We start from the raw sequence: 57,487 nt of genomic DNA on the forward strand, positions 1-57,487 counted from the left end.
TTCACCATGTACGTCGAGATGTGAACTGTGGCAGGCGCTGGCGGTTTGAGCGGCTTTCTTTGCCTACTTTCTTTGCCGCCGCAAAGAAAGTAGGTGCCGCCCCGCACAGGGGCAACGCATGCAGACCGACGCGAACACAAGAAAACCCAAAACCCAAACCTCAAGCCTTCTCATCCCGCCTGAAATACTGCAAATAAAGCATCCTCTGCCCGATCCGCCGGAACGGCGCAAACGGATGCCCCGGCAACGGCGTAGTAAAAATCGGCAGCGTAAGCTGTCCACCCTTACCCGCGATACGCTCAGCAAGCCGCCTCCCCGCCTGCTGAGAATAAGACACGCCATTACCCCCATAGCCAAGTGCATAAAACACCGATTGCCGCGGATCGGGCTGACATACGCGAGGCATCATGTCATGGCTCACATCGACCCACCCCCACCACGAATAATCGATCTGCACGCCACGCAGCGCCGGAAACTTGCGCGCCATGCCTTCCTTGAGCAGCTCGAGATGCCGCGGATTAGGCGCATCCTCGCCGGTAATCGCGCTACGGCTGCCAATCTGCAATCGCAAATCGGGCAAGAACCGATAGTAAAAGCGCAACGTGCGCGTATCCGTAAGCACCTGAGTCGTCCGAAAGCCGCAAGCGGCAATCTCGGCTTCGGTAAGCGGACGCGTGACCATCGAGTTAGAGAGAATCGGCATGACCTTGCTGCGCAGCGTGGGATGCAGCGTCTGCGCCGTGTACGCACCGGTCGCAATGCCCACCGCCCGCGCCCGCACGATGCCGCCCGGCGTACGCAAGTGATGCACGCCGTTGATGGTCTCCCATCCCATCACCGGGCTGCTCGTGTGGACCTTCGCGCCAGCAGCGCGTGCGAGGCGCAGATAACCGAAGGCCAGCTTCAGCGCGTGAATGCCGATCCCTTCGGGCTCGTGCAGCGCGCCGGCCGCCTCGTGGTCGTCGACGAACTCGCGGCGAAACGTCTGCGCGCTCAATAGCTCAGACGGGTAGCCGAATACGTCCTTCCAGACCTTCGCCTCGGCGGCGAGCTTCGCCATGATGCGCGGCCGGTGGGCGATCAGGAAGTGACCGCCCGGCTGCGGATCGCAGTCGATCTGGGCAACGAGTTCCTTGAAACGATCGAAGCCCTGCTGGATCTCGTCGTGCATCTTCAGGGCGACATCCTTGCCCCAGCGCTCGATCCATTGCGAACGCGAAAGGCGGCCCGAGGCGTTCTGCCCCTGTCCGCCATTGCGGCTGCTGCAGCCCCAACTCGTGCGGTTCGCCTCCAGCACCACGGCCTTGATGCCATGCTCGCGTGCGAGGCAGAGCGCCGTGGCGAGCCCCGTGTAACCCGCGCCGATGATCGCGACATCCACGTCGAGATCTTTCGTGACGGGCCCGTCGTCGGGCGGCGGGCTGCCCGCCGTCGCGACCCAGTAGGTCGGCGCGTAATCCTTGCCGACGCCAGGGCCCGGCGAGACGAGCGGATCGTACCTGGGGTCGTACTTCGTGGAGCCGCAATCGCTCGCGGCAAAGCCGGCGGCGGTGGGATCGACTGTGCTGTATCCCATGATCAATGCTCCACAGGCTTCGTGAAGACGCTCGCACGCTCCGCTGCGAGAGCGGTTCCTGCCGACTGCCTGTTCGTCATGCCTGTCTCCTTGCAAAGCTGTCGTCGTTCTTTGGCGCTCTGTTGGGAAAATTCTAGGCAGACCAGAATTGCGCAGGTAGAGCCAGTGGACCGGTATCGCCTGGTACAGCGGCCTGATACGGCGCGGGAATCATTTGCATGACATATCGGGGTAATCCGCTACGTAACGCCGCGAACTTTGCGCTCATACTAAAAAAAGCCCGGAAACTCGAACAATTCGTTTCATTTCCACGCTCTTCAGGAGGAGACCGATGCGCGACACAGCGCGAGCGACGACGCAAACCCCACCGCAAATCAGGGCGCAAGACCACGCCCCCGCGCTGCGCGAAGAGACGTCGGCGGACGACGCCCGCGTGCTGCGCGCGCTCGTGGTGCTGGAGCAACTGGCGTCCGCGGGCCAGCCGTACACGCTTTCACAGTTGTCCGCGCGGCTGCACATTCCCAAGGCGACGCTGCTGCGGCTCATCGATTCGCTCGAAGCGCGCGGCTACGTGATCCATATGCCCGATTCGCGCGGGCACGACCGCAGCATCGCGCTGGGCCCGCGGGCGGCGCAGCTCGCGCTCGCCACGCTCGCCAACAACACCTTCACGCGTTCGTGCCGCGTGCTGCTGCGCACCCTCGTGGAATCGCTCGGCGAAACCTGCAATCTCACCGCGCTCGACGGCGACCGCGTGCTTTATATCGAGCGTGTCGAGACGACGGAGCCCTTGCGCATGGAGATGCGTCCGGGCATGCATGTTCCGCTGCACTGCACCGCGAGCGGCAAGCTCTTTCTCTCGCAGATGAGCGTGCTCGAGCGCAACGCGCTGCTCGAACGCCTCGTGCTGACGAAGATGACGCACCGCACCCTGACCGCCCCCAAGGCGCTCGCGGCCGAGCTTGAACAGCTCGCGGTGCGCGCCATCGGCATCGACAACGAAGAGTTCGTGCGCGGCATGGTGGCGATCGCGGTGCCCGTGCGCGACCCCGCCAGCAAACGCGTGCTCGCCGCGCTCGCCGTGCATGCCCCGACCGCGCGCGCGACCCTCGAGGAACTGCTGGAGTCGGTGGGCCGCATGAAGCAGACGGCGAGCCGGCTCGCGCCGCTGCTCCAGGGGCTCTCGCTCGCCTGAGCGGGCCCCGGCGCAGCGCCGCTTCGGCGGCAAAAGGTACGCGCTGCGCCGTGGCTTTCTGATTCCGTTTCGGCAGTTTCCGTTTCACTTTCGGCCCGTGCGCACGATCGCCGCTTGCGGTCGGCATCCCCTTCCCCGACATTGATCCGAAAACGCGGCGCGTCATGCCGCCCCTGGATTTCGAGGAGACGGGATTCATGGACCATGAGGTCGACTACCTGATCGTCGGCGCCGGATCGGCCGGTTGCGTGCTTGCCCACCGGCTCAGTGCCGACGCGCGCAACGCCGTGCTGCTGCTCGAAGCGGGGGGCGAGGACAACAATCCGTGGATCCACGTGCCGGTCGGGTACTTCAAGACCATGCACAACCCCACGCTCGACTGGTGCTATCGCACCGAGCCGGACGAAGGCGTGGCCGGCCGGCAGATCGACTGGCCGCGTGGCAAGGTGCTCGGCGGATCGAGTTCGCTAAACGGCCTGCTCTACGTGCGCGGGCAGCGTGAGGACTACGATCGTTGGGCGGCGCTCGGCAATCGCGGCTGGAGTTATGCGGACGTTCTCCCGTATTTCAGGAAGTCCGAAGACCAGGAGCGCGGCGCGAACGCGTGGCACGGCGTAGGTGGACCGCTGAAAGTCTCCGACCTGCGCTTGCGCCGCCCCATCGCCGATCATTTCATCGCCGCCGCACAGGAAATCGGCATCCCGCTCAATCAGGACTACAACGGCGAGTTCCAGGAAGGGGTCGGCTACTTTCAGCAGACGGCCTATAACGGCTTTCGCTGGAGCACCGCGAAGGGCTTTCTCAAACCGGCACGCAAACGCAGCAATCTGATCGTGGAAACGCGGGCGCAGACGACCCGGATCCTGTTCGAGGGGCGCCGCGCGGTCGGCGTGGAGTATCTGCAGGACGGCGTGAAAAAGCGCGCAAGGGCGCGCATCGAGGTCATTCTTGCTTCGGGTGCGATCGGTTCGCCGCAAATTCTTCAGCACTCCGGAGTGGGCCCTGCGCACGTGTTGCGCAATGCGGGCGTTGCCGTGCTGCACGATTTGCCGGGCGTCGGTCAGAACCTGCAGGACCATCTTCAGGTGCGGCTCGTGTTCCGCACGCGCGAACGCACGCTCAACGACGAGGTCAACCACCCGTTGCGCAAGGCATGGATCGGCTTGCAATACGCGCTCTGGCGCACCGGGCCGCTCACGCTGGCGGCCAGCCAGGTGGCGATCTTCACGCGATCGAGCCCTGCGGTCGAGCGCCCCGACATCCAGTTCCACATGCAGCCGCTGAGTGCCGACAAGCCCGGCCAGGGCGCGCATCCCTTTTCGGCGTTCACGGCGTCCGTCTGCCAGTTGCGGCCCCATAGCCGCGGCAGCGTCGAAATCCGCTCCACCGACCCGCTCCAGTACCCCGCCATCCGCGCCAACTATCTGTCCGATCCGCGCGACCATCCCGTCGTGATCGGCGGCATTCGGGTGGCGCGCCGCATCGCCGCCGCGCCGGCGCTTGCGCCGCACATCGTGTCCGAGTTCGTGCCCGGCGAGCGGTATCAAAGCGATGCCGAATTGCTCGATGCGGCGCGCCAGTTCAGCCAGTCCATCTATCACCCCGCGGGCACCTGCAAGATGGGCCGCGACGCGAGCGCGGTCGTCGACGAACGCCTGCGTGTGCATGGCGTCGCTGCGCTGCGCGTCGTCGATGCGTCGATCATGCCCGAGCTCGTCTCAGGCAACACCAACGCCCCCGTGATCATGATCGCGGAGAAAGCCGCCGATATGATTCTCGAGGACCACGCGAGCCTCACCGAGCCGCAACGGGAGCATGCCGAGGCCCACCCCTGAAGTCACCACACGCAGTGGCTCAGGCAAGTAGTCCATGCAGCACCGAAACGACACGCAGCAAACAAAGGATACCTGACGAAAAAACCTGCTTTTCAAGGAACCGCACCGCACCAGGTGCGCCCAAAAAGGAGACAGCCATGAACGCATTGCCCCGCACCGACGCCAGGCAGATGAGGCGCGTGGTCGTCGCGAGCCTGATCGGCGCGACCATCGAGTGGTACGACTTCTTCATCTACGGCGTCGTCGCCGGCATCGTATTCAACAAGCTCTATTTCCCAAGCGGCGATCCCCTCATCTCGACGATGCTCGCCTACGGCACCTTCGCGGTGGGCTTCCTGAGCCGTCCGCTCGGCGGCATCGTGTTCGGTCACTTCGGCGATCGGCTCGGCCGCAAAAGCATGCTGATCTTGACGCTGTCGATCATGGGCGTCGCCACCGTGTTGATCGGCACCGTGCCGACCTATGCGCAGATCGGCCTGTGGGCGCCCGCGCTGCTGCTCGTCCTGCGTGTGGCGCAGGGCCTGGGCCTTGGCGGCGAATGGGGCGGCGCCGTGCTGATGTCGTTCGAATACGCGCCCGAAGGCAAGCGCGGCCTCTATGCGAGCATTCCGCAGATCGGTCTCGCGATCGGGCTCTGCCTCGCGTCGGGCGTGGTCGCCCTGCTTTCGTCCGTGCTCAGCAATGCGCAGTTTCTCGCGTGGGGCTGGCGCGTGGCGTTCTTCCTTTCCTTCGCGCTCGTGGCGATCGGCATGTATATCCGCCTGCGTGTGCTGGAAACGCCGGAGTTCGAACGCGTGAAGCAACAGGGCGCCGAAGTCCGCGTGCCGATCGCCGAGGTGCTCAGCCGCTATCCCGGCAACGTGCTCGCCGGCATGGGCGCACGCTTCATCGACGGTGTGTTCTTCAACGTCTTCGCCGTTTTCACGATCGCTTATCTCACGCAGACGCTCAAACTCTCGCGCACCGACGCCCTGCTCGCCGTGATGGCGGCCGCTTTCACGATGATCTTCACGATTCCGTTTTTTGGCCGCCTTTCGGACCGCGTCGGCAGGACGCGCATCTACTTCTGGGGCTCGCTCTTCACGGGCTTGTCGTCGTTCTTCGGCTTCTGGCTCATGAAGCACAGCGGCGGCTCGCCGGTGTTCGTGTGGATCGCCGTGATCATTCCGCTGGGCGTCATTTACGCTTCGGTCTACGGGCCCGAGGCGGCGCTCTTCGCGGAGCTGTTCGATGCCAACGTGCGCTACTCCGGCATCTCGTTCGTCTATCAGTTCTCCGGCATCTTCGCGAGCGGCATCAGCCCGATCATCGCGACCTGGCTCTTGCAGCGCAACGGCGGCGATCCGTGGCTCATCTGCCTCTACACGATGTTCGCGGGTCTCGTGAGCGCACTCTCGGCCGCCTGGGTGGGCCGCCGCCATCACACGCGGCATCTCGCCATCAGCGGGGTGCGGTGAAGAGGGGCCCTATCCTTGAGTCCAGGTTGAGTCCAGGCCGGCGCCGCCTCGTGCCGACGCCGCCCAGGCGCCGCGCCGATAGCTGAGATAATGAGAGCGCCCCAGCCTCAAACCCCACCCCAAGGAGCCACTGTGAGCCAATCCGTATCCTCGTCCGCCCCCAATCCGGTACGCCGTGTCGCGTTCCTGGGCCTCGGCGTGATGGGCCATCCCATGGCCGGTCACCTCGCCAAGGCCGGGCTCGACGTCACGGTCTACAACCGCACCGCTGAAAAGGCCGCGCAATGGGTCGCCGAATACGGCGGCCGCGCGGCCGCCACGCCGCGCGAAGCGGCCCAGGGCGCAGATCTGGTGCTCGCCTGCGTCGGCAACGACGACGACCTGCGCAGCATCACGCTCGGCACGGACGGCGCCTTCGCCGGCATGGCGCGCGACGCCGTGTTTGCCGACCACACGACCGCCTCCGCCAACGTGGCGCGCGAGCTTTCGGCCCAAGCCGCCGAACATGGCCTGCATTTCATCGACGCGCCCGTGTCGGGCGGCCAGGCGGGCGCCCAGAACGGCAAGCTCACGATCATGTGCGGCGGAGAAGCTGCAGCCTTCGAGCGCGCGAAGCCCACGCTCGCCCACTACGGGGCGGCCGTGACGCTGGTGGGCGCGGCGGGCGCCGGCCAGCTCGCCAAGATGGTCAATCAGATCTGCATCGCGGGCCTCGTGCAGGGGCTTTCCGAGGCGATCAACTTCGGCGAGCGCGCCGGGCTCGACATGGCGCTCGTGCTCGACGTGATCGGCAAGGGCGCCGCCGCGAGCTGGCAGATGGACAACCGCGGCAAGACCATGATGGCCAACAAGTTCGACTTCGGCTTCGCCGTGGACTGGATGCGCAAGGACCTCGGCTTCTGCCTCGACGAAGCGAAGCGCAACGGCGCGGCGCTGCCGGTCACGGCGCTCGTCGACCAGTTCTACGGCGACGTGCAGCGCTTGGGCGGCAGCCGCTTCGACACGTCGAGCCTCATCTGGCGTCTGCGCAAGCTCGACGGCGGCGCATAAGACGTACCCGCGCGGCCCTCGCAAGGCACCGGAAGCCCCTGGGTGCATTCAGGGCCGCCGCATGCCCTGCCTCACGCCTCGCACCCCGCGAGGCTCAGCGCCACCAGCGCAGCGGGCGCCGCAGCGTGTGCCGTTCGAGCCGCACCGTCGGCATGCTGTCGAGGAACGCGAAGGCCCCTGCCTCTTCCGGGCCCATGCGCCGCTCGCGTTCCTCGTCGGCCTCGACCGTGCGTGAGGTATCGATGAAGAGCGCCGCGACGATGCCCAGCGCCAGCAATCCCGCCGAGATCATGAACGGCACGTTGTAGCTGCCGGTGTGCTGGATCAGGTAGCCGAACACGACCGGCGACACCATCCCCGCAATGCCGAAGCCCGTGTTCATCATGCCGCCCGCCGTACCCGCGTACTTGCCGGCGATATCGAGCGGCAGCGTCCACAGCACCGGATTCGTGATCTCCAGGAAGAAGAACGAAGCGGAGAGGTAGAGCACCGCGACTATCGGGTTCGCGACAGACACCATCGGCAGCAGGAAAATGAGCGAGCCGCCCATGCCCGTCACGAGCACCGAGCAGCGCGCGAAGCGCAGCCGGCCCGTCCACTTGTAGATCCGGTCGGAGACCACGCCGCCGAGCGTATCGCCCACCACGCCCGCGAGCAGCGGCAGCGCCGTGAAGAGCGCGAGCTGCTTGAGGTCGAAGCCGCGCGACTCCTTCAGATACGACGGCAGCCACGTGAGATAGACCCACAACAGCCAGCCATAGCAGAAGTCGACGAACGTGACGAGCCACATGCGCCGCACGAGCTTGCGCCACGGTGTCGCCGCGCGCTTCGCGCGGTCGCAGTCGCCCTTGCAATAGCCGATCTCGGCGGTCTCTTCGGGCGTGACGCGCCGGTTCTGTTCCGGCGAATTCGTGAACACGAACAGATAGAGCACCGTCCACATGAGGCTCGCGATGCCGAGCAGGATGAACGCGTCGCGCCAGCCCCCTGCCACGACCACCGCGAGCACGAGCGGCGGCGTGACCGCGCCGCCCAGGCGCGCGAAGCTGTGTGTGATGCCCTGCGCGAAGCCGCGTTCGCCCACCGGCATCCAGTATGTGAAAGCGCGGGTGGCCGTGGGAAACGCCCCGCCCTCGCCCACGCCGAGCGCGAAGCGCAGCCCCACCAGCATCGCGACACTGCCGGCAAAGCCCGTGGCGAGCGTCGCCGCGCCCCAGATCAACGAAAGCACAGTGAGCACGATCTTCGGACCGAACTTGTCCGAAAGCCAGCCGCCGATGATCTGCATGACGGCATAGGGGTAGGCGAATGCGGAAAATACCAGGCCGAGCTGTACCGCGCTCAGGCCCATTTCGTGGCGGATCAGCGGTCCCGCGACCGCGATGTTCACGCGGTCGATGTACGAAATAAAGTACATCAGGCACATGACCGCGAGAATGATATGGCGCGTCTTGACGCGCTGGGCGTGCTGCTTCATGTCGTCGTCTCCTGAGTCTCTCTTTTGTGTCGCCGGGTCGGATGCGTCTAGTCGTGTCTCAGCCCGAGGGCGTCACGAGCTTCAGCCGCTGGACCTTCCCCGAGGGGCCGCGCGGCAGTTCGCTTACGAAGCGGATCTCTTTTGGCGTTTTGTAGCGGCCCAGTTCGCGCAGGCAGTGCTCGCGCAGGGCGTCCGCGTCGGGCGCGCCCTGCCAGTGCGCCTCGCGCGCCACCACGAACGCAACGATCTCCTGTCCATAGGCGGGGTCGGGCACGCCGACGGCCGCCGCGTCGAGCACGCCCGGATGGCGCAGCAGCGCCTCGTCGATCTCGCGCGGCGCGATGTTCTCGCCGCCCTTGATGATCAGTTCCTTCGAGCGGCCATTGATATAGAAGTAGCCTTCGTCGTCGCGATAGCCCAGGTCGCCGGTGCGCAGCCAGCCGTCGGCGGTGAACGCCTTCGCCGTGTCCTCGCCGCGCTTGTAGTAGCCGCGCATGACCTGGGCGCCGCGCAGCACGATTTCGCCGCACTCCTTCGGTCCGCATTCACGGCCGTCACGGTCGATCACGCGTGCTTCGCCGCCCGATGGCAGGCCGATGCTGCCAATGCGGCGCCGCGATGCATCGTACGGATTGCTAAAGACAGGCGCGGCGGTCTCGGTCATCCCCATCGTTTCGATGACGCCGATACCGAAGCGCGCCTCGAACGCGCGATGATGGTCGGCGGGCAGCGCAGCCGACGCGCTGCGGCAGAACTTGAGCGCCGAGAGGTCGAGTCCGCTCGGTTCGTCGCCGTTGAGGAGATAGGCGACGATGGTCGGCACCACGTTGATCCACGTGCAGCCGTAGCTGGCGGCGTCGCGCCAGAACGTGCGCCCGGAGAAACGCGGCGTCAGCACGACCGAGCCCGCGTGCCAGAGCGGCGCAAGCAAGGTCACGACGAGCCCGTTGATGTGATAGAGCGGCAGCGATGCCAGCACGCGGTCGTCGTCGGCGAGCCGGTGCTCGAGGCTGATGTTGCGCGCGTTCGCATGGAGGCTTGCATGGCTGAGCAGCACGCCCTTCGGCGCGCCGGTCGTGCCCGAGGTGTACATCAGCAGGGCGATGTCGGCCGCATCGGGCCCGGACCGGGCTTCTTCCACGGGCGCGGATTCCAGGGCCGGGAGGCCCGCGAGGCTCGCCCCCGCCGGCACAGCGCTCGCCTCATGGGCGGCCACAGTTTCGAGTGCGGGTAGCACCGGCAACGCAACGGCATCCGGCTGCGTGCGCACGAGCGCGATGTGGCGCGACATGCCCTGCTCGCGCAGCGCGGCGAGCGCCGCTTCGAGCGCGCCGCTGGTCTGCGCGCTCGCGAAGATCATCCGCGTATCCGAATGCTCGACGATATAGGCAAGCTGGGACGCCTGGCAAAGCAGGTTGAGCGGATGTGCGATCAGTCCGCTGTACATCGCGCCGAGCAGCAACGTGGCAGTCTGGATGCCGTTGCCCATCAGGACCGAAACGACATCGCCCGGCTTGAGGCCGGCGTCGCGAAAGCGGCTCTCGAGCGTGCGGCAACGCTCGAGCAGCGCGCCAAAGGTCAACGTCGCGCCTGCCGTGACGCTGCCGGCGGCTGCGCCGGCATCTTCTCTGGCGCCCTCGTCGGGCGCCGCCAGCAGGAAGGGCTTGTCCGGATACTGTGCGGCGCGGGCTTCGATCAGCGCGCGGATCGTGGCGGGCGCGCTCATGGGCCGAACCTCCCGAAATAGTCGCCGAGCAAGGTGTCGAGCTCGGGAACGCGCTCCGTGATGGGGTACGCCACGCGCGTGACATTCAGGTACTGGCGAAAGCCGAGATTGTCCGAGAAGTTGTTGCGCCCCCAGGTCCCACAGCCCATCGAGAGCGAGAACGGCAGGCCGTTGTCGAAGTTGCCGCCCGTCGCGAAGCAATGCGCCTGGTTGACGATCACGCGCGCCACCGGCAGCGTCGAACCCAGCGTCACGGCTTGATCCGGATCGTCGGTGTGCAGGCCGACCGAGTGACCCGCTCCCATATAGGCGTAGAGGCTGCGCACGATATCCGCCGCAGCGTCGAAATCGCGCGCGCGATAGACCGTGAGCACCGGCGCGAGCTTTTCGCCCGAAAACGGGTGCGCCGCGCCGAAGCCGCTCTCCTCGACCATCAGGAACGCGCCTGTGTGCGCCGCGACCTCTGCCACCTCGTCGAGGCCGGCGGCGCGCGCGATCTGCGCCGCGGATTTAGCGGTGCAACGCGACGAGAGCTTGCCGTCGGTCCACATCGCCGCCTGCAATTGCGCCTTTTGCTGCGCGTCGAGCAGCACGCCGCCACAGGCGGCGAGTTCGTGCAGCATCGCGTCGTAAACCGCCTCGTCGATCACGACGCTGTTCTCCGACGAGCAGCTCGTCGCGTTGTCGAAGGTCTTCGACGCGGCGATCTTGTACGCCGCATCGCGAAGGTTCGCCGTGCGCGTCACGATCGACGCCACGTTGCCGGCCCCTACCCCAAAGGCCGGCGTGCCGCTGGCGTAGGCCATGCGCACATTGGCCTGAGAGCCCGTCGCGACGACGAGGTCGGCGTCGCGCATCAGGGCCGCGGTGGCGGCCTTGTCCACTGGCGCGGGCAGCATCTGCACGAGCGCCGGGTCCAGCCCCGCCTTGGCGAACTGGGCGTGGATGAAGCCGATGAGCGCCTCGCACGCGCCATAGCCCTTCGGCGAAGGCGCGACGATCACCGCATTGCCGCATTTGAGCGCGTTGACGATCTTGTTGGCGGGCGTCGCGGCCGGATTGGTGGAGGGCGTGATCGCCGCGACCACCCCGACCGCGCGCGCGATTTCGACGATGCCCGTGGCGTCGTCTCGCGCAATCACGCCGCAGGTCTTTTTCCCATGCAGGTCGCGCAGCAGCCCGAGCGTCTTGCGGTAGTTCTTGCGGAACTTGTCGTCGGCGTTCCCGAGTCCCGTGTCGCGCACCGCCAGCTCGGCTAGCTCGCGGTTTCGGCCGGGCTCCATGATCGCCCACGCGGCTGCTGCTGCAGCGGTGTCCAGGGTTGCCTGTCCGGCGAACTCGAACGCTTGCTGCGCCGCACGCGCACGCGCCACGAGCGCGGCGATCTGCGGGGCGGGCGCCTCGGGTTTGCCCGCACCGGCGGCGTTGGCGACGGTCTCTCTCGCATTCATCGGCGCGCTCCGATCAAATAATTGGCTGTACTGCCAATCTATTCATCGGCGCGTGAATGCGAGTCCCGATTCCCGCGCAATCGCAGACACACGACTATCAAGGCGCGGAATATGCGATTTTCGGGACTTTCACCAGTCCCGAAAATCGCATTGGAAGATGCACAATGACGGGAAGCTAGCGTCGACCGCACAAGGCAAGCGACGCAGGAGACAAGCGTGTCCACCTCGAACCAATCGAATGCGGCGGCAGTGCGCGCGTTTCGCGTGCTGGAAACGCTAGCCCAGGCGGGCCGTCCTTTGGCGATGACGGATCTGGTCGATGCGCTCGGCTTGCCCAAGCAGACGGTGCACCGCATCCTGGCCCAGCTCACCGACGCGTGGCTCGTCACACGCGGCGCCAACGACAAGCTCTACGAGTGTTCGGCGCGCGTGAGAATGATGGCGGTGAACGTGCTGATGCACGCGGGGCCGGCGGCGGCGCGGCACTTGCTGCTCGAGCAGCTCGTCGAAAAGATTGGCGAGACCTGCAATCTCACCATGCTCGCCGGCAACGACGTGGTCTATGTCGACCGCGTGGAGACCGAATGGCCGCTGCGCATGCATCTGCAGCCGGGCTCGCACGTGCCGCTGCACTGTTCGGCGAGCGGCAAGCTGCTACTGAGCTTTTTGCCCAAGGAGCGGCGCGACCGCATGATCGATACGCTGCCGCTGCGCGCCCACTCGGAGCAAACGATCACCGACCGCGAAGCGTTGCGCAAAGAGCTGGCGGTGACTCGCCGGCGGCAGCTCGCGATCAACAATCAGGAGCATTTACAGGGCTTGATCGCGATTGCCGTGCCCGTGATGCTGGACCGCAACCGTGCGTGCGCGGCAATCGCCGTCCAGGCGCCGGTTGGGCGCGTCGCGCTCGACGACCTGCTCGCCTTCGTGCCCGACCTGAGGCATGCCGCAACGGAAACCGCGAAAACGTTCCGCGAGTAGAGGGACGTGGAGCGTGCGAATTATGAACGCTGATAGTAGAGATTCTGCGGATGCCGCGCTTCAGCAAAGAAAAACCAGCGCTCCGCCACCAGGCCCGCGTACTGAATCACGGCCGCCAGGCAAAACACCGCGAACGAGAGTCCAACGGATCGAATGCCGCCGCCGATCGCCACGAGGCAGAAAGGAGCGAGGAACGCCGCGATCAGGAACGTCCACTTGATGCGTTTGAGCGCGCCTGGCGTCTTGCCGTGAAAGAACTCGCGCAGATTGAAGGCGCCTGCCGTAAACCCGCGCGACTTCTGCTCGACGCGTTCCACGCGAATGCCGGTCGCACTTTGCACAGTCGATTTCGGACGCAGACGCGCGTTGCGGACCAGCGAGGCCGTGCGCGACGCGCAGCCCCCCAGCGTCAACACGCATGCGCAGACGGCGAGCGGCACCGCCATGGCCGGTGCGAATCTCGCGGCGCACGCGGTCGCGAGCGTGAAGCCGGACGCGCAGCCGAGCAAGACGAAATTGACCAGCGTGAGCGGCGTTGCCCACTCCTGGAGAAAGCGCAGGCAGGCGTAGATCATCGCGGTGCACACGAACAGCAGCAGGCTCGCGACGACAGCCACGCCCCCTATTGCCAGGGAAAACGGGGCCCCTAGCAGGTGCGCGAGACCATAGGCAAACGTGCAGGCCAGAAACGCGGGAAGGCAAAGACATTCGCGCGACAGCCACGAAGTGCGCCACATCGCAATGGCCCGCCATGCCCGCTCGGGATGGCCGAGATGAAAGAACGACGCCACGAGCCCCAATGCGCCCAGCGCGCACGAAAGCGCCGCACCGACGACATAGAACATCGCCGGAACCGCTGCCACGTCGCCGAAGCCGAGCCGTTGCGCCAGCTCCACGCCGACGAGCGCGATCAGCAAGCCCTGGCCCGCACCGCTCAGCGTGGTGAGAAACACCACGGAAAATGCCGGATTCATACCGTTCTCCACTCTACGATTCGGGGTGCGCCATGCGGGCGCGCTGGCGTGCTCATACGCGCGTGGCGACCGACGCGAGATTGAGCGCGCCGTGTTCGACCTGCGCATCGAGCGTATCGGTCTCACCCGCGCCCGGCGTCTTGCACGAACACAAGCCGCTACCGCAGGACGTCACCGGTTGACGCGGTAAATAGTGATTCGACGGCCGGGTTCCCCATTCGGGCATCAGCTGATAGCCGCCCCGTTCGCGGATCGCCTTCGACACGACCGACTCCGGATCGTGAATGTCGCCAAAGAGGCGCGCCGAGGTCGGGCACGCGAGCACGCACGCGGGCTTGCGGTCGCGCTCCGGCAGCGCTTCGTTGTAGATGCGGTCGGAGCACAGCGTGCACTTGGTCATTTCCTTGCGCGCTTCGTCGATTTCGCGCGCGCCGTAGGGGCAGGCCCACGCGCAGTACTTGCAGCCGATGCAGCGGTCGTAGTCGACCAGCACGAGGCCGTCTTCCTTGCGCTTGTAGCTTGCCCCGGTCGGACAGACCGGCACGCACGGCGGGTCCTCGCAGTGCAGGCAGGACTTGGGAAAATGAACGGTGTCGGCAAGCGGAAACTCGCCCGCTTCGAACGTCTGCACCCGGTTGAAGAACGTGCCCGATGGATCGGCGTCATACGGGCGAAAGTCGGCGAGACTGCCCGCCTCGCCCGACGTGTTCCATTCCTTGCAGCTCGTCACGCACGCGTGGCAGCCCACGCAGACGTTCAGATCGATCACGAGCGCCATCTGTGTCATCGCATGCTCTCCGTTTCACTTGCGTTGCGCGGCTTTCGCAAGACGCTCGGCAAACTCGCCGCGCCCGGCGAAATACGTTTGCACGACGCGATGGATGAAGCCCCCCGCGCCACCGGTGCCGACGGCGCCCGGCAGCGCGGGCATGGGGGCGAACTGCGGCAGCGTGTGGTCGGCGTGCGCCTCCGCCGGATAGATGCGCACGCGCACGTCGTACCATGCGGCCTGCCCCGTGATCGGATCGGAGTTCGACGTGCGCGTGTGACCGGCGCGTTTGACGGGAATCTCGTCGGCGATCAGGTGGTTCAGCAGGAAGCCGCGCTGCGACTCGTTGGCGTCGGGTCCGAGATTCCATGCGCCCGCCGACTTGCCGATGGCGTTCCATGTCCAGACCGTACCCGGCTCGACCGCTTCGCTGTAGCGCGCGAGGCACCGCACCTTGCCCCATTGCGATTCGACGTAGATCCAGCCGCCGTCCTCGATGCCCTGCGCCGCCGCCGTGCGCGGATTCATGTACAGATAGTTCTCGCCATGAATCTGCCGCAGCCAGGCGTTCTGCGAGTCCCACGAGTGGTACATCGCCATGGGACGCTGCGTGACGGCCGCGAGCGGATACTGCGCGTGATCGGTCGCGTCGTGCTCGAGCGGCGGATGCCAGAACGGCAGCGGGTCGAAGTACTGCTCGATACGCGCGCGCAAATGCTCGGGCGGTTGCCGGCCCTTCGTCTTGCCCTGCGCGGCGAGCCGGAACTTCTGCATCACGTCCGAGTAAAGCGCGATGACGATCGGCTCGTTGAACTTGCGAAAGCCCTTCTCGACAGCGAAGTCCAGATAAGGCCCGTTGCAGTTGCGCATGTACTGCAGCGACTCGGGCAGCGTGTAGTGGTAGACGCAGTTGTGCTTCGCATACTCCTGCCACTGCCGCGGGTTCGGTTCGCCAACCAGCGCCTTCTCGCCGTCCTTGCCGCGCCAGCCGATCAGGAAGCCCACGCCGGAGCCCGGCGCCGTCTGGTGATTGATGATGAAGTCCGGATAGTCGCGGTATTTGCGCGTGCCTTCGGGCGTCGTGAAAGCCGGCAGCTTCAGGCGGCTCGCCAGCTCGACGAGCACTTCCTGGAACGGCTTGCATTCGCCCGTCGGCGGGACGACCGGCACGCGCACGGAGTCCACCGGACCATCGAATTCGGAAATGGGCCGGTCGAGCATCGACATCGCGTCGTGGCGTTCGAGGTAGGTCGTGTCGGGCAGGATCAGGTCGGCGAAGGCCGTCATCTCCGACTGGAACGCATCGCACACCACGATGAACGGAATCTTGTACTCGCCGTTCTCGTGCTTGTCCGCGAGCATCTTGCGCACTTCCACCGTGTTCATCGACGAATTCCACGCCATGTTGGCCATGAAGATCAACAGCGTATCGATGGGATACGGATCGCCCCGCCACGCGTTCGTAATGACGCTATGCATCAAGCCATGCACGGCGAGCGGATACTCCCACGAAAACGCCTTGTCGATGCGCACGGGCTCGCCCTTGGCGTCGATAAACAGATCTTCCGGCGCGGCGGGCCAGCCCAGCGGACCATTCGCGAGCGGCGTGTTCGGCTTCACGTCGTCGGGGCTGTTGGGCGGCTTCGCCGAAGGCGGCACGGCGCGCGGGTAAGGCGACTTATGCCGGAAACCGCCCGGCCGGTCGATGGTGCCGAGCAGCGACATCAGCACGGCGAGGCCGCGTATCGACTGAAAGCCGTTCGAGTGAGCGGCGAGCCCGCGCATGGCGTGAAAGGCAATGGGCGCACCCGTCACGGTTTCGTGCGTTTCGCCCCAGGCGTCGGTCCACTGAATCGGCAACGTGATCTTTTGATCGCGCGCGACATCGGCCATTTCCTGAGCCAGCCGGCGGATCGTGGCGGCGGGAATGCCGGTGATCTGCGCCGCCCACTCGGGCGTGCAGTCGGCAACCTGCTCGCGCAGCAACCCGAACGATGGCGCGACCGGCGTGCCGTCTGCGAGCGTATAGCGCCCTTCCAGCGCGGGACGCACGCCCGGCGCATGATGCGGCACTTCGCGCTGACTCGCGGCGTCCCACCAGAGGTGATTCTGCGGAAACAGCGGATTGCGCACTTCGACCGCCGGGTCCTGCACGAACAGGCCGTACGTATCGCTGTCGGCGCGCATATCGAGCAGTTCACCGGCATTCGTATAGCGCTCGACGAACTCGCGGTCATACGCATTCTGTTCGATCAGCTCACGCATGAGCGCCATGAACAGCGCACCATCCGTGCCGGGACGGATCGGCACCCACTCATCGGCGATTGCCGCGTAGCCCGTGCGGATCGGATTGATGGCGATGAAGCGGCCGCCCGCGCGCTTGAACTTCGAAATCGCAATCTTCAGCGGATTCGAGTGATGGTCCTCCGCCGTGCCGATCATGAAGAACAGTCTCGCGCGGTCGAGGTCCGGCCCACCGAACTCCCAGAACGAGCCGCCCATCGTATAGATCATGCCGGCCGCCATGTTCGCCGAGCAGAAGCCGCCGTGCGCCGCATAGTTTGGGGTGCCGAACTGTTTGGCGAACAAGCCCGTGAGGGCCTGCATCTGGTCGCGGCCCGTGAAGAGCGCGAATTGCCTCGGGTCGGTCGCGCGCAAATGCGCGAGGCGCTTTTCCAGCATGTCGAACGCCGCTTCCCACGAGATGGGCTCGAACTGGGCGGTGCCGCGCAAGGCGTCCGGTTTGCGCAGCAGCGGCTGCGTGAGGCGCGCCGGCGAATACTGCTTCATGATGCCCGACGAGCCTTTGGCGCAGATTACGCCCTGATTAAGCGGATGCTCGGGATTGCCGTCGATATACCGAACCTCGCCGTCGCGAAGATGCACGCGTATGCCACAGCGGCACGCGCACATGTAGCATGTCGTGGTCTTGACCTCGAGCTTTTCGTTCTGCGTGCGGGGCTGATGTTCCATCGCTCCTCCAGATGCGCTTGCGGTGCGGCCGCACAAACACTGTGCGGACAATGAATATCGTATAAATGAGCGGCAAATAGAAAAACTCGCAATTTGCGATCTCATTCATCAGCCCGCCCGATAGTTGCGGGCGGCGCGCGGGGATTGGCGTCTGGATTCGATGACTGGACAGCGCTGCGGTCAGCGAGGCCGCTCGGCGGCAGAGCGCGTTACGCGCGCACGAGCGTGGTTTGCTTGATTTCATGACCGAACAGGAGATCGACGATTTCCCGTGTCGGCACGCTGGTAATCAGCGTAGAGACCTTCTGGGGACGAAACCATCGGCACCTTAGAATCTCGTTATTCGGCACAGGTCTCGCGTCGTCGTGCAGCACGGAGAAAAAGACGTGGTGCCGCTTGTTGAGTCCGCCAAACTGGAACAGGTATCCCAGCTCGCAGCCCTCGAGCGTCGTCTCTTCATTGAGTTCACGTACGGCAGCGTCCGCCGGCGACTCCGCGCGCCGGATCGTGCCGCCGGGCAGCGACCATCGCGATCGCCCCCGTTCGACGAGGAGAATCCGTCCTTGCTGCCAGCACACGACAGTTGCTCGTTCTTTCATGCTTCGCGTTTCATGATAGAGGCCATCTGTTTCGTATGAGTCGATCGTTGTTCCGCCTCGGGTAGCAAGCATCGAGCCCGAAGTCAGGTCGATACGGGGTCGGTACTAAACAGTGCATCGAGGAGGTTCGACGCCGGACGGTCGGCGAGCCGCGCCAGCGACTCGATCATGCGGACCCGGCAGTCGGCAAGCGCAATCGCGCGGACGCCCGGCGAGCCACCGAACTCCGTACGCGCGATGACACCCACGCCAACGCCCTGCGCGATGGCGGTTTGCAATGCTTCGCGACCTTCCACGTATAGCACGGGACGCACTTGCAGGCCCTTGCGCACCAGCTCCGCTTCGAGCAGTTGCTGCGTGACGGATTGCGTTTCGCGGAAGATCATCGGTTCGCGCACGAGCGCCTCGTAGCTGAGCGCTGCCTGTGTGGCGAGCGCGCTGCTGGCAGGAACGACGGCGGCAAGCGGCGCCTCGCACAGCACCCGCGTTTCCAGGCCGGCATGCACGACCCGCGCGGCAGAGATCGCGGCATCGACAACACCGGCCAGCACGCGCTGCATGCACTCGGTCGCGTTGGCCACCGAGAGTTTCACCACGATCCCCGGATGGCGCATCCGGAACGCGCCGATCAGCCTCATCGCCAGGTCCGGTGCATCGGCAACGAGGGAAAGCTCGCCCGACTCGAGCTCGCCCGCGGCTTCGAGCAGGCGGCGGGCGTCGCGCTCGCAGGCCACCATCTGGCGCGTCACCGCGTAGAGGCGCCGGCCGAGGTCCGTCGGTTCGACACCCCGCGCGGTGCGCTCGAAAAGTCGTACGCCATAGTCCTGTTCGAGGCGCCGCACGTGATCGGAAATCGCCGGCTGTGTCAGCGCAAGCGCACGGGCGGCCTTCGAAAAGCCGCCCTGCTCCGCCACCGCATGAAATGCCCGCAATTGCGCGTAATGCATGTTGCCACCCTGGGAGGACGATGCCGTTGACCCGCTCGCGTGCAGCCCTTCAGTTGCCCGCAATGACTCAGTCAACTCTTCGTGCGCAACGAGCGCGGGTCGTATGGCGCTTGCAGATGCAGCGTCGCCGGAATCGGCTCTCCCGCCACGTCGATCATATAGCGCCCCTGGGCGAGCCACGCGGCATCGACAGGCCCGTCCAGGCGCGAGAGATAGCCCATGGCAACCGGACAACCGAGCGTGTGGCCGATCCTCATCGCCCAGATCAAGTGGGCCGCTGCCGAGACGGGTCAATTGCTCCGCTCCGACCACCACGGCACAATCCACCGCCCCCGCGGCAATCGCGAGCCAGGCGTGCCGGAATGCGCTCGCCGACGACGAGCAGGCATTTTCGAAATTCGCCGCTTCGATGCCGGTCAGCCCCGTCTCCCGTGCGATACGTTGAGCAGCCAATGGACCACCGGATACCGTTCCGCAATAAATAGCGCCGATGCGCGGTCGATCGATTCCAGCTTCATCAAGTGCCTCGATGACCGCGGGCGCGGCGAGCTGCGCAAGACTCACTTCCGGGAAACGCCCAAAGCGAACCATACCTGTGCCAGCGACGCTCACGCTCCTCAAACCGTTCGTCGCGCTCATGAACTTACCTGCCGGGGAACTTCGCCGGGTGCGGCAAAGAAGTAGATGAACTGGCTCGCTCGTTTGTTTGCTGCTTTCACTCGCAATTCGAGTTGTTGCCCCGTCTGGACAGCGCCAGCCTCCATTTCGATGCGCCCGAAGACCCTCAGACCCTCACTAAAGTCCACGTAGCCGACGGTATAGGGCGTGTCGACGCCCCTTGGTCCCATATGCACCACGCTGTGGCAGTAGAGGGTGCCGATTGTCGGCAGCGGCAACGCAACGAAATCGCGGCCGCCGCAGTGCGGGCACACGGTGAGGACTGGATAGATGGGCGCTTCACAGCCGGAGCACCTCGCCCCGAGTAATGACCAGCCTTTCCCGCCTCTGATAACCGAGGCTGTGCTTAATCGTCTGAAACCGTTCACGCTGGCTCCCATTTCTGTTCGAACTTCATGGTGTAGCGTGTATTACACTATAGTACTGAACGGCAGCGAGAAAGGTAGGGAAAACCCGGCATTACCGATGCGTCCGATTTCGAAGGACCGTCCGCAGTCTCGCTTGCTGGCGATTTTTGCCAACGGGGGGCAGAATGCCTTCCAGACCGATAGTTTTGGAGCTTGTGAGTGGAAATAGCGAAGGCAGGAAGGAAGAAGCCCATCTCGCGCGGAGAGACTTCCTCGACGAACGGCGTAGAGGGATATCAGCAGCGTGTTAGCAGGGAAAAGCGCGCGTTGATCCTGGAGGTTGCAATTGCAACGTTCCTGGAAAGCGGATACGACGCGGCCACGATGGATTCCATTGGCGATCGCGCGACAGTGTCATACGCGACCCTGTACAAACATTTTCCCAGCAAGGAAACGCTGTTCGTCGAAGCGGTGGACCATCTGATCCATCAGCTATTCTCGAGCTGGAAAGATCACGTCGTGCCCAACGACGTCGAACCGGGCCTGCGCGAAATTGGACGCGCATTCTGCGAGCTCGTTTCAGACGCGCGGTTGATTTCCGCGATGCGCCTGATCATTGGGCAAGCGCGAAACTTTCCCGCGGTGGGCGCCCGCTTTCAACTTGCGAAGCATTTATTCAGCGATATTACGGATGCCTGGTTGCAAAGGCGCGTTGACGAAGGCGAGCTGCGTGTTGCCGACGTGCAGCTCGCGCGCGCAGAATTCATTGGCATGCTGGGCGAGACCGTTTTTTATCCTCGCCTCATGCAAACAGACTACGCCCTGTCTGACGATCAGGTAGAACGCGTCGTCGAGAGCGCCGTTTGCACTTTCCTGGCGCGATATCGAGTCCAATGAATCGCATCGCGGCGATCCCCGCTGCGTCCCTCCCGGCGCGGGCCCACCGAACAACAATTGCAGCCGCAACCGCGATGAGACCAACATGAGCGATTCAAATGACATTCGCTTCCTGCTGACCATACAGGAAACCGGCAGCCTCGTTGCGGCAGCGAGAAAGCTTGGGCTGTCGCCGCCGGCGGTCACGCAGCGGTTGCAGCAGATCGAAAGAAAACTCGATATCCGCCTCGTCGACCGCAGCGCTCGCCGCTTACGGTTCACGGAAGAAGGAATGTTGCTGTGCCAACGCGGCGCACACCTGGTGACACAGTTCGACACGCTGTTCGAGGATTTGCGCGCACGCCGCGGTGGGCTCGTCGGCACCGTGAGAGTTCGCGCGCCACTGGGTTTCGGGCGGCGCTATCTCGCTTCCGTCGTGTCCCGCTTTCAGCAGGACAACCCCGACGTCGACATCGAGTTGACGCTCACCGATCAACCATTGACCGAGGCCGCCGACCGCTATGACATCGTGGTTCATATCGGCGATCTGCCTGCGTCGAATCTGATCGGCTATGCGATTGCGCCGAATGCACGCTTCGTGTGTGCATCCCCAGCGTTTCTGAAGCGCTTTCCGAACCCGGAAACCCCTGACGATCTGGCCGAACTGCCATGTATCGTGCTGCGAGAGAACAACGAAGACGCTTCGCTCTGGCAGTTCCGCAAGGGCCGCACGGCGCGCAGTATCCGCGTGTCGTCGAAGTTGAGCTGCAACGATGGCGAGGTGATTCGCCAATGGGCGTGTGAGGGCCGTGGCGTCATTCTCCGCTCGGAATGGGACGTTGCCGGCGATATCGCGAAAGGAAACCTCGTGCGGCTGCTCCCCGCATGGAAGGCGCCCGACGCCGATGTGATCGCACTCACCAACAATCGCGTCGGATTGCCCGCACGCACCCGGCAATTCATGCAGTATCTGCAGGCACATTTTCGCCCACAGCCGCCGTGGCGGAGCTAGCCGACACCTCGAAAGACATTCAATCTTTCTGAATGATTGATTTCGTGGGACTGAATTCCCGGCGCCTGATCGAACTCTATACTTGATGCCATGAACGAACCGCATGGAGGCCTCGCTCATGAGCAGTCCATCTTCAACGACCGGCTATCCGAAGGCGGTCCTCTTCGATCTTCTCACCGCGCTGCTCGACTCGTGGACGCTCTGGAACCGCTCCGCAGGCTCGGAGCAGGCGGGGCGTGCGTGGCGCGCCGAGTACCTACGTCTAACCTACGGTTGCGGGCGCTACGTCGCCTACGAACAGTTGGTAAAGCAGTCCGCGATGCACGTGGGCTTGCCCGAATCCTCCGCACTCGCGCTTGAGGCAGACTGGCTTCAACTGACACCGTGGAGCGGTGCCGTCGAGGCAGTGCAACAGCTTCAACCGCATTGCAAGATCGCCATCGTAACCAACTGCTCGATACGACTTGGCCGCCAGGCGGCAGGAATCTTTCCCGTCAAATGGGATGCCGTAATCACCGCCGAAGAAGCCGGCGCATACAAACCCGACCCGACGCCCTATCGCCTGGCGCTCGACGTGCTCGGCGTGACGCCTTCGGAGGCCGTCTTCGTCGCCGGCTCGAGCTACGACATGTTCGGCACCGCCTCGGTCGGCTTGCGGACTTATTGGCACAACAGGGTTGCCCTGCCCTTGGTAGAAGGTGCGCCGCCTCCCGAAATCGAGGCGCCGACACTGGAATCACTTGTGCCCTGGTGCAGCCGGTTCCGACATTTCGGCGCACAACAAGCTGCCCAACTGAAATCATGAAACTTGATCAACTCGATACCCCTGCAGCCCTGGTCGATATCCCGCGGATGAACAGGAATATTGCGCGCATGCAGTCGCGCCTGAACGCGCTCGGCGTGAAGTTTCGCCCGCACGTGAAAACGACCAAATGTAGGGAGGTGGTGCACGCGCAACTGGCAGCCGGCGCGAACGGCATCACGGTTTCGACGCTGAAGGAAGCGGAAGCGTTCTTTGCGGCTGGCGTGACCGATATTCTCTACGCGGTCAGTATCGTGCCGTCGAAGCTGCCAAGAGCGATGGCGCTCCGACAACGGGGCTGCGATCTGAAGCTGGTGGTGGACAACACGCGCGCAGCGGTAGAAGTCGCGAGGTATTGCGCCGGGCAGAAGGAAGCCTTCGAAGTCTGGATCGAGGTGGATACAGATGGGCATCGCTCAGGGATCGCGCCGGAGCAGGATGCGTTGCTGGAGGTCGGGCGCATCCTGCATGACAGCGGCGTCAAGCTCGGCGGCGTGATGACACACGCGGGCTCCAGCTACGAGCTTCACACGCCCGATGCGCTGTCTGCGCTCGCCGAACAGGAACGCGCAGGCTGTGTTCGCGCAGCGCAACGGCTGCGTGACGCGGGCCTCCCCTGTGACGCAGTGAGCGTCGGTTCGACACCCACCGCGTTGTCCGCCGAGAAACTGGATGGCGTATCCGAGGTGCGCGCGGGTGTTTACGTCTTTTTTGATCTCGTGATGCGCAACATCGGCGTATGCTCGACCGATGACATCGCTTTGAGCGTGCTCACGACGGTCATCGGCCATCAGCCGGAAAAAGAATGGGTGATCGTGGACGCAGGCTGGATGGCGATGAGCCGCGACCGCGGAACGTCGCGGCAGACGGAAGATTTCGGATATGGTCTGCCCTGTAGTCTCGATGGCACGCCTTTGACAGACTGGGCCTTAAGCGGTGCAAACCAGGAGCACGGGATTTTGTCGCCCGCTCATGAAACTCAGCAAACAACGAACCTGGCGACCCGCTTTCCGATCGGAACGAAGCTGCGTATCCTGCCCAATCATGCCTGCGCAACAGGCACGCAGTTCCCGGAGTATCACGCGCTATCCGCAGATGGCGAAACAACCGTATGGAGCCGCTTTCATGGCTGGTAACGAATCGGGCACGCGATTGCCGCGCACGGAAAACCCGGTGAACCTGCGTCCCCCGGGCGGCCACTATAGTCACGTGGCGATTGCAAACGGACTGGTCTTCGTGTCGGGTCAGTTGCCGATCGACGCGCAGGGCCAAAAGCTGACCGACGCGTCGTTCGAGGCGCAGGCCGAGCAGGTGCTGGCGAATCTCAAGGTTGCGCTAGAAGGCGCAGGCAGCAGCATCGCGCAACTGGTCCAGGTTCGCGTCTATCTCGACGATATCGAGCATTGGCCGAGTTTCAATCAGATCTACGCGGATTGGGCGAGCGAGGCGCGGCCGGCACGCACAATCGTGCCGACGGGACCACTCCACTTCGGCTTCAAGATCGAGATCGAAGCGACAGCAGTGCTATAAGGTTGCTTGTGCTCGCGGCAGAGTCACGACGTACCCGATGCGATCTTGAATTCCGAAACGACATTGTCGAGCAGCGCGGCCTGCTCCTTGAGCGACTGGGCTGCGGCTGCAGCCTGCTCGACGAGTGCCGCATTTTGCTGAGTCGTTGTGTCCATTTGCACGACCGCGCCACTCACCTGCTCGATGTCGTGATTCTGTTCCTGCGTAGCCCGGTGCAACTCAGCCATCAACCCGCTTACCGCTGAGACTGACGACACGACCTCGGTCATGATCGTGCCTGCCCTTTGCGCGAGCAGCGAACCTTGGTCGATCTTCCCGACCGTCGCATCGATCAACTGCTTGATCTCTTTTGCCGCCTGCGCACTTCGTTGAGCGAGACTTCGGACCTCACTCGCAACGACCGCAAAACCGCGCCCGAGTTCTCCAGCCCGTGCCGCCTCGACGGCGGCATTCAGCGCCAGAATGTTGGTCTGGAAGGCGATGCTCTCTATCAGGCCCACGATTTCGGCGACCTTGCTGGAATGCACCGATATGCCTTGCATCGTCCGGACGACTTCGTGAACCACCTCGCCGCCCGCAGATGCCGTTTGTGAAGCCGCCAAGGCCTGTCGACTCACGGTATCGGCAGTCTCCGCGTTCTTCTTGACGGCCCGCGTCAGCTGCGCCATGTTCGCGGCTGCAAGCTCGAGCGACGCTGCCTGTTGCTCGGTTCGCCGCGAAAGATCCGCGCTGCCGGAGGCAATCTCCTGTGCGCCGACGTTGATGGTTTCCGTGCCGCCGCGAACGCTCCGGACAGTTCGCACCAGCGCGTCCTGCATCGTCCTGACGTCCGCCATGAGCATTCCCATCTCGTTCCGATATTCAGCGAGCACATCACCCTGAAGATTGCCTGAGGCAATGCGCGCGAGATGTGTCTTGATTTCAGCGATAGGGCTCACCACAATTCTAACGAGGATCCGCCGAGCGCCTATTCCCACGGCAAGTGCGACCACCGCCGTTGCCGCAAGCATGGCGACCATCAAATGAAAGCGCGACTGCGCCTGCGCAAAACGTTGCCGTTGCAAGTCGACGACCGCGTTCTCGCGTTCCTTCATCGCGCTCTGATAAGACGCCACCGCATCCTGTGTCGCCTTCCCCTGGAGTTCCTTGAAGTGGCCGAAATCCATTTGGCCGAGCGCGTCAGCCGCGGGCAGGATCGCCTTGTCGAGGACCGACCGGCGGCGCTCTGCCAGCTGCTTCGCCGCATCGGAGTCCGCGCCCGATTGCAGTGAAAGATATTTCGAGAATTCTCGTTCGGAATCCTTTAGATCCTGTCGCGCGCCCGAGAGCAAGTCCGGCTCCGGGTCACCCAGACCATACAACGAAAGGTAGCTGTCGAGTGAAACGCGTGCGCGCTGAAGCAAGGCGTCACTGGTCTTCAGCGCGACCAGCGAACTGGTATCCACTTCATACATCGCTCGCAGCGCGTCGTTGTTCAGCTTCAGCGCCAGAATGCCCGCAGAGCTCGTCACAGCAAGGATGACGACAAACACCGAAATTACGCAGGTCAGCCCGCTTTTGATACTGAGCCCCTTGAGCATGTTTCCCCCCGATTCATGATGTGTCAAATCGACCTCTCCACACGGGCCGTGACGACCTTTTTATTAATATGAAAAGATTCCAACTGCAATAAACCACTACTCCGCCGAGTAGCGCGCGGTCCTCGTCAGAGACGCCAGACGTTCGACTGTGAAGCTGACCCGACGGCTGAGCGTTTGTCCCGCAGCAAGAACCGAAAGCCCGTGCAAGCCATCGCCGTCGCGGATGTAGCGGTGTTCCGATTGATCATTCATCACCTGGAACGAAAACGAATCGTCTTCCGGATATGCACAAAGGCGATAGCAGTCCGTGTTTCCCACGATCGCGAGAGAAAACTGTCGCGCCGGCCATTCGACCAGCGCCCTCCCTCCCCAGCCAGTGAACGCGTGGTCTACCGCCTTCGCCGGTAAAGGGTATGTCACCCCGAATTGCCACGCGAACGGAGCCGGAACGAGCCTGGGAGTCTTTCCGTTCTCTCGTGCAATCCAGATCCAGCCCGCCGGCGCGCTTATGCGGGTATCCGCGTCGCGCACCAGGGCCGGACTGACCTCGATTTCGCACGGTAGCGGCGTGTGTCCCGTATTCTCGAGTTCGACGGCGATTTCCAGTGTCGGCCCGTCAAGCTCATATGTCTGGACTGCCCTATAGCGCTCTGCGACTTCGGCTATCAAGCGGAGACATTTTTCTCCGGTCGAGTCGATTTTCCAGTCGCCCATAAGTGCAACATCGGCCAGCGGAACCCGCCGACTTGCGCCGATTGGCTGTGATCCTGACGACGTCGCCGCAGCCCGGATGTCCTGCGCCACGTTCTGAACCCAGATCGACGGTTGACACGATAGTCGACGGGGAGCAGTTCTATGCCCTCGCCGCTGCGCCTGTCGAAAGACGGGCGTCCACACGCCCCGGTCGTTCCACTCTAGTTGCGCAATCCCGCCGTGGCGCCCCGCCTCTACGTCGAGCCTCAGATAGGCATTCGAAAGCGTCGTCTGCCGATACGCCTTCCCGCCTGTGCCCTGCTCTGGCTCTCCAGGTTGCGCCGCCTTCCCGAAGCCTGGCTCTCGTAAATCCGTTTCCCGCAACTCGAGCATGTTCTCCCCTCTCGTTCGGCCAGACTGGATATCAACCTGAGACGTTCAGGTCGTCGTGACGAGATCACCGCGACCGCGCTTATCCCGCCCCCGCTGCCCACCGTGCGATGGCCCGGCCGAGGTCGACGCGAGATCTGTGCCGCCCTTGCGGCGTCGACCCGCGTGCCGCTCGATGATCCGCTGCAGCAGACAGAACACGCAGAGCAATGCGCCGATGACGATGCGCGTCCACCACGAACTCAACGTGCCGTCGAAGGTGATCAGCGTCTGGATGGTGCCGAGGATGCCGACGCCGAACAGCGAGCCAATTACGTAGCCGACCCCGCCGGTCAACAACGTTCCGCCGATCACCGTTGCAGCGATCGCATCGAGTTCCATCCCCTGTGCCTGCAGTCCGTACCCGGAAAGCACATACAACGTAAAGATCACCCCGCCCAGCGCCGAGCAGAAGCCGCTCAACGCATAGACAGCGATCTTCGTTCTTGCGACTGGCAAGCCCATAAGGAGCGCAGAGCGCTCATTGCCGCCAATTGCATAAACGTTGCGCCCGAAGCGCGTAAAGTGCGCGATGAAAATGGCGATCACGAGCGTCGCAATGCCAACCAGCGATCCGGCATTGAGGGAGCCGCCGCCGACCGGAATATTCAGAGACGCGACAGCATGGAACGTCGGCTCGTCGATCGTGATCGATTCCGTCGTGATCAGGAAGCATGCGCCGCGAGCCAGGAACATGCCCGCGAGCGTGATGATGAACGGCTGCAGGCGGAAGAAGTGAATCAGCGCTCCCATCGCCGCACCGTAGAGCGCGCCGAAAACCAGCACGATCGGCACGACGACCCAGATGGGCCAATGCAGCCACTGCGCGCCCACAGCGCACAGTATCGTGGTCAGGGCAACCACAGCGCCGACCGACAGGTCGATGCCTCCCGACAGGATCACGAACGTCATGCCAATCGCCACGACAAGCAGAAACGCGTTGTCAACGAACAGGCCCGTCAAAACCTGCATCGAAAAGAAGCCGGTGTACATGACAGAACCAAACCCGAACAGCGCGGCGAACAGCACGATCGTTGCGACGATGGGCAGGGTTCTCGGATCCGCCAGACGACCAGTCAGCTTTCTCATGATGGACTCGTTCCGGTGGATGCGCGTTCGCGCGCCGGGGAAAGAAGATGTTTCACCTGCCTGACAACCAGCGCACGCGCAACCTCCGACTGAATGACACTCACCGCGACCACGACAATCGCCTTGACAACGAGCGTTGCTTCCGGCGGCACACCGATCGAATAGGTCGTGTAGGTCAACGTCTGGATGATCAATGCGCCGAGCACCGTGCCGCCAAGACTGAAGCGGCCGCCAAGCAACGACGTCCCGCCGAGCGTCACGGCCAGAATCGCGTCGAGTTCGAGCAACAGACCCGCATTGTTTCCATCGGCACTCCGTACGTTCGAGCTGGCGATGATCCCGGCGAGCGCCGCCATCAACCCACAGATGACATACACGCCGAAGACGATCGCGCCGGAACGCAGCCCGACCAGCCGCGTTGCGACAGGATTGACGCCAATGGAGCGGACAAAGAGTCCGAGCGCGGTGCGGTTCACCAGAAGCGCGAGCGCGAGCGTCACGACGACCGCGATCCAGACCGAGCAGGGAACCATCGCCAGATATCCATCTCCCAGCCTGAGGTAGCCAGGTGCACCGATGGGAATAATCTGGCCGCCGGTCAGCAACTGTGCAACGCCCCGCCCTGCGACCATCAATATGAGTGTGGCGATGATCGGCTGCATCCCGACGAGCGCGACAAGCAGGCCGTTCCACATCCCGGCCAACAGTCCGACGGCAATCGCCGCCCCAAGCGCCATGCCAACGCGCGACGGATCCGCCTCGAGGATGATCGCGGCGGCCGCGCCCGCAATGGCTACCGTTGCTCCGACCGAGATGTCGATGCCTCGCGTCGCGATGACGAGCGTCATGCCGAGGGAGACCATCACGAGCGGCGCAGCACGATTGAGGATGTCGATCGGCGCACCGAAAAGATGACCGTCGAGGACTGTCACAGAGAGAAAGCTTGCGCGATGCGCCACGTCCAGAAGAATCAGCAAGACGAGTGTGATGGCGGGCCAGACCAATTGATGCCGCACCAGCGCGCGAACCGGTTTCATGACTCGCCTCCTGCGATGAGTTGATACACCTGATCCTCCGAGAGGCGATCGCCCGCGATCTCGGCGACCTTGCGACGGTCGCGCAGGACAGCAATCCTGTGACTGACGCGAACCACCTCGCTCATTTCGGAAGAGATAAAGAGAATTGCGAGGCCTTTCGCGCAAAGCGAACGCACACGGTCCATGATCTCGAACTTCGCGGCGACGTCGATACCGCGCGTTGGCTCATCCATAATCAACAGTTTCGGCTCGGTCGCGAGCCAGCGGGCGAGCAGCACCTTTTGCTGGTTTCCCCCCGAGAGCAGGCCGATGGGCTGCTCTGCGTCGCGTGCCTTGATCCCGAGTTGCGCGATGTATTCATCGGCCATTTTTCTTTGGCGGGCGTAACTCAGCATGCGCCACCATCCACGTCGTGCCTGCAACGCCAGAACAATGTTTTCCCGGATCGACAATGCCGCTACGATTCCTTCTTTTTTTCGATCCTCGGGGCAATAGGCAATGCCATGTCGCACAGCGTCACGCGGCGAAGTGAGCTTCGCGCGATGTCCGTCGATCAGCATCGTCCCAGTGTCCGGGCGTTCCGCGCCGAACACCAGCCGCGCTGTTTCGGTGCGGCCAGAACCGAGCAGTCCAGCAAGGCCGACGATCTGGCCTGGACACACGTCGAGATCGACGGGACTCATCAATCCACGCCGACCCACACCCTGCATGGAAAGAAAGGGGGTTGCCGCTGCATCCGGGTGTGGTCCGTCCGATGCGCCAGCCTTCATTGCCTCATTCATGCCTTCGCGGCCAGTCATCTTTGCGACCAGCACGTCGACGGGCAAGTCCTTTGCCAGGTACTCGCCTTCTCGTGCGCCATTACGCATGACGGTGATGCGATCCGACACGGCATAGGTCTGCTCGAGAAAGTGCGTCACGAACAGAATCGCCATTCCCGATTCCTTCAAGCGGCGCAGCACAGCGAAAAGCCGCGCGACTTCGCCGTCATCGAGACTTGACGTCGGCTCGTCGAGAATGAGCACGCTCGCGTCGACGGAGACGGCGCGCGCGATTGCCACCATCTGCTGGACCGCGATCGGGTAGGAATCCAGCGAGCGCGTGACGTCAATGTAAAGATCCAGAGCGGCCAGCGCGTCCCGCGCCTGCAGGTTGATCGCTTTCCAGTCGATTGCTCCGCGCTTCTTGGGGTGCCGCCCGGCGAAGATGTTCTCCGCCACGGAAAGGTTCGGGCAGAGGTTCACTTCCTGATAGAGCGTCTGGATGCCGGCGGCTTCGGCGTCCAGCGGCGCGGTGAAGCGAACCGGCTTCCCAGCGAGGCAGATTTCGCCGCGATCGTGTGCGAATACGCCCGTGAGCACGTTGATGAGCGTTGATTTGCCCGCGCCGTTCTGGCCCATCAACGTGTGAATCTCACCGGGAAACAGCCGAAAATCGACCTGCTGCAACGCCTTGACGCCCGGGAACGTCTTGTCGATGCCGGTCATTTCGAGTATGGGTAAAGGCTTCATGATGTTCGCGAGATCCGCGGACGGCCTCGGCAGTGGTGTCGGGGACGAGCCGGCGCGCTCAGGAGTGACGCTCCCGAGCGCGCCCGTCAGCGGCTAGATATGACGTGCAGATCAGTACTTTCGGCTCGGCATGACTTGCGCAGCGACATTCATCGGGAAGATGCCTTCGTCGGTCACGATGCGCCGCGGAATCTGCTTGCCGGCCACGATGTCCTTCACCGCGGCCATCAACTGAGGACCGAGCAACGGGCTGCATTCGACGTCCACGTTGATCTTCCCGTCCACCATGGCCTGGAAGCCACCCTTCGTCGCGTCGAAGGAAACGACCGTGACATCCTTGCCCGGTTTGATGCCTGCTTCTTCCATGGCCTGGATTGCTCCGAGCGCCATATCGTCGTTATGGGCATAGACCACGTTGATCTTTTTGCCGTACGTCTTCGCAAACGCTTCCATCACCTGCTTGCCGCCCGCAAGCGTGAAGTCACCGCTTTGCGACGCGATCACCTTGAACTTCGGATCGCTCTTGATCACTTCCATCAGGCCCGCATGACGATCGTTGGCTGGCGCGGAACCGACCGTCCCTTGCAGTTCTGCGATGTTGATGGGACCTGGCTCGTTCTTGTAACGCTCCTCGAGCCAGTGGCCTGCGCGCCGCCCCTCTTCCATGAAGTCGGAGCCGATCATCGTCACGTACAGCGAGGGATCCTTTACGTCGATCGCGCGATCGGTCAGGACGACCGGAATCTTTGCACGCTTCGCCTCTTCGAGCACCGGCTCCCAGCCGGATTCGACGACAGGCGAAAACGCGATAACGTCGACCTTCTGCGCGATGAACGAGCGGATCGCCCTGATCTGGTTTTCCTGCTTCTGCTGGGCGTCCGAGAACTTCAGGTTGACGCCGGCATCCTTGGCTGCCGCTTTCACCGACACGGTGTTTGCCGTGCGCCATGCACTTTCGGCGCCAACCTGGGAGAACCCAAGCGTAATCGGCTTGCCCTGTGCGAATGCGCTTGTCCCGGCAGCAATCGCGAACGCCGCCCCCACCATCGTACGTAGTGCGATCTTTCTGACCAGCTTCATTATTCTGTCTCCGATGTACGAGTTTCTAATTACTATTTTTCGCCACAGCCTGATGCTGTTCGAATCACCGATCGAATGGATGCTTTAGCCAAAACGCAAGTATTCCGCTCCCCTGTCTCGTTAGATTTGAATTTCCGGGCAATGCCGGCTAAGGCAAGAACGTCATCGACTCGGCCCCTTGCCTCGAGACAGCGCTCGATCAATGGGTTCGGCACAGTCTATGGAGAAGCCCGATAACCTTCCAATGAAAAATTCGCCTTCTCCGATACACGTTTTGGCATTGGTGTAAATACCTATCTGTGCCTTCGCGAATTGCCGCCGTGGGGGATCCAGTTCGCGGTGCGGTTCGGCAAAGGCCCCCATGGTCCCTCGCCGATGCGGGGGAGGCCGCCCGGCTTGCGCGGACGTGGTGTCTCGAGGAGTGAAGCGACACCGGCCTCGCTTCATTCAGCTCGATACGCTCGATTCGCAGTTGTCCCGAATTCGGCTCGTCTTGCCAACCTGATCTCCAGTGGATTTTGTCCTCGCGACTACAATAATTACATAGGGATACTTATGATCAGAATCGGGGTGATCTGTCGCGTGAGAAAGCGAAAGGCTGTGCGCGCGACGATCCCCGAACCACCCATCGAGCCGAAATCGCGCCCTGCCAGAGCACATAACCACGCTCTCGGTTCGACACAAAATTTTGCGCTGCACACAAAAACTGAGCAAAAAGTACAGAACTGCTGCCCCGTTTTGGCGTGGCTGGCGCGCCAGGCCGGTGCTAACTTACGCTCGCTATCTACCGGCACGCAAACTCCACCGGCCGATAACAAACCACTCGAACTAAAACCTTCCAGGAGACGGCAGTGAAAAGGTTCCACTATTCCGCACTGTGTGCGTTGCTGGGCGCGACCCTGCCTGTCGTGTCGGTCGCGCAGTCGTGCAATGTTCCTGTCATCAAGGTGCTCGCGCAGAAAAGTCTCGGCCTTACCGTGATGGAAAAATCCTTGCCGGACTACGAGAAAAAAACCGGAACGAAGATCGAGATCAGCTATTTTGGAGAGAACGACCGCCGTGCAAAATCGCGGCTCGACGCGTCGACCGGCGCCGGCTCATACCAGGTCTACTACGTGGATGAGGCGAATGTCTCCGAGTTCGCGACGGCGGGCTGGATCGTGCCCCTGCAGAAGTACTACCCCAAGGAAGCCGACTACAACGACTTCCTGCCCGGACGCCGCGCTGTCGCGAGCTATAAGGGCGTCGCGTATTTCGCGCCGCTCATCGGCGGTTCCGACTTCCTGTTTTATCGCCGGGATATTCTCGAAAAAGCGCATATGCCGGTGCCGCGCACGCTCGACGAACTGGTTGCCGACATCAAGAAACTCAACGCGCCGCCGAACCTGTACGGCTGGGTTGCGCGAGGCCAGCGCGGCTCCGGCATGAACGTCTGGCGCTGGGCGCCGTTCATGCTCGCCGAAGGCGGCACATGGACCGACAAGCAGCAGCAACCCGCATTCAATTCACCCTCTGCCGTCAAGGCCACGCAGCTTTACACGGACCTCTTCAAGTATGCGCCGCCGGGCTCCGCCACCTATGACTGGAGCAACGCACTCGAAGCATTCCGCTCTGGCAAGGTGGCGTTCATGATCGAGTCGACGCCGTTCGCCGACTGGATGGAAGACTCCACCAAGTCGAGTGTCGCCGACAAGGTCGGCTACGCGAGACCGCCCTCACCGCTGCCGTCCGCCGCTTACGGGCATGGTCTGGCCATTTCTGCAGTCGGCGCAAAGGACGAATGCGCCCGCCAGGCAGCCGGCAAGTTCATTGCGTGGGCAACGAGCAAGGAGCAGGAACAGGCGCGCCTGCGCGACAACGTGTTCAGCGACTACAACCGCACGAGCACAGTCGAAAGCGACTATTTCCAGAAGCATGTCAAACCGCAGATTCTCGCCGGGTTGAAGGATACGACGCCGGTGTCGAAGGTTACGTTCTGGCCGAGCCCCCAATGGCCGGATATCGGTGACAACCTTGGCGTGGCGCTCGAGGAGATCTTTACGGGCACCCAGAAGGACATTCAGGGCGCGCTCAACGATTCGACCCAGTACGCGGAAGATGCCATGGAGCATGCGCGCAAGTGAGGGGCACCGCGGGGACGCGCGCGAGGCGCGCGAATCCCTTCTGTGCAACGGAGCGGCGGCATGCGCTCCCGCGTATTCGAAGCTGGAGAGCTGAATGTTCAATCGCGGTAAGACTAGCCTTCCGTTCGTATTTCTGGTGCCGCCTCTCGTTGCGATGGCGGTCCTGGGATTCGTGCCTACCATCGCGGCGATCAACCTCGCGCTCCGCAATCGCGTGTTGCGCTACCCGGACAGCGAGTTCGTCTGGATGCGCAATTTCGTGCGCCTTGCTGCCGATCGGCGCTTCATCAACTCCATCGAGGTCTCGGCCATCTGGGAGGTCGTGACGGTGCTCGGCGCGGTCGCGCTCGGCATCGTCGTTGCCATTTATCTGTTCGAGCATGTGCACGGCCGGTTGCGCAATGCCATCAGTGTGCTGTTGATCATCCCTGTGCTGTTGCCACGTGTTTCTGCGGCGTTTATCTGGAAGTTCATGTACTCGCCGCTCAATGGCATTCTCAGCTGGTCGATCGGCCTCTTTGGCATCACGAACACGGCCTTTCTCTCGGACCCGGCGCTTGCGCTCTATGCGGTCGCGCTGGTCGATATCTGGCAATGGGGACTGTTCTTTTCCGTGGTGGTGCTAAAGCTGCTCGAGACGCTGCCGCCCGAGCCGCTCGAAGCCGCACGGCTCGACTATGCGAGCACATGGCAGGTTTATGCATACATCGCGCTGCCAATGCTGAAGGCGCCGATCATGAGTCTCGTGTTCATCAAGATGGTGGAATCGCTGCGCTCGTTCGACCTGATCTACGTGATGACCAAAGGCGGCCCGGGCGTATCCACCGAAACGCTGGACATGTACGCGTACTCCCAGGGAATCGGCCTCGCAGGAAAGGTGTCGTACGCGTCGAGCATGGCGGTCCTGATGATGGTCGCCACGACCTTGATTTTCACGCTTATCTAGAAGCGGGTGAACAAATGGGAAGACTGATCTCCCGCAGTACGATTCTGCTGCTCGGTGTAGCGCTCGCCGTCGCGGCGGTGTTCCCCGTCCTCTGGGCAGTGCTCAATTCACTGAAGAACCTGCTCGATATCGTCACACCCACGCCGCGTTTCATCTTCACGCCCACTCTGGACAATTACCGGCAGGTGATTTCGAGCCCGGAGGTGCTGATCGCACTGGAGAACAGTTCGGTCATCGTGGGCACCGCGGTCATCCTGGGCACAGTGCTTGGCGTGCCAGCAGCCTATGTGATCGCGCGTTTTCACGTTCCGGCAAAACGCGACATCCAGTTCTTCCTGCTGTCGTTGCGTTTCCTGCCGCCGGTCGCGGTAGCGATTCCGCTCATCGCGATCTGGGTGGACCTCGGGCTGTACGACACGCGGTTCTCGATGATCGTCACCTATCTGCTAACGACCTTGTCCACCATCACATGGCTCTCGATACCCGTGTTCCAGCGCATGCCGCGCGAGATCGAGGAAGCCGCCACGCTCGACGGTTATGGACCTTACGCCGTGTTCTGGCGCATTGCCTTGCCGACCTGTGGCAACACACTGCTGGGCGGCATCATCTTCAGCTTCGTGCTGGTCTGGAACGAACTGATGATGGGACTTGCGCTGACGTCCTCGCGCAGCGCCACCCTGCCGGTCGTCGCATCCGCGTTTACGTCGCTCGGTCAGGAGGTGCCGTGGGGCGTGATCAACGCGTCGACAGTTCTACTCGCACTGCCGCCAATCATCTTCGTGGGCGTGCTGATTCGCCTCCTGAACTCAATGGTCAAAGGAAAATAAGGAGAATGTTGTGAAGGCACTTGTACTGGAAGAAGCTCGACGCCTGAGCCTGCGGGACATCGATTTGCCGCTTGCGATCGGGCCACGGGATGTCAAGGTTCGCATTCATACCGTTGGCGTGTGCGGAAGTGACGTGCACTACTTCACGCACGGCCGCATTGGGCCGTTCAAGGTCGAACAGCCGATGGTGCTCGGTCATGAGGCGTCGGGCACGATCGTCGAGGTGGGGGCCGAAGTCGGTCACCTGAAAGTTGGCGACCGCGTTTGCATGGAACCCGGCGTGCCGCAGTTCGATTCACGTGCCACCATGCGCGGACTGTACAACCTGGACCCCGCCGTGAGGTTCTGGGCCACTCCCCCGGTGCATGGCTGCCTGACTCCGTACGTGGTGCACCCAGCCGCGTTCACTTTCCGGCTTCCGGACAACGTCTCGTTCGCGCAAGGCGCCATCGTCGAGCCCTTGTCGATCGGCCTGCAAGCAGCCACGAAGGCCGCGATGAAGCCCGGCGACGTGGCCGTCGTGATTGGTGCAGGCACCATCGGCGCGATGACGGCGCTCGCGGCGCTCGCGGGCGGCGCGTCGCGCGTGATCCTCGCCGACGTCGTGAAAGAGAAATTGCGCCATTTCGCGGGCAATCCGGCGGTGACTACTGTGAATGCCGCAGTGGAATCGCTCCAGGACGTGGTGCGCCAGGTGACCGAAGACTGGGGCGCCGATGTCGTGTTCGAAGCCTCGGGCAATGCGAAGGTCTTCGAGACGCTGCTGGACCTCGTGTGTCCGGGCGGCTGCGCGGTGCTGGTTGGCATGCCGCCAGGCCCGGTCGCGCTCGACGTGGTAGCGATGCAGGCAAAGGAGATCCGGCTCGAATCCGTGTTCCGCTACGCGAACATTTTTCCGCGGGCGCTGGCCCTCATCAGTTCGGGAATGATCGACGTGAACCCGTTCATCTCCCGCAAGTTCGCATTTTCAGACGGCATCAAAGCGTTCGAGGAAGCCGCTGCTGGCCGGCCCGAGGACGTGAAGATCCAGATCGAGATGGATTGAATCATGGCGACTATCGTCTGCGAAGGGCTCATGAAGCAGTACGACGCCGGGCAACCGGTACTGCATCCACTCGACCTGCACATCGACGAAGGCGAGTTCGTCGTTCTGCTGGGGCCGTCGGGATGCGGCAAGTCGACGATGCTGCGCATGATCGCCGGGCTGGAGGAGATATCGGGAGGCAATCTCTCGATCGGCGGCACTGTCGTGAACGACGTACCCGCACGCGAGCGCAATGTCGCGATGGTCTTCCAGAACTACGCGCTCTATCCGCACATGAGCGTGTACGAGAACATCGCATTTGGCCTGCGGCGCCTCAAAACGCCCAAGGCCGAGATCGACCGCCGCGTGCGCGAGGTGGCCGCCATGCTCAATCTCGATGCGCTGCTCGAGCGCAAGCCGCGCGCCATGTCGGGCGGGCAGCAGCAGCGCGCTGCCATCGCCCGGGCGATGATCAAGACGCCCGCGGTCTTCCTGTTCGACGAGCCATTGTCGAACCTCGACGCCAGGTTGCGCGCCCAGTTGCGCACCGACATCAAACGCTTGCATCAGCGCCTGAAAACGACCACGGTCTACGTGACGCACGACCAGCTCGAGGCGATGACGCTAGCCGACCGCGTCATTCTGATGCGCGGCGGACGCATCGAGCAGGAAGGCACGCCGACCGAGCTATACCGCTATCCGCGCACGATTTTTGGTGCGGGCTTTATCGGCACGCCTGCGATGAATTTTCTCGATGCCTCGGTGCAACGCACTGGCGAAAGAGTCATCGCGTCGTCTGCCGTCGGTCACTGGGAACTACACGCAAACCGCTTTCAGCGCTTGCAGGACGGACAGGCGATCAAGCTGGCGGTTCGCCCAAATTTCGTATGGATTCCCGATGATGTGAGAGCGGATGATGCACTCATGCTCAGCGGTGCGGTGGAGCTGGTTGAAGTGTTGGGCGCAGAAGCGCTCATTACCGTTGACTGCTCAGGCGAGCGTATCACCGCGCTTGTACCGGCGAATGCCGTGCCTCACACCGGGGATCACGTCAGACTCGCGTTGCGCGAACACGATCTGCATGTTTTCGACGTCGCGACGGGGGCTAACGTGTCGCTTGGGCTGGCAGAAGAGGCAGCTGCGGCGCCCCTACCCGACCCGCTCCTGCACGCGGCGCCCGGCGTGGGAGTACATTAGCGTGCGAGCGCGCGTGTTGGCCGCGAAGCCAGGATTCCCGTGGAGACGAGAGCAATGAATCCGGATCTCGAATTGGTCCATACCCGTCAGGACGAGTCCTTTCGGGCCTGGGTGCACGACTATCCGCATATGGTTGCGAAATGGCACTTCCACCCGGAGTACGAAGTGCATGTCATTCGTGCTTCATCGGGCAAGTTCTTCGTGGGCGACCACATCGGGGACTTCCATCCTGGCAACATCGTGCTGACTGGCCCGAATCTGCCTCATAACTGGGTGACAGACAGCGGCGGCGGCGCGAGCGTGCCCTCCCGCGACCTCGTGCTGCAGTTCTCGCGTGACGCAGTCGAAAAGATGGTCGCGGCATTCGCTGAACTCAGCCCCGCGATCGCGCTAATCGATCAGGCGTCGCGAGGTATCCAGTTTCCGGACGCACTCGGCCTCACGATTGCCCCTGTGATGCAGGAGGTTTCAGGTGCGCACGGTGCGCGCCGCGTGATGCTGCTGATGTCGATCCTCGACCAGTTGATCGCCTGCACCAGCAGGAAACTGCTCGCCGGTCCGGCATACAACGTCAGTGCGCAGCCCTATATGTCGTCGACCATCAACCAGGTGCTGTCCTACATCCAGCAGAATCTCGCCGGCAATCTGCGTGAAGTCGACGTTGCGGAAATGTCGAGCATGAGCGTCAGCACCTTTACGCGCTTCTTCAAGCGGCATACGGGCTGCACGTTTGTGCAGTATCAGAACCGGCTGCGCCTCAACGAAGCCTGCGAACTGCTCATGTGCTCGGATCTCGGCGTGACCGATATCTGTTACCGCGTCGGGTTCAATAACGTATCGAACTTCAACCGGCAGTTTCTCGCGCAAAAAGGGATTCCGCCCTCGAAATTTCGCGCGTTGCACCGGCTCAACGACGCCCCCTCACACGCTCACAAGGCAGCGGCCTGAGACCACGCCAAGGCGGCGCAGCCGCCCGCTCACCGTCGGGAATACACTTTGAGTTATCTGGGAATCGACCTCGGCACGTCCGAGGTAAAGGTTGTGCTCACCGATGCCGAATCGAACGTCATCGCCAGCAGCCGGGCCCGACTGCGCGTCGATAACCCTCACCCCCTGTGGTCGGAGCAAAGCCCCCAGGACTGGTGGAACGCTACGCTCGACGCCGTCGCGGCGCTACGCAGTGAGCAGCCTCGCGCGTTCAGGGCGCTGCGTGGGATCGGCCTTTCCGGCCAGATGCACGGCGCGACGCTACTCGATCGCAGTGGCAACGTCCTGCGTCCGGCGATTCTGTGGAATGACACGCGCGCCCACGCGGAGTGCGTCGAACTCGAGGCGCTCGTGCCCGACTCGCGCAACATCACCGGGAATCAGGCCATGCCGGGCTTCACGGCGCCCAAGCTGCTCTGGCTTTCGAAGTACGAGCCAGCCGTTTTTCGTGCAGTGCAGAAAGTACTGCTTCCGAAGGATTACATTGCGTGGCGTCTGACGGGTGAGTTTACATCCGACATGTCCGACGCCTCGGGGACGCTATGGCTCGACGTTGCAAAACGCGACTGGTCCGACCGCATGCTCAACGCGACCGGGTTGTCGAGGGAGCACATGCCCCGGCTGGTTGAGGGCAGCGAGCCTGCGGCCCAGTTACGGGGAGACCTTCAGCGCGAGTGGGGCCTCGATGGCAGCGTGACGGTTTGTGGCGGCGCCGGTGACAACGCCGCGAGCGCAGTTGGCATCGGCGTTGCCCGGCCGGGCGATGCGTTTCTGTCTCTGGGGACGTCGGGCGTGCTCTTCGCCGCGACCGCGAGCTATGCACCGAACCCGGCGCAGGCAGTCCATGCTTTCTGCCATTGCGTGCCGCGGCATTGGCATCAGATGAGTGTCATCCTCAGCGCAGCGGCAAGCCTGCACTGGCTGTCCGGCTTGCTCAAGAGCAGCGTTGCCGAGCTGATCGAAATCGCCCCCTCGGGACAAAGCGCCATCGCGCCGATTTTCCTTCCCTATTTGAACGGGGAGCGGACGCCGCACAACGATGCCGCAGCAAAAGGTGTCTTCTACGGGATGACTTCGGCGCATGGCCCCCAGCATCTCGCATACAGCGTGATGGAAGGCGTCGCGTTCGCGATGGCGGATGGATATGCGGCGCTGCGGGAAGCGGGAACGACGCTCACCGCGGCCGCATTGATCGGCGGCGGTTCTCGCAGCGCATACTGGGGAAAACTCTGTGCTTCCGCGCTTGGCTTCGAACTCAATCGAAACGAAGGGGGCGAACTCGGAGCGGCACTTGGAGCGAGTCGCCTCGCTCGTCTCGCGTGCACACGGGAAGAACTCGCGGCAGTGGTCAAAGCGCCCGCTGTCCTTGAACGATACGAGCCTGAGACAGCACTTCGGAGCGTGCTGAGAGACCGGTTCGAACGGTATAGCCGGCTCTATCAGGCGTTGAAATCCGAGTTTCGTACCTGAACGGCTCTGGACCGAAGGGCGTTGCAGCAGGAGCCCGAATCGGTCTGGGCGCACGGCATCGCCCCACGCCCACACCCAACTGATCTACGGAAAACCACCGGCTAGCGCACTCAGAATTTGTGCCGCAGTCCCACGTGCACGAGCATCTGGCTAGCCGTACTCGACTGCCCCGCACTGCCGAGTATCAACGCCCCGCCCATTCCGCCCATGTCATCAGCCACGCCGCTCACGTGCTGCCACACGCCCTGGACATACACGTCGGTGCGCTTTGATAGCAGGTAGTCGCCCATCACCCCAATCTCGTTCCAGTTCGGGCGGACGGTTCCGTTGCTCGCGGCGTAGTCGCCATGTGTAAAGGTGTACATCGCCATCATGGAGAACTGCGGAGTCACCTGGTATGACCCGTTGATTTCGTAGTTGCTGAATCTCAAGCGGGTGCCGTTCAGTGTTGCGCGAACGAGGTTGTTCCTTACGGGCTGGCCGATGTCCGTAAAGGTATAAACGAAGGCGACTGCCGCAGGTCCGAAAGCGTACTTGATTCCCGCGCCAGCTATCTTCTGGGAATCTGCGACGAACGGCGCGGTGTCGGGCGTGACGGCACCGTTCGTGCTGGTGCCGAGGCCGTTGACGTTCGAGTACGCGCCGGCAATTACCAGAGGACCGTGCGTGTACTGAACCCCCACGCTGTATTCACGGTCTTGCGCGAAACCCGTTGTGTTGCTGAACGCGTATGTCGCCCCGACACTAAGGCCCAGATAGTTCGCGCTGGTGTACTTGATCGCGTTGTTGATGCGAAACGAGCCGTCCGTATTGTCGTTATCGAACGGATGCGAGAAGGCATAACCGCCCCACGACGAGTTTGCCGTCATTGGCGCCACATAATCATTGATCATGTCGAGTTGGCGACCCAGCGTCAGCGTCCCGAGCGTGCTCGAAGCCAATCCGAAATACGCTTGACGTCCGAACTCCCGACCGCCCTGCGATAGCGTGCCGTTATTGATGTTGAAGCCGTTTTCGAGCCTGAATATCGTCGTGAGGCCGCCTCCCAGGTCTTCAATTCCCTTTAGCCCCCAACGACTTCCCTGCGCGCTTCCACTGACCATTTGCCAGCCAGCATGGCCACCCGCATTGCTCGTGTAACTGGGGCCATCGTCGACGATCCCATAGAGCGTAACGCTTGACTGTGCATGCGCGATGCCAGTCAATGCAAACATTGCGATTGCAATCGCAGAAAATGGGATAGGGTCTCTCATTATATAACTCGTAGTACTAATCAATTTGAAAACGGAGATCGATACGAATACCGACCACCCGGGCATAAGTTCTGACTATTCCGTGCCAAACGCTTCAGGACTCCCTGTCCTCCGTGCGAGGTCCGCGCGCACCTTGAACTTCTTTTCAGCGAACGCACGGTCCGCCTCGTGAACAGCCTTCACCGTTTGACCGAAGCAATCGGCCGCGAACAGCAGATCCAGCCGGTTCACCTCGTCAAGTTGCCGGCAAATGCGCTCCTCGATCACGGTGCTGCCATGCATTGCCCCCAGCACCGCTCCGATCATCACGCCAATCGAATCGGTGTCGCGTCCCGAATTGATGCCGTCCTCGATCGCCTGATGGAAGTCGCCGTAGTTCGTCATGATGAAGCCGAGCGCCAGCGGCAATTCTTCGATCGAAAGACGCCGCGAGGGCCGATAGGCGTCGGACGCAATACCGGCTTTTCTCGCGGTATGCTCGACATCGTCACCAATCGGCGAGAAGCGTCCGATGATCCGGTGAAATTCCGTGACCACCGTCTCGTAGTCTTTGCCGCGCAGTCGCACTGCGGCATCGGCGATCGCGTCAATCGCTGCACGCGTGCCGTCCTTTGCGACGCCGAGCGCTGCCTCGACAACCGCTTCGATCGCGACGCCAGGCACGAACGCCGCGGCTACCGCACTGGCGAGCACACCGGCTGCTTCGAGCCCATAGCTCTCCTGATGCCCGCTGGCAAATGCGATCGCTTCGTCATAGGCGCCCTTGGGATCGCCGGCGTTGATCGCGCCGATCGGCGCGATGTACATGGCCGCACCGCAGTTGACCATGTTCCCCATTCCTCCTTGACGCGGATCGCAGGAAGCAAGCTGATGCCGCAAATAGATCCATTTCTCCGGATAAAACAATCGCTCGATCAGCACCGTCTCGCGCTGCAGTTCGGGTATCCATCGCGGAACCCAGGCGATCTGGCGCACCATTGCATCGGCCATATCCCACGCGTCGAGGTGCCGACCGACCTCGTTGTACACACTCATCAGCGATAGCACCATGAAGGTGTCGTCGGTGACAATGCCGCCTCCACGTATGCGTCCCTTACGGCCGGCTTCGTCATCTTTCGCGCGGTGCCATTCGGTATTGATCGAAGTGACTCGCCCGAAGCGCTCACGGATTTGCGACGCCGAAAGCTTCTCGACCGTGGCGCCGAGCGCGTCGCCGTACGCGATCCCGTACAGAAGTCCACGGATACGGTCCTGCAGTGACTGGTGGGCAATGCTCATACGTTTTCCTTGTCCTTGTTTTCGCCGCTGCCGTGTCGGGTCCGTTGCGTTTGGGACCTCGTTACGCTCGATTCCCGCCTGCCCACCATATGGCCATGGAAGCCGTAGTACATGATGTACAGGTAGCACGACACGGTTAGCACCATGTACACAAACTGAAAGTCATACACTCGCTTCAGGTGTGCAAAGAGTTGAGGCATCACGGCTCCCCCCACAATTCCCATAATCAGCAATGCCGATCCGGTTTCGGTAAACCGGCCCAGTCCTTTGATCGCGAGCGGAAAAATCGCCGGCCACATCATCGCGTGCGCAAAGCCCAGTGCAGCGATGAACGCAATCGACGTATAGCCGCCAGAGAGATATGCGCAAACGCTGAGCAGCACGCCAATGAGTGCGGAGACGACCAGATAGCGCTGCTGCGAGATAAAGCGCGGCACGAGAACGAGGCCGACCAGGTAGCCAACGAGCATCGCGGACATCGTGTAAGAGGTGAAGTGTTTGGTTGCGTCGAGCGGCAGATTCAGGCTTTGCCCGTATAGGCCGATGGCGTCACCGGCCAGCACTTCAGCGCCTATGTACGTGAAGATGCAAAGCACTCCAAACCAAAGATGAGGAAATGAAAAGATGCTGCGCGCGGAATGACTACTGCGCTCAGCGACATTGACTTCCGATGGCTTGATGTCGGGGAGAGACGAAAATGCGATGAAAATGGCGAGCGCCGCGAGAATGGCCGCGAGCGTGAGATACGGTCCGTGCAGTCTGGCGGCAAATGCGTTGAGCAGAGCGTCGGCATGTGCTGCTGTCGGCGCCGCTTTGACCCGGCTGACGAATTCGCCCACGCTACCCATAACCAATGCGCCGAATACGTAGGGGGCAAGGATACCCGCGGTCTTGTTGCAGATTCCCATGGTAGCCACACGCCGCGCCGCGCTGTCGATCGGCCCCAGAATGCTGACGTACGGGTTGTAGGCGGTCTGCATCAGGGACAGGCCGGTTCCGATCACCAAAAGGCTTGCAAGTACGCCGGGGTAGCTGTGCGCACCAACGAACCAGCTGAAGGACAGCGCACCGATCGACATGACTCCCAGGCCTGCCGCCATCCCTCTTTTCATCCCGATTCGCTTCAGCGCAGCGGCATACGGCAATGCGAACAGAAAGTATGGAACATAGAAGACGACGGTAATCAGGAGCGCCTGAACGTCATCAAGCCTGAAGGCCAATTTGACGAAGACGGTTAACGGCCCGTTTAGCCAACTGAAGGCCCCGGTCACGAAGTACAACATGCCGATGGTCAGCATCGGCCGGAGATATGTTCTGCCGGGCGGTTGGACGATTGGTTGAACGGTCAACATGGTTCCTGTCTCCTCCAATAAGTTTTGGCTTTGTCATGAGTATGGGAACGTTCCCATTCTGCAGAAAAAATATATCGATGTCGTCGCGACTCAGCGCCTCTCCCCTGATGCCACGGAGTCGCGCATCGATTTGCGACGCAGATCGGCGATCGATCCACGTTCAGTTAACGTGCATGGCAGATAAATCCGCGAGCCTTGGGCTGCCTCGACATCGCGTTTGAGGAGTTGCGCGACGGCCTCGGCGCCGATCTGACGAGCGGGCTTTTCTATCGTTGTGAGTCCTGGCCACGCGAATGCGCCCGCTTGAATGCCGTCGAAGCCAAGAATCGACACATCTTGTGGACAATGCAAACCCGTCTCTCGAACGGCGCCCATCGCTCCGAGCGCCATGAGGTCGTTCGCGGCGAACACACATAGATGTCCGCCCTCATGCCGCTCCAGCAAACGTCGCATAGCGAGTGCGCCGCCTTCCGTCGTGTAGTCGGCGTCTTCCACGGGCAGGGTGACGGGATCGATGTCATGCTTGATGCAATGTTCGTGTACCGCGCGCAAAAACCGCGCACGGGCAAGGCGGGTGCGCTGTCCGACGATGAGGGCGGGCCGAAGATGGCCTTGGGAGCGCAGGTAATCCATGCCCAGAGCCACGCCTTGTGCAATGTCCGAGCCAATCGAAGCACTGTCGGGAAACCGCTCCGCGCTCGATCCAATCATGATGCAAGGCAATCCAAAACGCTCGAGATCGCCGAGTTCGTCGGCGACTGGATTAATGATCGCGCCATCGACACGCGCCTGCATCATGGTGCTCAAATGCATCCTTTCCTTTTCCGCGCTCCAGTTGGACGAAAAAATCAGGATGGAAACCCCTGCATCCGCGGCCCGATCCTGTGCACCCCGCGCAACCTCGCCCCAAAACGGATTCGCGATGTCCGGCAAGACAAGCCCCAGCATGCCGCTGCGGCCCGAACGCATGCTGACCGCCAGTTCATTACGTGTGTAGCCCAGCGCTTTCGCAGCCAGCAGCACCTGCTCTCTCGCCGAATCGGAAATGTTAGGCGCGTCCGACAGCACCCGTGCCGCAGTACTTTTGGAGACCCCTGCACGCTTCGCTACGTCGATGACGGTCGGCCTGCGTCCGTTGAGGGACTCCATCGCTGGTCTCCTGTTCGCTTATCGATTTTGATTTGGGAACGATACCACAGATTTTCCGATGGTCAAGCTGAACGCGGAAAACGTGCATCGACCTGTTGATCTCGCGCGCCGCGGTGCTTGATGTGTTGTGAAATCACTGCATCGGCGTGGACGCATCATCGACGCAGGCACCGCATGCCGATGCAATCCATCGGAAGGCGGGCTCGACCGCCGTCGAGCGCGCGGGCAGCTTCGATTTCATGAGCCACAGAGGCGGCATTGCAACCCCTGGCACCTGTGGCAGTCGGCATACGCGCTGTTGCGCCAGCGCTTCGCTCGCGAACAGCTGCGAGACCATGGCAATGCCGGCCTCCCGCTGCGCAGCCGCCACGAGCAAATGCGGATCGGCACTCGTCATGACGCGCCGGGTTTGCAGACCGCTGCGCCGCAGTTCGGGCAACCAGGGTGCCCATTCCTGTGATTGTTCGTGCACGAGCAGCGGTGCACGCGCCAGCACCTCGGGAAACGGCGCGTGATACAGCCCGCTCGCAGTCTCGGGTCCGCAGATCGCCACTTTTTCTTGCTCCATCAGCAGCAGGCATTCGACATCCGGCGACTTGATCGGCTTGGCCGATATCACGAGATCGATGTCGACGCGGTCGATCTCGGTGACCTCCATATCGGTCACCAGCCAGATCTCGACGTTCGGCATCGCGGCCGTCAGTTCGCCCATGCGCGGAATCAGCCAGCCCGAGGCAAATTCCGGCGGGCAATAGAGCAGCACCGAATCGGGGTTGCCATACGGCTCGATCCTCTCGCGGCCGTCGCTCAGCAGCGCGAGCGCGCCGGCCACTGTCTGCGCAAACAGCTTGCCGGCCGCGGTCAACACGACGCCCCGGCCCACACGCAAAAAGAGAGATTGTCCGGTCCATTCCTCGAGTTGAAGGATCTGATGGCTAATCGCGGACTGGGTCAGCGACAGCTCCTGAGCCGCACGTGTGAACGAGCCCAGTCGGGCCGCCGAATCGAAGGCCAGCAATGCCTGGAGAGGTGGAAGTCTTCGCATCGCGGTATGAACGAAATCGATAGTTCCAGAAAAATCCTTCGCTTTTATATCAATTGTGTCCGGCGAATCATAGCGTTTATGGAATTCCGTCTGAAAGGACGACAAGTCATATGAATCGATTTACTGGCACCTTACATACCGAGATCATGACCTCCGCCTTGCAAAAAGACCCATTCGCCACCGACTCCGCGCAAGCAACCAATCGTTCCCCGCAGCAGCAAGACCCCGCTTCGCCGACCTACGCCGGACCGCTGTCATTCTTGCGTCGCCCCTATAGCCGTGATCTCACCGGCGTCGACGTTGCCATTTCCGGTGTGCCGCTCGACCTTGCAACCACCTACCGCCCCGGCGCGCGCCTCGGCCCCGCTGCCGTGCGTGCGGCCTCGGTACAACTGGCGGAGTTGGGCATTTATCCATGGGGCCTTGCGCCGCTCGACGCACTGAACGTGATCGACTATGGCGACTGCTGGTTCGATGCGCATCGGCCGTGGACGATCCGCGATGCCATTGCGGCCCACGCCCGCACTATCCTCGTCTCAGGGGCCAAGATGCTGACGCTGGGCGGCGACCACTACATCACATACCCTCTGTTGATCGCACACGTCGAACGTTTCGGCCGCCCCCTCGGGCTGATTCATTTCGACGCGCATTGCGATACATGGCCCGACGAGCACGCGGATTCGCTCAATCACGGCACGATGTTCTACAAGGCGATCCGCGAAGGCCTGATCGATCCGGCGCGGTCGGTTCAGGTCGGCATCCGGACGTGGAACAGCGACTTCATGGGTGTACGCGTACTCGATGCCCCCTGGGTGCATCGTCACGGCACAGCAGCTGTGGTCGACCGGATTTTCGAGGTGGTAGGCGATGCCCCCGTGTATCTGACCTTCGATATCGACTGTCTCGATCCTGCCTTCGCCCCGGGCACCGGCACGCCCGTCGCGGGCGGACTCTCCTCGGCGCAGGCACTGGAGATCGTGCGCGAGCTGGACGGGATTCAGCTTGTCGGCGCCGACGTCGTGGAAGTGGCGCCGTCCTACGATCAGAGCGATGTCACCGCGCTCGCGGCCGCGCATCTCGCGGCCGACATTCTGTTCCTCATGCGCAAGCAACCCCACCCCTGAACGCGCCAACTCACTATAACGACCATAGACCCTATCGGAGACATCATGCCAGCACCGAATTTACGGATAGCGCTCGCCTTGCTCACCTGTTGTGCATTCGCGACGACAGCGCTCGCAGACGAGAACATGCTCAACGTCTATAACTGGGACGATTTTATCGCTAAGGATACCGTCCCAAACTTCGAGAAGGAGACCGGCATCCACGTCCGCTACGACGTGTTCGATAGCGACGACACGTTGCAGGCGAAGCTGCTTACCGGTTCGTCTGGCTACGATATCGTCGTGCCTTCGTCGAGCTACCTCGGCGCGCAAGCGGCCGCGGGGATCTACCTGAAGCTGGACAAGTCCAGGCTGCCGAACCTTGCCAACCTGGATCCGCAACTGTTGAAGCTGACCGACGCGGCCGACCCGGGGCATCAATACGGCGTGCCCTGGGCATGGGGCACGACCGGTCTCGCGTACAACGTCAGCCAGGCGCGCAAGGCACTCGGGCCCTCCGTCGCGCTCGACAACTGGGACGTCCTCTTCAAGCCGGAATACCTGAGCAAGTTGAAGAGCTGCGGCGTCTCGCTGCTCGACTCGCCGACCGACATGTTTTCCATCGCCCTGCACTATCTCGGCAAGGATCCGAACAGTCACAATCCGGCTGATTATCAGGCCGCCTATGAATTGCTGAAGAGCATTCGCCCTTATGTGACGCAATTCGCCCTTTATTCATGGATCAATGACCTCGCCGGCGGGGACATCTGCTTCGGGGTGAGTTGGTCGGGCGACGTCAAGATGGCTGCGAGCCGCGTGCGCGAGGCACACAAAGATATCGTGCTGGCGTACGTCATACCGAAGAGCGGTGCACCGGTCTCGTTCCAGATGATGGCGATCCCGAAGGACGCGCCTCATCCGGAAGCGGCGCTCAAGTGGATCAACTACATCGAGCGGCCTGAAGTTCACGCAGCGATAACCAACACGATTTACTACCCCAACGCCGACAGCGCCGCTTCGAAGTTCGTTAAACCCGAGCTGCTCGACGACCCAATGGTTTATCCAAAGCCCGAGGTCCTTGCAACGCTGTTCATGCAACAGCCGCTGCCCGCGGCAATCAAGCGTCTGGAAACGCGTCTTTGGTCGCAGCTGAAGGACGGCCGCTAAGGTCGCGCCTGTCACACGGCGGCAGCACGGCGCCATAACAGCACTTCAGCCCCCCGACGACACCGTCGCGAACTGACTGATGGCTTGCCGCTTCGCCGGCAAGCCTTGGCGGGCGGCTGCACCACTCCCCCCGACGCCAACCGATTTGGGCCCGGATAGGGACTCGCTTTGCCCTTTAAAAGGCCACACAGTAAGGAGACTTTCCATGCGGTGGAAACTGATCTGCCTGTTCGTGAGCGGCACCGTCCCGTGTCTCGCGACAGCCGATCCGATCTCCGCGCGGATCGAAGGACTGCAGCAAGAACTCAAGGCGCTGCAGAAGGAGGTGGAGTCGCTGAAGGCCGAACTCGCCGCAAAACCGCCCGCTGCAAACGCGCCAAAAATCGTCGATGCGTCGGTATCCGGCTACGGAAACGCGCCTGCAAGGCTGACCAACGACGACGTCGCCGACATGAAGCAGCAGCTCGCGAGCCAGCAGCTGAAAGTCGACTCGCTCTCCGATGCCGCCACCTCGGGACCGCTCGCCGGACTTTCGGTGACCGGATATATCGATCCCGCGTACGTCTATAACCGGGCCGCCAGGACCTCGTCGTTTCTCTTCGCGAATCACGAGTCATCCTATACGTACTTCAACGGCACGATCGGCGACGTCTACCTCAACATCAAGAAGACGTTCGGTGTCGGCCCCATGGCGCCATCGGCCGAATTCTCGCTGATGCCCAATCGGGGCAATGGCATTTCGCTGCTGGCAAACGAGCATGGCAACATTGGCAACAACATTCTCAACACGGCATTCGTCACCGTGCCGTTGTCGGGCACGACGACCTTCCTTGCCGGACTGATGAGCGCGTTCGGCGGATATGAATATCAGCTGTCCACGCAAACGCTGACTCTGACCCATAACCTGCTCTATGACTTCTCGGACCCGGCCGCCTACGTCGGCGTCGGCCTCAATTACACGCCCCAAGCCAGCAACTGGTCCTGGAAGTTCATGCTCGGCAATGAACAGGCCCGGACCTACGGCGCCGTCACGCAGACAGGACAGAATGCGCTTGGCGACCCTGTCACGACAAGCAACCGCGTGCCGAGCTTCGCCGCGCGAGCGGACTATACGTGGTCCACGGCGCTCGACACCGGTGGCTCGTTCACCATCGGGCGGCAGACGTTGCCGAGCGCCCACGATCCGGTGACAGGCCGCACCGTTTATGGAGCGGGCGGCCAGGCATCGAGTTCGGGCGGATACTTCATATTCGGCGAGCTCGACGCCACTTACACGCTTGCCGATGCGCAGTTCAATGCCGAGGCCGACTATGGCACGCAGCAACGCGCCGCGTTCAATGGCGGCAATGCACAGTGGTATGGCTTGTCATTGCTGGCACACCGCAAGTTCTCGATGCCGGTCGTTGGCCGCATGGGCGCCACCGCGCGCTACGACTTCCTCGTCAATAGCCAGAACGGTGGTGGGGGTGGGGGCATATTCCTGAACGGTAACGGCATGGACCCTTACAACGGCTTTGGCATTGGCGCGGACTGCCTGGCAAACTCGAAGGCAAACGGCGGCCTCGGATTCGAATGCAAGGGGGCGGTTCGTCAGGACGTTGCGCTGAATCTGCTCTTCTATCCGACGCAGCAGATTACGGTGAAGGTCGAGTATCGGCACGATTGGGCAAACAACCGGGTCTTCCTCCGCAATGATGGATCGTATGCCAAGGCGAATGACTTGTTCGCCATGCAGTTCATTTACGCCTTCTGAGCGGCATCGAAGCGAGCGCCGGCATGCGGCGCCCCCCGCTCACGCACCGATGCGCTTGAGATACGTACCAACGAGTTCGAGGAGCCGCTCCCTGCTGAAGCTCGCGTCATGGCCGCCGTGGACGACCTTGACTGGCAAACGCGCGAGACGCTGCATGGTCTTCACGTAATCCGGCACCGACGAGTGATGAAGGTCGTCGATCAACGGGCCATCATAGATCGCATCCCCCGAAAATAGCGTTTGTGTACGCGCTTCCCAAAGGCCGATGCTGCCCGGTGAATGCCCCGGCAGATGCAGCACCTCGAAATGTCTGTCGCCGGTATCGATGATGTCGCCGTCGACGAGTTCGCGTGTCACATGAGCTGGCTTGATGTGCCAGCTCGCGAGTTCATATCCCGCGTGCGGCAACGCATCCACCACGGAGCCCTCGTAAGGGAAATCGGCAAATGCACTCTTGAAGTACTCGGGATTGAAGCGGTCGTCCGCGAGCGTATATGACCATTGCGGATTACGCAGCCCCGGCGCCTCGAGCCGATGGACCATGCATTCGTCGAACTCGTGAAGATTGCCCACGTGATCGAGATGCGCGTGCGTCGCGATTGCTGCCGTGCGTTTACCAAACAGGTGCTTGCCGGCCTCCTTGAGGCTCGAAAAGCCCATTCCAGAATCGATAATCAGATCGCGATCACGGCCACGCACGTACCAGATGTTGCACCGGAACAAGGGAATCACATGTGGCTCCCAGAACAGATAGACGTCGTCGTCTAACTGCTTGCACTCGAACCATTTGGCAGCGATTTTTAGCATCACGGTCGATCGAAATTAATCTGGATTACATAATTCTCGCACGAGGCAACGGGGTGACACAATATCGATTCCGCCATGATTTAACTGGCTGAAGAAGGAATACGTATCGTATTTGAACTGACCGACTCTTGCGTTTACCGCGACAGAAGCAGACTGGGTATTCAGCGGCGCGCGGCGCGCCGCGCGCCGCCGGTAGCTCTACATAAAAAGCTGGACCGAGGGCAATGCGGCGTCGCAGTTCAGCAGGTTGACCCGTTTCTGCCGCACCTTCAGCATGCCGTCGCGCAGCACAAGGGTGTGCTCGGCCGTACAGGCATAGACCTGCTGTTCCTCGCCGCGCGTCTCCACGTATATGTAGCGGGTGCGCGTGAGGTACGTACCGCTCTCGTGGTCCTGCACCACCACTTCCGGACTCTGCAGCACGTGCAGGCAACGGCTTTCCGGCTGCAGGGAGAAAGCACGCGGGCTGCGCATGCGCTCGATGCGCAGTTGAAGCAGCAGGCGGTCTTCGTACATCAGCGACGCGTGGTTAATGCCATCCGGCTGGCCCGGCACGAGCGGAATCCAGTAGCGGCCGTCGTCCGCGAAGAGCGCGAGCCAATCGTCGAGGCGTTTGTCGTCGATCAGCCGTGCTTCTTCATAGACGAAGGCGATCAGGTCATCCCGCGCGGGCGGCGTCGTGAGTTGGGGCTGGCTCATTTTGTTTTATCTCCTGACTGGATTTCCGGTGACATGTATCGGGCCCATGCGCGGAACTGATTGCGCATGGAGATTTCGCTCGTGCCGTTGGCGGTGGTGTCCTCCTGCCCGACTTCGGAGGCATCGAAGTTGCGGTGCAGGCTCACCCACTCATTGCCGCCTGCACGCAACCCTTCCTGCATCGCGCGGTAGGCGTGCAGGTCGTCGTGGCCGACTACGGACATCGGCGAGTTGATCAGTCGCGTGTACATCAGCGTACGGCGCAACAGGTCCTCCGGCGCACCCTTGGGGCGGAAAGTCCACGATTCCACGATCGTCTTGCCGGGCGCCACCGGCCGCACTACGCGGATCGCCTGAATGGCGCCCTTGATGGTCAGGCTCGGATAGAAGACGGTGTTGTGCCGCACCGTTGCGAGGATCTCCGCGGCACGTGTCACACCATAGACCTCGGCCATGCGCTCCTCGTATTCGGGCATGCGGACATAATTGGCATGCAATGACACCGTGCCGACTCCCGTGTAACTGTGCCCGTTGGCGAACACCCTCACGCCCATCTCGTCGGAGAACGCATAGCCCGATGTGAAGGGCACCAGCTGTTCGATCGCCATCGGCAGGGGCTCGTCTTGCGGCTTGCCGGCCCACAGCTGTCTTGCCGTGCCGGCAGACGACTCGTGCGCCACCATGGGGTGCATGGTGTCGTTCAGGTTCTCGATGAACATCTTCCAGTTGCAGTCGTGGGTGTAGCGCAGTACGCCCCCCGCGACTTCAAGCTCGCCCTCCGGCGCGCGATCGGCCATGTTGTCGATGGACGTCAGCGCCTCGCCAAAGTACGCGTGGAACGCCGGACCGTCGTCAGCCAGGCGGGCAAACACAAAACCGCGATAGCTCGCCACGTGCCGCAACGCCCCCATGCCCTGGCTCGCGGGGCAGGCATCCAGGCTGGTGCCCTCGTAGCCTTGCCGCAGCGGTATCGACAGCAGCGCGCCATCCGTCTTGTACGTCCACGCGTGATACGGGCAACGGAAGAAGCGACCGACATTCCCGCTGGCCTGCGAAACCAGCCGGGTGCCCTTGTGTGCGCACCGGTTGCGCAGGACTTTCACCGTGCCATCGGGCTGCCGCACCATGATGACGGGCTGCCCCGCGATGTCCGCCGTGATGAAGTCGCCGGCTTGCGGCACCTGGCTGTCGTGACCGACGTACACCCACGCCCGTGACCAGAGCCGCTCCATTTCCAGCGCGAAGACCTCCTCATCGAGATAGACGTCCCGATGGACCTGCTCGTCCTGCACCAGCCGGCGCAGGGCTTCCGGATTGTCCCGGTATTGACCCATGATGTTCCCGCTCCCCTTCACGCATCGAGCACCAGCCGCCCGCAGCCGGCGCGCGACACGCAGATTTGCATCACATTGCCTGCCTGCCGTTCCGACTCACTGAGGCAATAGTCGCGGTGATCGAGTGCCCCTTCCAGCACCGTCGTCCGGCACAGCCCGCATTCACCGCGCTTGCAGTCGTAAAGCGGGTCGAGGCCCGCCTCCAGCATGGCGTCAAGAATCGATTCCCCGGCCGCCACCGTGAGCGTGCGACCCGACTGGCGCAGCTCGACTTCAAAGCCGGTGTCGGACGCCGCGGCAGGCGGCGCGGCAAACCGCTCGAAATGAATGTCCTCACGAGCCCACCCGCGCGCGTACGCCTGGGCCAGCACCGCGTCGATCATCCCCGCCGGGCCACAGACGTAGAGGGGCTGGCCGGGACGCAAGCCTTGCAACAGTGCCGCGATATCCAGCACCGGCAGTACGCCCTCGTCGGCGTAAAGCGATAGGTGCGCGCCGGCGATGCCGCGCAGTTCCTGCGCAAATGCCAGCTGGCGGGTGTCGCGGGCGCTGTAGTGCACGCGGTAGCGCCGCCCGGCGCCCGCCAACGCGGCCGCCATCGACACAATGGGCGTGACCCCGATGCCACCGGCAATCAGCACGGCGTCTTCGGCATCCACGTCGAGCACAAAGGCGTTGCGCGGCTGGCTGGTCAGCAACCGGCTGCCAGGCTTCAGCATGGTGTGCATCCAGCGAGAGCCGCCCAGACCATTGTCTTCGCGCCGCACGGCGATGCGGTAGACCTCAGGCGCCAGCGTGGCGCCCACCGTGCCGTTGATCAACGAGTAATGCCGCCAGTCCGCGGTGCCGCCAGGCGCGACCCGCACGCGCAGATGGGCGCCCGCGGTGTACCCCGGCAGCGCCCTGCCCGCCGGATCCCGCAGACGGAACTCGGTGATGGTGCCGGTCAGCGGAATCACTTCGTCGACCACCAGTTCGATCGTTGCGTCGGAGCCAGTCATGCCGAGGCTCCTTTCGCATCCGCCGTCATCAGCGTCGCCCACGCGCGGAACTGGTTGCGCATCAGCAGTTCGTTAGTGCCGCTCACCTCCTGCTCCGGCTCCAGCTGTTCGCCGTCGCGGTACTCACGATGCAGGCTGATCCATGGATTGCCCTGGGCGGCTAGCGATCTCTGGACGCCCTCGAAAATATGGATGTCGTCATGTGCCACCACCGACATCGGCGAGAACGTCAGCCGGTTGTAGGTCAGCGTGCGCTCCAGTAGCACCTGCGGCGCTCCTTTGGGTGCCAGCGCCCAGACCTCGACCAGCGTACGGTCCACGCCCAGCGGCTTGATCACACGCAGCGTCTGCGGCGATCCCTTGAGCGCGAGTGACGGAAACAGGACCACGTTCTGCGGCGCGAAGCCGAGAATTTCAGCTGTTCGCTGCGCGCCATGGGCCGCCTCCAGCGCCTGCCGGTAATCCTCCGGCATGTCATATCCCGAATGGATGCTGGCGTGGATCCCCAGCACGCTGTGCCCGTTCGGATAGATACGCGCGCCAGTTCTCGTGAAGAAGTCATAGCCCGAGCCGAATGGCAGCAGTTGCTGCAGCGCTATCGACTCCGGCGCATTGGCCGGCTGCGTGTCCTGCACGGACCTGGCCGTCGCCGAGACCGACTCGTGCGTGGAAACCGGGTGCACCGAATCATTGACGTTCTCGAGGTACATCTTCCAGTTGCACCGCATCACGCTGCGCAGGCAGCCGCCGGCAATTTGCAGTTCGCCCATGGGGGAGCGGTCGGCGAGGCTGTCGAGCACCGTCAGCACGGGACCGAGGTAATCCGAAAACTCCGGGCCGTCCGCCGACAAACAAGTGAAGACGAAACCGCGATGCACCGCCATGCGTGGCGCCACCAGGCCAGCTCCGGACTCGCAGGCGTGCATGCGGGTATGTTCATAGCCAGTCTTCAGCGGCACGGCCAGCAAGGCGCCATCGGTCTTGTAGGCCCACGCGTGGTATGGACAACGAAATAATTTGCCGGTGTTGCCTTGCACCTGGCAAACGAGTCGCGCACCTTTGTGGGCACAGCGGTTCATCAGCACCCGCAGGTTGCGGTCCGGCTGGCGCACCAGGATCAGAGGCTGGCCGGCGATCTCCGTGGTGTAGTAGTCGCCCGGTTCGGGCACCTGGCTTTCGTGGCCGACGTAATTCCAGCTGCGCTGGAACAAGCGTTCCTGCTCGAGGCGGAACAATTCCTCGCTGAGGTAGACGTCGCGGTGCACGCGGTCTTCCTGCACCAGCGCGCGGATGGCGCCGGCATCGTCCCGGTAGCGGGTCATGTCAAGTCTCCTTCCTCGTTGCTCGCCAGTGCCGGGCGCGCGACAAAACGACAAGTGGCATGTGGGTGCACGGCGGCGCACGCGGTTTCCTGCACCCGCACAGGTTGCCCCAACACAATCGCGGCGACGGTGCGGAACATGCCTGCGATCGGCGCGCAGACCGGCTGGACCGCCGACCCGTAGCCCGCGGCAAAGGGGCTGTTGAAAACATTGAGAACCAGACCATCGCCGCTGCGCTCGAAGTCCCACCGCCCCCAGCCGAGGGCGGGCGAGGTTTCGCAGATCAGATCGAGCAGCGCATTGCCGTCGCCCGCCCCGCGGCCGGCCAGGCCGTCGAGATAGGCGAGAATGCTGCGCTTGCCGTGCCGGGCCGTAGAGTCGGCGAAGGCGCACAGCGCTTGCGCCCGCGCGGTGTCATCCAGCAACTGCAGCATGCCCATGAGGACATCGGGGCGCATCAGCAGGTAGCGGCGATCATGGTCACGGACCTCTCCGCGCACCAGATCGAAAACGAGCCGCTGTGCGATCGGCGTGGCCAGGGGTGAAGTCGGGGTTGTCATGGCGCTCCCTTCCTTCAGGCGTGCCCGGGGCGCCTGCGCGCCTCACTGGGCAGCGTTTCCGGCGTGAACATGAGCGCGATCACCGTGATGCCCCCCAGCACGATCAGATAGAGCGCGACAGGCGTCGCCGAGTGATACTTCGCCAGCAGGGCCGTGGCGACCATCGGCGCCACGCCGCCGCCGATCACCGACGACAGTTCGCGGCCAACGCCCATGCCGGAGTAGCGCACTTCCGTCCGGAACAGCTCTGCCATATAGCTCGGCTGTACACCGACCATGGCGGCCAGCACCACGGAATCGGCCAGCACGTAAGCGAGCAGCACCAGAGACGGCTGGCGCGTATCGATCAGCCAGAAGAACGGGAACGCCACCAGCATCACGCCGACCGCGCCCGCCATATAGACGGTGCGTCGGCCGATTCGGTCGGACAGGTGGCCATACGCCAGTGCGGTGCCCATGACCAGCACCATCGAGATCGTCAGCCCTTCCAGCATGACCTGGTTAGGAATGCCAAGATGTGCGCCATAGGCGAGCGAGAATGCGAAGAAGATATAGGACGCGCCGCCTTCCGCCATGCGCAGCCCCACCACCATCAGCACTTCCTTCGGCTGCTGGCGCAGCACTTCGATCACGGGCAGGCGCACACCGTGGCCGCTGCGCCTGGCCGCCACGAACTCCGCGCTTTCGGGAATCCGGCTGCGGATGTAGTAGCCCGCCAGCACCAGCACGATGCTGGCGAGGAACGGGACGCGCCATCCCCAGCTCATGAAGTCTTCGGCAGGCAGCTTCTGCGCCGCCCAGAAGGCGACTGCCGACAGCACGAAGCCGACGGTCGCCCCGCTCGGGCTCCAGGCCGACAGGAAGCCTCGCCGCGTCGGCGGCGCATTCTCACTGATCAGCAGGATGCTGCCGCTCCATTCGCCGCCAGCAGCCAGCCCTTGCAAGAGGCGCAGCAACACCAGCAGCACGGGCGCCCAGATCCCGATCTGCCGATACGTCGGCAGGAGGCCCATCAGGGCGGTGGCAAGCCCCATCACGACCAGCGTCAGCACCAGAACCAGCTTGCGGCCGTAGCGGTCGCCCACGTGACCGCAGATCACGCCGCCGAGCGGGCGCGCGACGAACCCCACCGCGAAGCCGCCGAAGGCCGCCAGCGTGCCCACCAGCGGGTCCGTGCCGATCGGGAAGAACAGCTTGCCGAAGATCAGCGCCGCGGCCGTGCCATATAGAAAGAAGTCATACCATTCGAGTGCCTGCCCGACGATCGATGTCATGACGGTCTTGCGCAACATCGCCCGCCGCGCATCGGCAGCCACCGGCATACCGGCCGCGGCTGATCCTTGTTCCACATTCATGTTGTCTCCTTGATTCTCGTTCTCTGCCTGTTGTGGTGTGTGCGCCGGGCCGTTACGGCGT

49 protein-coding genes and 2 pseudogenes (1 of these 51 cut by a window edge) are annotated in these 57,487 nt (G+C 62.8%); 20 read left to right on the forward strand and 31 right to left on the reverse strand.

Annotated elements, in window-relative coordinates:
* Positions 1–160: 160 nt before the first annotated feature.
* A complete protein-coding gene (locus AB3X99_RS36770; RefSeq protein WP_368619734.1) occupies positions 161–1,576 on the reverse strand; it encodes an NAD(P)/FAD-dependent oxidoreductase in 1,416 nt (471 codons plus the stop codon).
* A gap of 331 nt (positions 1,577–1,907) precedes the next feature.
* Here AB3X99_RS36770 and AB3X99_RS36775 point away from each other — a divergent pair, with 331 nt between their 5' ends.
* From AB3X99_RS36775 to AB3X99_RS36790, 4 genes are all read left to right on the forward strand, one after another.
* The gene (locus tag AB3X99_RS36775) at positions 1,908–2,771 is read left to right on the forward strand and encodes an IclR family transcriptional regulator (protein WP_368619735.1); all 864 of its coding nucleotides are present in this window, start codon (positions 1,908–1,910) and stop codon (positions 2,769–2,771) included.
* A 197-nt stretch (positions 2,772–2,968) separates the two neighbouring features.
* On the forward strand, positions 2,969–4,606 hold the full coding sequence (locus AB3X99_RS36780) for a GMC family oxidoreductase (protein WP_368619776.1): 1,638 nt from the start codon (positions 2,969–2,971) through the stop codon (positions 4,604–4,606).
* Positions 4,607–4,743: 137 nt separating this feature from the next.
* Complete coding sequence (locus AB3X99_RS36785; RefSeq protein WP_368619736.1) at positions 4,744–6,063, forward strand: MFS transporter; 1,320 nt, start codon at positions 4,744–4,746, stop codon at positions 6,061–6,063.
* Positions 6,064–6,195: 132 nt separating this feature from the next.
* Positions 6,196–7,113 carry an NAD(P)-dependent oxidoreductase gene (locus AB3X99_RS36790; RefSeq protein WP_069267243.1) on the forward strand — a complete coding sequence of 306 codons (918 nt, stop codon included), beginning with the start codon at positions 6,196–6,198 and terminating at the stop codon, positions 7,111–7,113.
* 94 nt (positions 7,114–7,207) lie between these two features.
* On the opposite strand, the gene AB3X99_RS36795 is transcribed toward AB3X99_RS36790, so the two are convergent.
* Genes AB3X99_RS36795 through AB3X99_RS36805 form a run of 3 tightly spaced genes read right to left on the reverse strand, consistent with a single transcriptional unit; the run spans position 7,208 to position 11,767 of the window.
* Positions 7,208–8,590 carry an MFS transporter gene (locus tag AB3X99_RS36795; protein WP_368619737.1) on the reverse strand — a complete coding sequence of 461 codons (1,383 nt, stop codon included), beginning with the start codon at positions 8,588–8,590 and terminating at the stop codon, positions 7,208–7,210.
* Between the two features lie 58 nt (positions 8,591–8,648).
* Positions 8,649–10,316: an AMP-binding protein gene (locus AB3X99_RS36800; RefSeq protein ID WP_368619738.1), complete on the reverse strand. Its 1,668-nt coding sequence runs from the start codon at positions 10,314–10,316 to the stop codon at positions 8,649–8,651.
* Entirely contained in the window at positions 10,313–11,767 is a 1,455-nt protein-coding gene (locus AB3X99_RS36805) for an aldehyde dehydrogenase family protein (RefSeq protein ID WP_368619739.1), read from the reverse strand. The genes AB3X99_RS36800 and AB3X99_RS36805 overlap by 4 nt, the downstream gene beginning before the upstream one ends.
* Before the next feature lie 216 nt (positions 11,768–11,983).
* Here AB3X99_RS36805 and AB3X99_RS36810 point away from each other — a divergent pair, with 216 nt between their 5' ends.
* Positions 11,984–12,748: an IclR family transcriptional regulator gene (locus tag AB3X99_RS36810; RefSeq protein WP_342948041.1), complete on the forward strand. Its 765-nt coding sequence runs from the start codon at positions 11,984–11,986 to the stop codon at positions 12,746–12,748.
* A gap of 20 nt (positions 12,749–12,768) precedes the next feature.
* On the opposite strand, the gene AB3X99_RS36815 is transcribed toward AB3X99_RS36810, so the two are convergent.
* The 8 genes and pseudogenes from AB3X99_RS36815 to AB3X99_RS36850 form a co-directional block, all read right to left on the reverse strand.
* Positions 12,769–13,722, reverse strand: coding sequence for a DmsC/YnfH family molybdoenzyme membrane anchor subunit (locus tag AB3X99_RS36815; protein ID WP_342948042.1), 954 nt, complete (start codon positions 13,720–13,722; stop codon positions 12,769–12,771).
* A 52-nt stretch (positions 13,723–13,774) separates the two neighbouring features.
* On the reverse strand, positions 13,775–14,509 hold the full coding sequence (locus AB3X99_RS36820; RefSeq protein ID WP_342948043.1) for a 4Fe-4S dicluster domain-containing protein: 735 nt from the start codon (positions 14,507–14,509) through the stop codon (positions 13,775–13,777).
* A 15-nt stretch (positions 14,510–14,524) separates the two neighbouring features.
* A complete protein-coding gene (locus tag AB3X99_RS36825) occupies positions 14,525–17,464 on the reverse strand; it encodes a molybdopterin oxidoreductase family protein (protein ID WP_368619740.1) in 2,940 nt (979 codons plus the stop codon).
* A 209-nt stretch (positions 17,465–17,673) separates the two neighbouring features.
* Positions 17,674–18,063 carry an NUDIX hydrolase gene (locus AB3X99_RS36830; protein ID WP_069267235.1) on the reverse strand — a complete coding sequence of 130 codons (390 nt, stop codon included), beginning with the start codon at positions 18,061–18,063 and terminating at the stop codon, positions 17,674–17,676.
* A gap of 83 nt (positions 18,064–18,146) precedes the next feature.
* Positions 18,147–19,010, reverse strand: a complete 864-nt coding sequence (locus AB3X99_RS36835) for a LysR substrate-binding domain-containing protein (RefSeq protein ID WP_069267234.1) — start codon at positions 19,008–19,010, stop codon at positions 18,147–18,149.
* Between the two features lie 71 nt (positions 19,011–19,081).
* A pseudogene (locus AB3X99_RS36840) lies at positions 19,082–19,258 on the reverse strand (glycine cleavage T C-terminal barrel domain-containing protein); the annotation flags it as partial.
* Between the two features lie 49 nt (positions 19,259–19,307).
* A pseudogene (locus AB3X99_RS36845) lies at positions 19,308–19,649 on the reverse strand (beta-ketoacyl synthase N-terminal-like domain-containing protein); the annotation flags it as partial.
* Complete coding sequence (locus AB3X99_RS36850; protein WP_176732962.1) at positions 19,646–20,056, reverse strand: Zn-ribbon domain-containing OB-fold protein; 411 nt, start codon at positions 20,054–20,056, stop codon at positions 19,646–19,648. The pseudogene AB3X99_RS36845 and the gene AB3X99_RS36850, both read right to left, overlap by 4 nt.
* A 198-nt stretch (positions 20,057–20,254) precedes the next feature.
* Between AB3X99_RS36850 and AB3X99_RS36855 the strand changes: the two genes are divergently transcribed.
* The 5 genes from AB3X99_RS36855 (at position 20,255) to AB3X99_RS36875 (ending at position 24,255) form a co-directional block, all read left to right on the forward strand.
* On the forward strand, positions 20,255–20,932 hold the full coding sequence (locus AB3X99_RS36855) for a TetR/AcrR family transcriptional regulator (RefSeq protein ID WP_342949997.1): 678 nt from the start codon (positions 20,255–20,257) through the stop codon (positions 20,930–20,932).
* Positions 20,933–21,017: 85 nt separating this feature from the next.
* Positions 21,018–21,923, forward strand: a complete 906-nt coding sequence (locus AB3X99_RS36860) for a LysR family transcriptional regulator (RefSeq protein WP_368619741.1) — start codon at positions 21,018–21,020, stop codon at positions 21,921–21,923.
* A 118-nt stretch (positions 21,924–22,041) separates the two neighbouring features.
* Positions 22,042–22,728 (forward strand): HAD-IA family hydrolase, encoded by a 687-nt coding sequence (locus AB3X99_RS36865; protein WP_368619742.1) that lies wholly within the window; start codon positions 22,042–22,044, stop codon positions 22,726–22,728.
* Positions 22,725–23,861 carry a DSD1 family PLP-dependent enzyme gene (locus tag AB3X99_RS36870; protein WP_368619743.1) on the forward strand — a complete coding sequence of 379 codons (1,137 nt, stop codon included), beginning with the start codon at positions 22,725–22,727 and terminating at the stop codon, positions 23,859–23,861. The genes AB3X99_RS36865 and AB3X99_RS36870 overlap by 4 nt, the downstream gene beginning before the upstream one ends.
* Positions 23,851–24,255, forward strand: coding sequence for a RidA family protein (locus AB3X99_RS36875; protein WP_069267273.1), 405 nt, complete (start codon positions 23,851–23,853; stop codon positions 24,253–24,255). Before AB3X99_RS36870 ends, AB3X99_RS36875 begins: the two co-directional genes overlap by 11 nt.
* 23 nt (positions 24,256–24,278) lie before the next feature.
* Here AB3X99_RS36875 and AB3X99_RS36880 read toward each other — a convergent pair whose 3' ends face one another.
* From AB3X99_RS36880 to AB3X99_RS36905, 6 genes are all read right to left on the reverse strand, one after another.
* Complete coding sequence (locus AB3X99_RS36880; RefSeq protein WP_368619744.1) at positions 24,279–25,835, reverse strand: methyl-accepting chemotaxis protein; 1,557 nt, start codon at positions 25,833–25,835, stop codon at positions 24,279–24,281.
* 96 nt (positions 25,836–25,931) lie between these two features.
* A complete protein-coding gene (locus tag AB3X99_RS36885) occupies positions 25,932–26,549 on the reverse strand; it encodes a hypothetical protein (protein WP_368619745.1) in 618 nt (205 codons plus the stop codon).
* 417 nt (positions 26,550–26,966) lie between these two features.
* Complete coding sequence (yjfF, locus tag AB3X99_RS36890; RefSeq protein ID WP_069267276.1) at positions 26,967–28,046, reverse strand: galactofuranose ABC transporter, permease protein YjfF; 1,080 nt, start codon at positions 28,044–28,046, stop codon at positions 26,967–26,969.
* Positions 28,043–29,083, reverse strand: coding sequence for an ABC transporter permease (locus AB3X99_RS36895; RefSeq protein WP_368606101.1), 1,041 nt, complete (start codon positions 29,081–29,083; stop codon positions 28,043–28,045). The genes yjfF and AB3X99_RS36895 overlap by 4 nt, the downstream gene beginning before the upstream one ends.
* On the reverse strand, positions 29,080–30,594 hold the full coding sequence (locus AB3X99_RS36900) for a sugar ABC transporter ATP-binding protein (RefSeq protein WP_368606100.1): 1,515 nt from the start codon (positions 30,592–30,594) through the stop codon (positions 29,080–29,082). The genes AB3X99_RS36895 and AB3X99_RS36900 overlap by 4 nt, the downstream gene beginning before the upstream one ends.
* Before the next feature lie 111 nt (positions 30,595–30,705).
* Positions 30,706–31,674 (reverse strand): ABC transporter substrate-binding protein, encoded by a 969-nt coding sequence (locus AB3X99_RS36905; protein ID WP_368619746.1) that lies wholly within the window; start codon positions 31,672–31,674, stop codon positions 30,706–30,708.
* Between the two features lie 851 nt (positions 31,675–32,525).
* Here AB3X99_RS36905 and AB3X99_RS36910 point away from each other — a divergent pair.
* The 7 genes from AB3X99_RS36910 to xylB all read left to right on the forward strand — a co-directional run bounded on the left by AB3X99_RS36910 (position 32,526) and on the right by xylB (position 40,248).
* A complete protein-coding gene (locus tag AB3X99_RS36910; RefSeq protein WP_368619747.1) occupies positions 32,526–33,797 on the forward strand; it encodes a sugar ABC transporter substrate-binding protein in 1,272 nt (423 codons plus the stop codon).
* A gap of 94 nt (positions 33,798–33,891) precedes the next feature.
* On the forward strand, positions 33,892–34,743 hold the full coding sequence (locus AB3X99_RS36915) for a carbohydrate ABC transporter permease (RefSeq protein ID WP_368619748.1): 852 nt from the start codon (positions 33,892–33,894) through the stop codon (positions 34,741–34,743).
* 14 nt (positions 34,744–34,757) lie between these two features.
* Entirely contained in the window at positions 34,758–35,570 is an 813-nt protein-coding gene (locus AB3X99_RS36920) for a carbohydrate ABC transporter permease (RefSeq protein WP_069267282.1), read from the forward strand.
* 10 nt (positions 35,571–35,580) lie between these two features.
* The gene (locus tag AB3X99_RS36925; RefSeq protein WP_069267283.1) at positions 35,581–36,615 is read left to right on the forward strand and encodes an NAD(P)-dependent alcohol dehydrogenase; all 1,035 of its coding nucleotides are present in this window, start codon (positions 35,581–35,583) and stop codon (positions 36,613–36,615) included.
* A gap of 3 nt (positions 36,616–36,618) precedes the next feature.
* Positions 36,619–37,791, forward strand: a complete 1,173-nt coding sequence (locus AB3X99_RS36930) for an ABC transporter ATP-binding protein (RefSeq protein ID WP_368619749.1) — start codon at positions 36,619–36,621, stop codon at positions 37,789–37,791.
* Positions 37,792–37,845: 54 nt separating this feature from the next.
* Positions 37,846–38,739, forward strand: a complete 894-nt coding sequence (locus AB3X99_RS36935) for a helix-turn-helix domain-containing protein (protein ID WP_368619750.1) — start codon at positions 37,846–37,848, stop codon at positions 38,737–38,739.
* Positions 38,740–38,787: 48 nt separating this feature from the next.
* On the forward strand, positions 38,788–40,248 hold the full coding sequence (gene xylB, locus AB3X99_RS36940) for a xylulokinase (RefSeq protein ID WP_368619751.1): 1,461 nt from the start codon (positions 38,788–38,790) through the stop codon (positions 40,246–40,248).
* A 110-nt stretch (positions 40,249–40,358) separates the two neighbouring features.
* Here the strand turns inward: xylB and AB3X99_RS36945 are convergent, their stop codons facing one another.
* From AB3X99_RS36945 to AB3X99_RS36965, 5 genes are all read right to left on the reverse strand, one after another.
* Complete coding sequence (locus AB3X99_RS36945; protein ID WP_368619752.1) at positions 40,359–41,501, reverse strand: porin; 1,143 nt, start codon at positions 41,499–41,501, stop codon at positions 40,359–40,361.
* Positions 41,502–41,576: 75 nt separating this feature from the next.
* Complete coding sequence (locus AB3X99_RS36950; protein WP_368619753.1) at positions 41,577–42,779, reverse strand: ADP-ribosylglycohydrolase family protein; 1,203 nt, start codon at positions 42,777–42,779, stop codon at positions 41,577–41,579.
* Entirely contained in the window at positions 42,776–44,131 is a 1,356-nt protein-coding gene (locus AB3X99_RS36955) for a sugar MFS transporter (RefSeq protein ID WP_368619754.1), read from the reverse strand. The genes AB3X99_RS36950 and AB3X99_RS36955 overlap by 4 nt, the downstream gene beginning before the upstream one ends.
* 90 nt (positions 44,132–44,221) lie before the next feature.
* On the reverse strand, positions 44,222–45,280 hold the full coding sequence (locus AB3X99_RS36960; RefSeq protein ID WP_368619755.1) for a LacI family DNA-binding transcriptional regulator: 1,059 nt from the start codon (positions 45,278–45,280) through the stop codon (positions 44,222–44,224).
* A 133-nt stretch (positions 45,281–45,413) separates the two neighbouring features.
* Entirely contained in the window at positions 45,414–46,430 is a 1,017-nt protein-coding gene (locus AB3X99_RS36965) for a LysR substrate-binding domain-containing protein (protein ID WP_368619756.1), read from the reverse strand.
* A 41-nt stretch (positions 46,431–46,471) separates the two neighbouring features.
* Here AB3X99_RS36965 and speB point away from each other — a divergent pair, with 41 nt between their 5' ends.
* The 3 genes from speB (at position 46,472) to AB3X99_RS36980 (ending at position 50,348) form a co-directional block, all read left to right on the forward strand.
* Positions 46,472–47,449, forward strand: coding sequence for an agmatinase (gene speB, locus AB3X99_RS36970; RefSeq protein WP_368619757.1), 978 nt, complete (start codon positions 46,472–46,474; stop codon positions 47,447–47,449).
* A gap of 126 nt (positions 47,450–47,575) precedes the next feature.
* On the forward strand, positions 47,576–48,595 hold the full coding sequence (locus AB3X99_RS36975) for a polyamine ABC transporter substrate-binding protein (protein WP_368619777.1): 1,020 nt from the start codon (positions 47,576–47,578) through the stop codon (positions 48,593–48,595).
* A gap of 205 nt (positions 48,596–48,800) precedes the next feature.
* Entirely contained in the window at positions 48,801–50,348 is a 1,548-nt protein-coding gene (locus tag AB3X99_RS36980) for a DUF3138 family protein (RefSeq protein WP_368619778.1), read from the forward strand.
* A gap of 39 nt (positions 50,349–50,387) precedes the next feature.
* Here AB3X99_RS36980 and AB3X99_RS36985 read toward each other — a convergent pair whose 3' ends face one another.
* The 8 genes from AB3X99_RS36985 to AB3X99_RS37020 all read right to left on the reverse strand — a co-directional run.
* Positions 50,388–51,155: an MBL fold metallo-hydrolase gene (locus tag AB3X99_RS36985; RefSeq protein ID WP_368619758.1), complete on the reverse strand. Its 768-nt coding sequence runs from the start codon at positions 51,153–51,155 to the stop codon at positions 50,388–50,390.
* 198 nt (positions 51,156–51,353) lie between these two features.
* Entirely contained in the window at positions 51,354–51,854 is a 501-nt protein-coding gene (locus tag AB3X99_RS36990) for an aromatic-ring-hydroxylating dioxygenase subunit beta (protein ID WP_368619759.1), read from the reverse strand.
* Complete coding sequence (locus AB3X99_RS36995; RefSeq protein ID WP_368619760.1) at positions 51,851–53,188, reverse strand: aromatic ring-hydroxylating dioxygenase subunit alpha; 1,338 nt, start codon at positions 53,186–53,188, stop codon at positions 51,851–51,853. Before AB3X99_RS36995 ends, AB3X99_RS36990 begins: the two co-directional genes overlap by 4 nt.
* A 17-nt stretch (positions 53,189–53,205) precedes the next feature.
* Entirely contained in the window at positions 53,206–54,189 is a 984-nt protein-coding gene (locus AB3X99_RS37000; protein WP_069267295.1) for a PDR/VanB family oxidoreductase, read from the reverse strand.
* Complete coding sequence (locus tag AB3X99_RS37005) at positions 54,186–55,511, reverse strand: Rieske 2Fe-2S domain-containing protein (RefSeq protein ID WP_368619761.1); 1,326 nt, start codon at positions 55,509–55,511, stop codon at positions 54,186–54,188. Before AB3X99_RS37005 ends, AB3X99_RS37000 begins: the two co-directional genes overlap by 4 nt.
* Positions 55,508–56,071 (reverse strand): V4R domain-containing protein, encoded by a 564-nt coding sequence (locus AB3X99_RS37010; RefSeq protein ID WP_368619762.1) that lies wholly within the window; start codon positions 56,069–56,071, stop codon positions 55,508–55,510. Before AB3X99_RS37010 ends, AB3X99_RS37005 begins: the two co-directional genes overlap by 4 nt.
* Positions 56,072–56,085: 14 nt before the next feature.
* Positions 56,086–57,393 carry an MFS transporter gene (locus AB3X99_RS37015; protein WP_368619779.1) on the reverse strand — a complete coding sequence of 436 codons (1,308 nt, stop codon included), beginning with the start codon at positions 57,391–57,393 and terminating at the stop codon, positions 56,086–56,088.
* Between the two features lie 85 nt (positions 57,394–57,478).
* On the reverse strand, positions 57,479–57,487 hold the 3' portion of the coding sequence (locus AB3X99_RS37020; protein ID WP_368619763.1) for an amidohydrolase family protein. Its footprint extends 918 nt past the window's final position; 9 of the gene's 927 nt are visible here — the last part of the coding sequence; its start codon lies beyond the right edge, outside the window; it ends in the stop codon at positions 57,479–57,481.

This window comes from Paraburkholderia sp. BR10882, from assembly GCF_040948855.1.
GTDB classification, from domain to species: Bacteria; Pseudomonadota; Gammaproteobacteria; order Burkholderiales; family Burkholderiaceae; genus Paraburkholderia; species Paraburkholderia nodosa_A.

What these genes read in the sequence shown, in the direction of transcription:
- AB3X99_RS36775 (WP_368619735.1), top strand. Translation starts at nt 1,908, where the DNA reads ATGCGCGACACAGCGCGAGCGACGACGCAAACCCCACCGCAAATCAGG.
- AB3X99_RS36985 (WP_368619758.1), bottom strand. Translation starts at nt 51,155, where the DNA reads ATGCTAAAAATCGCTGCCAAATGGTTCGAGTGCAAGCAGTTAGACGAC.
- AB3X99_RS36805 (WP_368619739.1), bottom strand. Translation starts at nt 11,767, where the DNA reads ATGAATGCGAGAGAGACCGTCGCCAACGCCGCCGGTGCGGGCAAACCC.
- AB3X99_RS36955 (WP_368619754.1), bottom strand. Translation starts at nt 44,131, where the DNA reads ATGTTGACCGTTCAACCAATCGTCCAACCGCCCGGCAGAACATATCTC.
- AB3X99_RS36885 (WP_368619745.1), bottom strand. Translation starts at nt 26,549, where the DNA reads ATGGGCGACTGGAAAATCGACTCGACCGGAGAAAAATGTCTCCGCTTG.
- AB3X99_RS36780 (WP_368619776.1), top strand. Translation starts at nt 2,969, where the DNA reads ATGGACCATGAGGTCGACTACCTGATCGTCGGCGCCGGATCGGCCGGT.
- AB3X99_RS36865 (WP_368619742.1), top strand. Translation starts at nt 22,042, where the DNA reads ATGAGCAGTCCATCTTCAACGACCGGCTATCCGAAGGCGGTCCTCTTC.
- AB3X99_RS36860 (WP_368619741.1), top strand. Translation starts at nt 21,018, where the DNA reads ATGAGCGATTCAAATGACATTCGCTTCCTGCTGACCATACAGGAAACC.
- AB3X99_RS37015 (WP_368619779.1), bottom strand. Translation starts at nt 57,393, where the DNA reads ATGCCGGTGGCTGCCGATGCGCGGCGGGCGATGTTGCGCAAGACCGTC.
- AB3X99_RS36870 (WP_368619743.1), top strand. Translation starts at nt 22,725, where the DNA reads ATGAAACTTGATCAACTCGATACCCCTGCAGCCCTGGTCGATATCCCG.
- yjfF (WP_069267276.1), bottom strand. Translation starts at nt 28,046, where the DNA reads ATGAGAAAGCTGACTGGTCGTCTGGCGGATCCGAGAACCCTGCCCATC.
- AB3X99_RS36830 (WP_069267235.1), bottom strand. Translation starts at nt 18,063, where the DNA reads ATGAAAGAACGAGCAACTGTCGTGTGCTGGCAGCAAGGACGGATTCTC.
- AB3X99_RS36980 (WP_368619778.1), top strand. Translation starts at nt 48,801, where the DNA reads ATGCGGTGGAAACTGATCTGCCTGTTCGTGAGCGGCACCGTCCCGTGT.
- AB3X99_RS37005 (WP_368619761.1), bottom strand. Translation starts at nt 55,511, where the DNA reads ATGACCCGCTACCGGGACGATGCCGGCGCCATCCGCGCGCTGGTGCAG.
- AB3X99_RS36770 (WP_368619734.1), bottom strand. Translation starts at nt 1,576, where the DNA reads ATGGGATACAGCACAGTCGATCCCACCGCCGCCGGCTTTGCCGCGAGC.
- AB3X99_RS36835 (WP_069267234.1), bottom strand. Translation starts at nt 19,010, where the DNA reads ATGCATTACGCGCAATTGCGGGCATTTCATGCGGTGGCGGAGCAGGGC.
- AB3X99_RS36915 (WP_368619748.1), top strand. Translation starts at nt 33,892, where the DNA reads ATGTTCAATCGCGGTAAGACTAGCCTTCCGTTCGTATTTCTGGTGCCG.
- AB3X99_RS36880 (WP_368619744.1), bottom strand. Translation starts at nt 25,835, where the DNA reads ATGCTCAAGGGGCTCAGTATCAAAAGCGGGCTGACCTGCGTAATTTCG.
- AB3X99_RS36945 (WP_368619752.1), bottom strand. Translation starts at nt 41,501, where the DNA reads ATGAGAGACCCTATCCCATTTTCTGCGATTGCAATCGCAATGTTTGCA.
- AB3X99_RS36795 (WP_368619737.1), bottom strand. Translation starts at nt 8,590, where the DNA reads ATGAAGCAGCACGCCCAGCGCGTCAAGACGCGCCATATCATTCTCGCG.
- AB3X99_RS36825 (WP_368619740.1), bottom strand. Translation starts at nt 17,464, where the DNA reads ATGGAACATCAGCCCCGCACGCAGAACGAAAAGCTCGAGGTCAAGACC.
- AB3X99_RS36935 (WP_368619750.1), top strand. Translation starts at nt 37,846, where the DNA reads ATGAATCCGGATCTCGAATTGGTCCATACCCGTCAGGACGAGTCCTTT.
- AB3X99_RS36990 (WP_368619759.1), bottom strand. Translation starts at nt 51,854, where the DNA reads ATGAGCCAGCCCCAACTCACGACGCCGCCCGCGCGGGATGACCTGATC.
- speB (WP_368619757.1), top strand. Translation starts at nt 46,472, where the DNA reads ATGACCTCCGCCTTGCAAAAAGACCCATTCGCCACCGACTCCGCGCAA.
- AB3X99_RS36815 (WP_342948042.1), bottom strand. Translation starts at nt 13,722, where the DNA reads ATGAATCCGGCATTTTCCGTGGTGTTTCTCACCACGCTGAGCGGTGCG.
- AB3X99_RS37010 (WP_368619762.1), bottom strand. Translation starts at nt 56,071, where the DNA reads ATGACAACCCCGACTTCACCCCTGGCCACGCCGATCGCACAGCGGCTC.
- AB3X99_RS36900 (WP_368606100.1), bottom strand. Translation starts at nt 30,594, where the DNA reads ATGAAGCCTTTACCCATACTCGAAATGACCGGCATCGACAAGACGTTC.
- AB3X99_RS36920 (WP_069267282.1), top strand. Translation starts at nt 34,758, where the DNA reads ATGGGAAGACTGATCTCCCGCAGTACGATTCTGCTGCTCGGTGTAGCG.
- AB3X99_RS36995 (WP_368619760.1), bottom strand. Translation starts at nt 53,188, where the DNA reads ATGGGTCAATACCGGGACAATCCGGAAGCCCTGCGCCGGCTGGTGCAG.
- AB3X99_RS37000 (WP_069267295.1), bottom strand. Translation starts at nt 54,189, where the DNA reads ATGACTGGCTCCGACGCAACGATCGAACTGGTGGTCGACGAAGTGATT.
- AB3X99_RS36875 (WP_069267273.1), top strand. Translation starts at nt 23,851, where the DNA reads ATGGCTGGTAACGAATCGGGCACGCGATTGCCGCGCACGGAAAACCCG.
- AB3X99_RS36820 (WP_342948043.1), bottom strand. Translation starts at nt 14,509, where the DNA reads ATGACACAGATGGCGCTCGTGATCGATCTGAACGTCTGCGTGGGCTGC.
- AB3X99_RS36785 (WP_368619736.1), top strand. Translation starts at nt 4,744, where the DNA reads ATGAACGCATTGCCCCGCACCGACGCCAGGCAGATGAGGCGCGTGGTC.
- AB3X99_RS36960 (WP_368619755.1), bottom strand. Translation starts at nt 45,280, where the DNA reads ATGGAGTCCCTCAACGGACGCAGGCCGACCGTCATCGACGTAGCGAAG.
- AB3X99_RS36905 (WP_368619746.1), bottom strand. Translation starts at nt 31,674, where the DNA reads ATGAAGCTGGTCAGAAAGATCGCACTACGTACGATGGTGGGGGCGGCG.
- AB3X99_RS36800 (WP_368619738.1), bottom strand. Translation starts at nt 10,316, where the DNA reads ATGAGCGCGCCCGCCACGATCCGCGCGCTGATCGAAGCCCGCGCCGCA.
- AB3X99_RS36975 (WP_368619777.1), top strand. Translation starts at nt 47,576, where the DNA reads ATGCTCAACGTCTATAACTGGGACGATTTTATCGCTAAGGATACCGTC.
- AB3X99_RS36950 (WP_368619753.1), bottom strand. Translation starts at nt 42,779, where the DNA reads ATGAGCATTGCCCACCAGTCACTGCAGGACCGTATCCGTGGACTTCTG.
- AB3X99_RS36930 (WP_368619749.1), top strand. Translation starts at nt 36,619, where the DNA reads ATGGCGACTATCGTCTGCGAAGGGCTCATGAAGCAGTACGACGCCGGG.
- AB3X99_RS36895 (WP_368606101.1), bottom strand. Translation starts at nt 29,083, where the DNA reads ATGAAACCGGTTCGCGCGCTGGTGCGGCATCAATTGGTCTGGCCCGCC.